The organism is Arthrobacter sp. SDTb3-6 (genome assembly GCF_013376095.1).
Classification (GTDB): domain Bacteria; phylum Actinomycetota; class Actinomycetes; order Actinomycetales; family Micrococcaceae; genus Specibacter.
In genome coordinates, this window is the sequence record NZ_JAAMFN010000024.1 from 1 (window position 1) to 56,552 (window position 56,552).

Annotated in this window: 52 protein-coding genes, 1 tRNA gene and 1 pseudogene (1 of these 54 running past the window's edge); 23 read left to right on the forward strand and 31 right to left on the reverse strand. The window is 68.6% G+C overall.

What is annotated here, in order from left to right; all coding sequences use genetic code 11:
• Positions 1 to 554: 554 nt before the first annotated feature.
• Positions 555 to 1,366 (forward strand): annotated as a pseudogene (locus G6035_RS12430) (IS110 family transposase); the annotation flags it as partial.
• Positions 1,367 to 1,469: 103 nt separating this feature from the next.
• Here the strand turns inward: G6035_RS12430 and G6035_RS12435 are convergent.
• The 3 genes from G6035_RS12435 to gcvP all read right to left on the reverse strand — a co-directional run bounded on the left by G6035_RS12435 (position 1,470) and on the right by gcvP (position 9,586).
• On the reverse strand, positions 1,470 to 2,750 hold the full coding sequence (locus G6035_RS12435; protein ID WP_176617419.1) for a MinD/ParA family protein: 1,281 nt from the start codon (positions 2,748 to 2,750) through the stop codon (positions 1,470 to 1,472).
• Positions 2,751 to 2,881: 131 nt separating this feature from the next.
• A complete protein-coding gene (locus G6035_RS12440) occupies positions 2,882 to 6,277 on the reverse strand; it encodes a pyruvate carboxylase (RefSeq protein WP_176617420.1) in 3,396 nt (1,131 codons plus the stop codon).
• A 291-nt stretch (positions 6,278 to 6,568) separates the two neighbouring features.
• Positions 6,569 to 9,586, reverse strand: coding sequence for an aminomethyl-transferring glycine dehydrogenase (gcvP, locus tag G6035_RS12445; protein WP_176617421.1), 3,018 nt, complete (start codon positions 9,584 to 9,586; stop codon positions 6,569 to 6,571).
• A gap of 51 nt (positions 9,587 to 9,637) precedes the next feature.
• Between gcvP and G6035_RS12450 the strand changes: the two genes are divergently transcribed.
• Positions 9,638 to 10,474, forward strand: coding sequence for a ParA family protein (locus G6035_RS12450; protein ID WP_176617422.1), 837 nt, complete (start codon positions 9,638 to 9,640; stop codon positions 10,472 to 10,474).
• Positions 10,475 to 10,580: 106 nt separating this feature from the next.
• Here the strand turns inward: G6035_RS12450 and G6035_RS12455 are convergent, their stop codons facing one another.
• The 5 genes from G6035_RS12455 to gcvH all read right to left on the reverse strand — a co-directional run bounded on the left by G6035_RS12455 (position 10,581) and on the right by gcvH (position 13,666).
• On the reverse strand, positions 10,581 to 11,174 hold the full coding sequence (locus G6035_RS12455) for a MerR family transcriptional regulator (protein WP_176617423.1): 594 nt from the start codon (positions 11,172 to 11,174) through the stop codon (positions 10,581 to 10,583).
• Between the two features lie 266 nt (positions 11,175 to 11,440).
• Entirely contained in the window at positions 11,441 to 11,950 is a 510-nt protein-coding gene (locus G6035_RS12460) for a bifunctional nuclease family protein (RefSeq protein ID WP_176617424.1), read from the reverse strand.
• Complete coding sequence (locus G6035_RS12465) at positions 11,947 to 12,636, reverse strand: MerR family transcriptional regulator (protein ID WP_371131001.1); 690 nt, start codon at positions 12,634 to 12,636, stop codon at positions 11,947 to 11,949. Before G6035_RS12465 ends, G6035_RS12460 begins: the two co-directional genes overlap by 4 nt.
• Positions 12,637 to 12,721: 85 nt before the next feature.
• On the reverse strand, positions 12,722 to 13,204 hold the full coding sequence (locus tag G6035_RS12470; protein ID WP_176617426.1) for an FHA domain-containing protein: 483 nt from the start codon (positions 13,202 to 13,204) through the stop codon (positions 12,722 to 12,724).
• 75 nt (positions 13,205 to 13,279) lie between these two features.
• On the reverse strand, positions 13,280 to 13,666 hold the full coding sequence (gene gcvH / locus G6035_RS12475) for a glycine cleavage system protein GcvH (RefSeq protein ID WP_176617427.1): 387 nt from the start codon (positions 13,664 to 13,666) through the stop codon (positions 13,280 to 13,282).
• 210 nt (positions 13,667 to 13,876) lie between these two features.
• Between gcvH and G6035_RS12480 the strand changes: the two genes are divergently transcribed.
• The 5 genes from G6035_RS12480 to G6035_RS12500 all read left to right on the forward strand — a co-directional run bounded on the left by G6035_RS12480 (position 13,877) and on the right by G6035_RS12500 (position 16,812).
• A complete protein-coding gene (locus G6035_RS12480) occupies positions 13,877 to 14,611 on the forward strand; it encodes a hypothetical protein (protein WP_176617428.1) in 735 nt (244 codons plus the stop codon).
• Positions 14,612 to 15,124 carry a universal stress protein gene (locus G6035_RS12485; protein WP_176617429.1) on the forward strand — a complete coding sequence of 171 codons (513 nt, stop codon included), beginning with the start codon at positions 14,612 to 14,614 and terminating at the stop codon, positions 15,122 to 15,124.
• Complete coding sequence (locus tag G6035_RS12490) at positions 15,124 to 15,609, forward strand: CrcB family protein (RefSeq protein ID WP_176617430.1); 486 nt, start codon at positions 15,124 to 15,126, stop codon at positions 15,607 to 15,609. The genes G6035_RS12485 and G6035_RS12490 overlap by 1 nt, the downstream gene beginning before the upstream one ends.
• Positions 15,606 to 15,989 (forward strand): fluoride efflux transporter CrcB, encoded by a 384-nt coding sequence (crcB, locus tag G6035_RS12495; RefSeq protein ID WP_176617431.1) that lies wholly within the window; start codon positions 15,606 to 15,608, stop codon positions 15,987 to 15,989. Before G6035_RS12490 ends, crcB begins: the two co-directional genes overlap by 4 nt.
• Before the next feature lie 214 nt (positions 15,990 to 16,203).
• Positions 16,204 to 16,812 carry a hypothetical protein gene (locus tag G6035_RS12500; protein WP_176617432.1) on the forward strand — a complete coding sequence of 203 codons (609 nt, stop codon included), beginning with the start codon at positions 16,204 to 16,206 and terminating at the stop codon, positions 16,810 to 16,812.
• 3 nt (positions 16,813 to 16,815) lie between these two features.
• Here the strand turns inward: G6035_RS12500 and G6035_RS12505 are convergent, their stop codons facing one another.
• Positions 16,816 to 17,871: an FAD-dependent oxidoreductase gene (locus G6035_RS12505; protein ID WP_176617433.1), complete on the reverse strand. Its 1,056-nt coding sequence runs from the start codon at positions 17,869 to 17,871 to the stop codon at positions 16,816 to 16,818.
• Between the two features lie 141 nt (positions 17,872 to 18,012).
• On the opposite strand from G6035_RS12505, the gene G6035_RS12510 reads away from it, so the two are divergent.
• On the forward strand, positions 18,013 to 18,444 hold the full coding sequence (locus G6035_RS12510; protein ID WP_176617434.1) for an ATPase: 432 nt from the start codon (positions 18,013 to 18,015) through the stop codon (positions 18,442 to 18,444).
• A complete protein-coding gene (locus tag G6035_RS12515; RefSeq protein ID WP_176617435.1) occupies positions 18,441 to 18,764 on the forward strand; it encodes a helix-turn-helix transcriptional regulator in 324 nt (107 codons plus the stop codon). Before G6035_RS12510 ends, G6035_RS12515 begins: the two co-directional genes overlap by 4 nt.
• Before the next feature lie 20 nt (positions 18,765 to 18,784).
• Here G6035_RS12515 and G6035_RS12520 read toward each other — a convergent pair whose 3' ends face one another.
• Positions 18,785 to 19,402 (reverse strand): TetR/AcrR family transcriptional regulator, encoded by a 618-nt coding sequence (locus tag G6035_RS12520; protein WP_176617436.1) that lies wholly within the window; start codon positions 19,400 to 19,402, stop codon positions 18,785 to 18,787.
• Between the two features lie 93 nt (positions 19,403 to 19,495).
• Here G6035_RS12520 and G6035_RS12525 point away from each other — a divergent pair, with 93 nt between their 5' ends.
• Entirely contained in the window at positions 19,496 to 20,296 is an 801-nt protein-coding gene (locus G6035_RS12525) for an SDR family oxidoreductase (protein WP_218063177.1), read from the forward strand.
• Between the two features lie 26 nt (positions 20,297 to 20,322).
• On the opposite strand, the gene G6035_RS12530 is transcribed toward G6035_RS12525, so the two are convergent.
• Positions 20,323 to 20,481 (reverse strand): hypothetical protein, encoded by a 159-nt coding sequence (locus tag G6035_RS12530; RefSeq protein WP_176617437.1) that lies wholly within the window; start codon positions 20,479 to 20,481, stop codon positions 20,323 to 20,325.
• A 133-nt stretch (positions 20,482 to 20,614) separates the two neighbouring features.
• Here G6035_RS12530 and G6035_RS12535 point away from each other — a divergent pair, with 133 nt between their 5' ends.
• A complete protein-coding gene (locus G6035_RS12535) occupies positions 20,615 to 22,411 on the forward strand; it encodes an acyl-CoA dehydrogenase (RefSeq protein ID WP_176617438.1) in 1,797 nt (598 codons plus the stop codon).
• Between the two features lie 58 nt (positions 22,412 to 22,469).
• Here the strand turns inward: G6035_RS12535 and G6035_RS12540 are convergent.
• From G6035_RS12540 to G6035_RS12580, 9 genes are all read right to left on the reverse strand, one after another.
• Positions 22,470 to 22,546: transfer RNA gene (locus tag G6035_RS12540), tRNA-Pro, on the reverse strand.
• 119 nt (positions 22,547 to 22,665) lie between these two features.
• On the reverse strand, positions 22,666 to 24,222 hold the full coding sequence (gene der / locus G6035_RS12545; RefSeq protein ID WP_176617439.1) for a ribosome biogenesis GTPase Der: 1,557 nt from the start codon (positions 24,220 to 24,222) through the stop codon (positions 22,666 to 22,668).
• Positions 24,219 to 24,866, reverse strand: a complete 648-nt coding sequence (locus G6035_RS12550; protein ID WP_256883414.1) for a lysophospholipid acyltransferase family protein — start codon at positions 24,864 to 24,866, stop codon at positions 24,219 to 24,221. Before G6035_RS12550 ends, der begins: the two co-directional genes overlap by 4 nt.
• An 83-nt stretch (positions 24,867 to 24,949) precedes the next feature.
• Entirely contained in the window at positions 24,950 to 25,678 is a 729-nt protein-coding gene (gene cmk, locus G6035_RS12555; RefSeq protein WP_176617475.1) for a (d)CMP kinase, read from the reverse strand.
• 5 nt (positions 25,679 to 25,683) lie between these two features.
• Entirely contained in the window at positions 25,684 to 26,790 is a 1,107-nt protein-coding gene (locus G6035_RS12560; protein ID WP_176617441.1) for a prephenate dehydrogenase, read from the reverse strand.
• Positions 26,791 to 26,797: 7 nt separating this feature from the next.
• Positions 26,798 to 27,853: a pseudouridine synthase gene (locus tag G6035_RS12565; protein ID WP_176617442.1), complete on the reverse strand. Its 1,056-nt coding sequence runs from the start codon at positions 27,851 to 27,853 to the stop codon at positions 26,798 to 26,800.
• A gap of 117 nt (positions 27,854 to 27,970) precedes the next feature.
• Positions 27,971 to 28,639, reverse strand: coding sequence for an SMC-Scp complex subunit ScpB (gene scpB, locus G6035_RS12570; RefSeq protein WP_176617443.1), 669 nt, complete (start codon positions 28,637 to 28,639; stop codon positions 27,971 to 27,973).
• 11 nt (positions 28,640 to 28,650) lie between these two features.
• Entirely contained in the window at positions 28,651 to 29,562 is a 912-nt protein-coding gene (locus G6035_RS12575; RefSeq protein ID WP_176617476.1) for a ScpA family protein, read from the reverse strand.
• 43 nt (positions 29,563 to 29,605) lie between these two features.
• Entirely contained in the window at positions 29,606 to 30,487 is an 882-nt protein-coding gene (locus G6035_RS12580; RefSeq protein WP_176617444.1) for an AAA family ATPase, read from the reverse strand.
• Between the two features lie 175 nt (positions 30,488 to 30,662).
• Between G6035_RS12580 and G6035_RS12585 the strand changes: the two genes are divergently transcribed.
• Both G6035_RS12585 and G6035_RS12590 read left to right on the forward strand, forming a co-directional pair.
• Positions 30,663 to 31,397, forward strand: a complete 735-nt coding sequence (locus G6035_RS12585; RefSeq protein ID WP_176617445.1) for an ABC transporter ATP-binding protein — start codon at positions 30,663 to 30,665, stop codon at positions 31,395 to 31,397.
• Between the two features lie 4 nt (positions 31,398 to 31,401).
• On the forward strand, positions 31,402 to 33,075 hold the full coding sequence (locus G6035_RS12590) for a DUF6297 family protein (RefSeq protein WP_176617446.1): 1,674 nt from the start codon (positions 31,402 to 31,404) through the stop codon (positions 33,073 to 33,075).
• Positions 33,076 to 33,569: 494 nt separating this feature from the next.
• Here G6035_RS12590 and G6035_RS12595 read toward each other — a convergent pair whose 3' ends face one another.
• Complete coding sequence (locus G6035_RS12595) at positions 33,570 to 34,919, reverse strand: cation:dicarboxylate symporter family transporter (RefSeq protein ID WP_176617447.1); 1,350 nt, start codon at positions 34,917 to 34,919, stop codon at positions 33,570 to 33,572.
• Positions 34,920 to 35,051: 132 nt separating this feature from the next.
• Between G6035_RS12595 and G6035_RS12600 the strand changes: the two genes are divergently transcribed.
• Both G6035_RS12600 and G6035_RS12605 read left to right on the forward strand, forming a co-directional pair.
• A complete protein-coding gene (locus tag G6035_RS12600) occupies positions 35,052 to 36,731 on the forward strand; it encodes an ATP-binding protein (protein ID WP_176617448.1) in 1,680 nt (559 codons plus the stop codon).
• Positions 36,728 to 37,438, forward strand: coding sequence for a response regulator (locus tag G6035_RS12605; protein ID WP_176617449.1), 711 nt, complete (start codon positions 36,728 to 36,730; stop codon positions 37,436 to 37,438). The genes G6035_RS12600 and G6035_RS12605 overlap by 4 nt, the downstream gene beginning before the upstream one ends.
• Here G6035_RS12605 and G6035_RS12610 read toward each other — a convergent pair.
• Positions 37,435 to 38,703 (reverse strand): MFS transporter, encoded by a 1,269-nt coding sequence (locus tag G6035_RS12610; protein WP_176617450.1) that lies wholly within the window; start codon positions 38,701 to 38,703, stop codon positions 37,435 to 37,437. The genes G6035_RS12605 and G6035_RS12610 overlap by 4 nt on opposite strands.
• A gap of 96 nt (positions 38,704 to 38,799) precedes the next feature.
• Here G6035_RS12610 and G6035_RS12615 point away from each other — a divergent pair, with 96 nt between their 5' ends.
• On the forward strand, positions 38,800 to 39,390 hold the full coding sequence (locus tag G6035_RS12615) for a TetR-like C-terminal domain-containing protein (protein ID WP_176617451.1): 591 nt from the start codon (positions 38,800 to 38,802) through the stop codon (positions 39,388 to 39,390).
• A 10-nt stretch (positions 39,391 to 39,400) separates the two neighbouring features.
• Here the strand turns inward: G6035_RS12615 and G6035_RS12620 are convergent, their stop codons facing one another.
• The 3 genes from G6035_RS12620 to G6035_RS12630 all read right to left on the reverse strand — a co-directional run bounded on the left by G6035_RS12620 (position 39,401) and on the right by G6035_RS12630 (position 44,380).
• On the reverse strand, positions 39,401 to 40,642 hold the full coding sequence (locus G6035_RS12620; RefSeq protein WP_176617452.1) for a beta-ketoacyl-ACP synthase II: 1,242 nt from the start codon (positions 40,640 to 40,642) through the stop codon (positions 39,401 to 39,403).
• On the reverse strand, positions 40,639 to 42,330 hold the full coding sequence (locus tag G6035_RS12625; protein WP_176617453.1) for a class I adenylate-forming enzyme family protein: 1,692 nt from the start codon (positions 42,328 to 42,330) through the stop codon (positions 40,639 to 40,641). The genes G6035_RS12620 and G6035_RS12625 overlap by 4 nt, the downstream gene beginning before the upstream one ends.
• 136 nt (positions 42,331 to 42,466) lie before the next feature.
• Positions 42,467 to 44,380, reverse strand: a complete 1,914-nt coding sequence (locus G6035_RS12630) for a propionyl-CoA synthetase (protein WP_176617454.1) — start codon at positions 44,378 to 44,380, stop codon at positions 42,467 to 42,469.
• 202 nt (positions 44,381 to 44,582) lie between these two features.
• On the opposite strand from G6035_RS12630, the gene G6035_RS12635 reads away from it, so the two are divergent.
• Genes G6035_RS12635 through G6035_RS12655 form a run of 5 tightly spaced genes read left to right on the forward strand, consistent with a single transcriptional unit; the run spans position 44,583 to position 49,266 of the window.
• Complete coding sequence (locus G6035_RS12635; protein ID WP_176617455.1) at positions 44,583 to 45,224, forward strand: GntR family transcriptional regulator; 642 nt, start codon at positions 44,583 to 44,585, stop codon at positions 45,222 to 45,224.
• A 46-nt stretch (positions 45,225 to 45,270) separates the two neighbouring features.
• Entirely contained in the window at positions 45,271 to 46,791 is a 1,521-nt protein-coding gene (locus G6035_RS12640) for an MmgE/PrpD family protein (RefSeq protein ID WP_176617456.1), read from the forward strand.
• Positions 46,792 to 47,721 (forward strand): methylisocitrate lyase, encoded by a 930-nt coding sequence (prpB, locus tag G6035_RS12645; protein ID WP_176617457.1) that lies wholly within the window; start codon positions 46,792 to 46,794, stop codon positions 47,719 to 47,721. It abuts the gene before it with no gap.
• 16 nt (positions 47,722 to 47,737) lie between these two features.
• Positions 47,738 to 48,877 carry a bifunctional 2-methylcitrate synthase/citrate synthase gene (locus G6035_RS12650; RefSeq protein ID WP_176617458.1) on the forward strand — a complete coding sequence of 380 codons (1,140 nt, stop codon included), beginning with the start codon at positions 47,738 to 47,740 and terminating at the stop codon, positions 48,875 to 48,877.
• Between the two features lie 59 nt (positions 48,878 to 48,936).
• Complete coding sequence (locus G6035_RS12655) at positions 48,937 to 49,266, forward strand: cupin domain-containing protein (RefSeq protein WP_176617459.1); 330 nt, start codon at positions 48,937 to 48,939, stop codon at positions 49,264 to 49,266.
• A gap of 17 nt (positions 49,267 to 49,283) precedes the next feature.
• On the opposite strand, the gene G6035_RS12660 is transcribed toward G6035_RS12655, so the two are convergent.
• Both G6035_RS12660 and G6035_RS12665 read right to left on the reverse strand, forming a co-directional pair.
• Entirely contained in the window at positions 49,284 to 49,769 is a 486-nt protein-coding gene (locus tag G6035_RS12660; RefSeq protein ID WP_176617460.1) for an 8-oxo-dGTP diphosphatase, read from the reverse strand.
• A gap of 49 nt (positions 49,770 to 49,818) precedes the next feature.
• Positions 49,819 to 50,454: a bifunctional 4-hydroxy-2-oxoglutarate aldolase/2-dehydro-3-deoxy-phosphogluconate aldolase gene (locus G6035_RS12665; RefSeq protein ID WP_176617477.1), complete on the reverse strand. Its 636-nt coding sequence runs from the start codon at positions 50,452 to 50,454 to the stop codon at positions 49,819 to 49,821.
• A 156-nt stretch (positions 50,455 to 50,610) separates the two neighbouring features.
• On the opposite strand from G6035_RS12665, the gene G6035_RS12670 reads away from it, so the two are divergent.
• Complete coding sequence (locus G6035_RS12670) at positions 50,611 to 51,633, forward strand: sugar kinase (RefSeq protein WP_176617461.1); 1,023 nt, start codon at positions 50,611 to 50,613, stop codon at positions 51,631 to 51,633.
• A complete protein-coding gene (locus tag G6035_RS12675; protein WP_176617462.1) occupies positions 51,630 to 52,436 on the forward strand; it encodes an IclR family transcriptional regulator in 807 nt (268 codons plus the stop codon). The genes G6035_RS12670 and G6035_RS12675 overlap by 4 nt, the downstream gene beginning before the upstream one ends.
• Here the strand turns inward: G6035_RS12675 and xerD are convergent.
• From xerD to recN, 4 genes are all read right to left on the reverse strand, one after another.
• Positions 52,378 to 53,331: a site-specific tyrosine recombinase XerD gene (xerD, locus tag G6035_RS12680; RefSeq protein WP_176617463.1), complete on the reverse strand. Its 954-nt coding sequence runs from the start codon at positions 53,329 to 53,331 to the stop codon at positions 52,378 to 52,380. The genes G6035_RS12675 and xerD overlap by 59 nt on opposite strands.
• Positions 53,328 to 54,020 (reverse strand): NUDIX hydrolase, encoded by a 693-nt coding sequence (locus G6035_RS12685; protein WP_176617464.1) that lies wholly within the window; start codon positions 54,018 to 54,020, stop codon positions 53,328 to 53,330. The genes xerD and G6035_RS12685 overlap by 4 nt, the downstream gene beginning before the upstream one ends.
• Before the next feature lie 7 nt (positions 54,021 to 54,027).
• Complete coding sequence (locus G6035_RS12690) at positions 54,028 to 55,734, reverse strand: CTP synthase (RefSeq protein ID WP_176617465.1); 1,707 nt, start codon at positions 55,732 to 55,734, stop codon at positions 54,028 to 54,030.
• Positions 55,735 to 55,800: 66 nt separating this feature from the next.
• A protein-coding gene (gene recN / locus G6035_RS12695; RefSeq protein WP_176617466.1) for a DNA repair protein RecN crosses the window boundary here: on the reverse strand, positions 55,801 to 56,552 show its 3' end. 979 nt of this gene lie beyond the right edge of the window; 752 of the gene's 1,731 nt are visible here — the last part of the coding sequence; its start codon lies off the right edge, out of view; the stop codon is at positions 55,801 to 55,803.

The window sequence follows — 56,552 nt, forward strand, 5'->3', positions numbered from 1 at the left end:
GTTTTCCAACGCCCGGTTGCAACCGGGGCTGTTTTGGTAGACGCTGCCGCACGTTCGAGGGCGTGCTCATCGAGGCTGGGTTGCAACCGTCGGGAGGACTCGGCTGGGTGGCGGGGCCTGCATCACTGTGGTCACGCCGTGGGCCGCAGCCCCGGCAGCTGGGCGGAACGGGCGTGTCGATCCCCTGCCTGGTGGGGCCCTATAGGGATGCAGAAACCGGCGTGTTCCCCCGGAGGCGGAGCCTTCAATCGAGTCCCGGACCCGGGCACGGGACAATTCGGATCCAAGGCCCACCAGGGGCCGAGGGGGTGTTGAGTCACCGTCATTGAAGAACAACCAGTACTTACCCTGCCAGCTAGTCACAGACCAGCCACTACAAATACTTACAGGGGGGTGTTGTCACCGGGACGCAATAGGCGCCAGGGATATCGCTAATGGGGACGGGACCAGCACAGGGAATCAGCGTGTAGGTCAGCCGTAACCAAAGATGCCGAGCCTTGCCGCCTTAGGACAAGCCAACGCGGTTTCCTACGACAAATTCTGGGAGTTGTGCGTTGATCAAGAACCACGACGAAATCGATGTTTTCATAGGTGTTGATGTTGGCAAGAGCAATCACCACGCGGTCGCCATCGACCGTGCCGGCAAGAAGCTCCTGGACCGGCGCTGCCCCAGGATGAAGCCAAACTCCGTGCCATCAGCACGGCCGTGGCCGGCAAAGGCACCGTATTGTTGGTCGTGGATCAGCCCTCGACCATTGGTGCCCTGCCAGTCGCTGTGGCCCAAGCTGAAGGCATCATGGTCGGCTACATTCCGGGACTGGCCATGCGCCGCATCGCCGACCTGCACCCCGGCGAAGCCAAGACAGACGCCAGGGACGCTGCGATCATTGCTGAAGCTGCCCGGTCCCTGCCGCACACGCTGCGTTCCATCGTCCTCGCCGACGAACAAGCCGCCGAACTCTCCATGCCCTGCGGGTTTGACGATGATCTGGCCAAGCAGGCCACGGCGACTTCCAACCGGATTCGGGGCCTGCCCACGCAGATACATCCGGCGCTGGAACGCGTCGTTGGTGAGCACCTGGATCACCCGGCCATGGCCGAGTTGCTGATCAAATACCCGACCCCGGAAAAGCTGCGCAAAGCCGGGCAGGCCCGCGTGGCGACACTGCTCTTGAAATATGCGCCACGGGCCGGGAAACGCTGGGCCGCCGATGTATTCACAGCCTTGAATGAGCAGAGTTTGGCGGTCTCAGGCACCGGCGCTGCAGGCGTTGTCCTCCCTCAGCTCGCCGCCATGCTCAGGCAACTCCGCACGGCCCGGGATGAGCTCCTCACCCAAGTCGAAGCACTCGTGGAGGCCCACCCCCCCCAGAACGAACCACCGACCGGACGAACCACCCGGCCACCGGCGGCTTCAGGTCCCGACCGCAGCGGCGCCGCTGGCACGACTACAGGCGCCCCCGCCACGACTACCGCCGCTGCAGCTCCGTGACAACGAGTGACGCAAGTTCCTTGACAGCCAGGCGCGTGGCCGGGCGCAACTTGGCCAACTCGACGCGGGACCCTTCTGCCAGGTGCTTGTCATACGGAATGCGCAAGACATTGCGCACCCGGGACCTGAAGTGTTCCTCGATCTGGGCAATGTCGACTTGGGTTTCCCCGCCCGACATGTTGACCACCACGATGGCGTTGGCGACCAGGTCGTGGCGTCCGTGGGCTTCCAACCAGGAGAGCGTCTCCGAGGCGAGTCTTGCCTCGTCCACGCTTCCGCCGGAAACCAACACCACGGCGTCGGCCTTTTCCAGGGTGCCCTTCATGACCGAGTGGACCATGCCGGTGCCGGAGTCCGTGAGGACAATGGAATAGTACTTGCTGAGGATGTCCGTGACGGCCCGGTAGTCGGAATCGTCAAAGGCCTGTGCCACCGTGGGATCGGTATCGCTTGCGAGCACGTCCAGGCGTGAACCGTCGCGGGCCACATAGTTGGACAACTGTGAGAATGTGGTGACGTTGAAACGGTCCTTGACCAGGTTCCGGGCGGTAAAGTCCGCACTGCCGGGCGATCGGTCTGACAACGTGCCGCGGTCCGGGTTGGCGTCCATTGCAATGACGCGGTCCTCACGGGTGTCCGCCAGGACCATCCCGAGCAGCGTGGTGACGGTGGTCTTGCCGACGCCACCCTTCCGGGACAACACCGGCACAAAGCGGGTGCGCTCCCCCAGGCGCGAGGCAATCAGGTTGTCCTGCGCCCGTTCCAGGCGGACCTTGTCCGAGTCCCCCACATTGACCGAGCCGAAGCTGGCCTTGTACAGCCACAGCCGCCAGCCGCCTACGGGAGGCGCAGCGACCTTGTTCAGCAGGCGGTCGCTGGTGAGCGCCGCTGCGGGTTCGGGCCCGTCCTCACGCTGCCGGCGGGGGCTGGTGCCCTGCTGCACCGGTACTTCCAGGGGTTCCACCGTGGTCTGCGGCATGGAGGTGGCTGTAGCGCGAACGGCGCCTGAACCCGGTTCAGTCTGCGGCCGTTCCGGGAGGGTTCCCAGGGTCACCTGCGTAATGGTTTCCACCGCGCCCGTTGACGCCGGATCGGCCGCCGCGGGCGCGAGGGCAACCCCGCCCGCCAGGTTCTCGCACGCCGGTGTCACGTCGGTGTCCAGTTCGTCCAGTTCGTCCAGCTCAGCCAACCCGCCCGCCGGGGCCTCCCCTGCCACGGGCCTGCCGGCTTCTTTCGGCTTGGTGTTTTTATTCGCCATGTCTCCGTTACCCACTAAAAATGCCACCGCGGCCGGAAGGAATTTTCCGGCCGCGGTTGCGGTGCCTGTTTGGTTTTTAGTGTAGCGCAGGGCGTTGGGGCGCCTTTCGGCACCCGACGCCGGCATCGGTCCTAGCCCACCACCACCAGCAGGTCCCCGCCCTGCACCTGTGACACGCCGTCCACGGCGAGCCGGGAAACGGTGCCGCCCACCGGCGTCGTGATGGAGGCCTCCATCTTCATGGCCTCGATGGTGGCCACGGTGGCCCCGGCCTCCACGACGTCGCCCACGGCAACCTTGAGGCTGACGGCGCCGGCGAACGGCGCGGCGATCTGCCCGGCCACTGCATCGTCCGCCTTTTCCGCGGCCTTGACCGTGCTCTCGACACTGTTGTCCCGCACAATCACCGGCCGGCTTTGGCCGTTGAGCTTGCACGTTACGGTGCGCATGCCCTTCTCGTCGGCCTCCGAAATGGTTTCCAGGGAGACAATCAGGCGTACGCCCTTGTCCAGTGCCACGACGTGCTCCTGGCCCCGCTGCAGCCCGTAAAGGTAGTCGCGGGTGTCCAGCACCGATACGTCGCCGTACGTTTCGCGGACCTTGGCGAAGTCCGTGGTGGGACCGGCAAAAAGCAGCCGGTTCAAGGCCGCGCGCCGCGTTTCGCTGTCCGCCGCCAGCTCTTCGCTGTCCTGCGGGCTGAGCGTGCCCACGCGTTCGACGACGGTGCGCCCCTGCAGCGCCTTGGTGCGGAACGGCTCGGGCCAGCCGCCGGGAGGTGTGCCCAGTTCGCCGCCCAGGAAGCCCACCACGGAATCCGGGATGTCGTAGTTCTGCGGGTTTTGCTCGAAGTCGGCCGGGTCGGCCTTGATGCCCACCAGGTGCAGGGCGAGGTCGCCCACCACCTTGGACGACGGCGTCACCTTGACCAGGTGCCCCAGGATCCGGTCGGCGGCCGTGTACATGTCCTCGATTTCCTCGAAGCGCTCCCCCAGGCCCAGGGCAATGGCCTGTTGGCGCAGGTTGGAGAGCTGGCCGCCGGGGATCTCGTGACGGTAGACGCGGCCCGTGGGCGCGGCCAGGCCGGACTCAAACGGCGCGTACACGCGCCGCACGGCCTCCCAGTAGGGTTCCAGCGAGCTGATCGCGGCCAGGTCGATCCCGGTGTCGCGGTCGGTGTGCGCCAGTGCGGCAACCAGGGCCGAGGCGGACGGCTGGCTGGTGGTGCCGGCCAGGGAGGCGGAGGCGACGTCGACGGCGTCGACCCCGGCGTTGACGGCGGCCGTCAGCGTCGCGAGCTGGCCGCCTGCGGTGTCGTGCGTGTGCAGGTGGACGGGCAGGTCAAAGCGCTCACGCAGTGCCGTGACCAGTTTGGCCGCGGCCGCCGGGCGCAGCACGCCGGCCATGTCCTTGATGGCCAGGATGTGCGCGCCGGCGTCGACGATGCGCTGGGCCAGGTCCAGGTAGTAGTCCAGCGTGTAGATGGTTTCCGCCGGGTCCAGGAGGTCGCCGGTGTAGCACAGGGCCACCTCGGCCACGGCCGTGCCGGTGGCGCGGACCGCCCGGATGGCCGGTTCCATCTGGTCCACGTCATTCAGGGCGTCGAAGATGCGGAAGATGTCGATGCCGCTGGCGGCGGCCTCCTGCACAAATGCGTCGGTGACTTCTGCCGGGTACGGGGTGTAGCCAACGGTGTTCCTCCCGCGCAGCAGCATCTGGAGGCAGATGTTCGGCAGGGCCGCGCGCAGCTTGACTAGGCGCTGCCACGGGTCTTCGCCAAGGAAGCGCAGCGAGACGTCGTAGGTGGCCCCGCCCCAGGCCTCCACGGAGAGCAGCTGCGGCGTCAGCACGGATACCGCAGCGCCGGCAGTGGCCAGGTCGCGGGTGCGCACCCGGGTGGCCAGCAGGGACTGGTGGGCGTCGCGGAAGGTGGTGTCGGTGACCGCGACGGCGGTTTGCGCGCGCAGTGCGGCGGCAAAGCCCTCCGGGCCCAGCTCGGCCAGCCGCTGGCGTGATCCGGCCGGCGCCGTGTCCACGTCCACAAACGGCAGCTTCAGGGCCGGGTCGGCATGGACCTTCAGCTCGCCGTTGGGCTTGTTGACGGTGACGTCCGCCAGCCAGGTCAGCAGCTTCGTGCCGCGGTCGGAGGATACGCGGGCGTGCAGGAGCTCCGGGCGTTCGTCGATGAAGGAGGTGGCGATGTCGCCGGCGTTGAAGGCCGGGTCGTCCAGCACGGCCTGCAGGAACGGGATGTTGGTGGACACGCCGCGGATCCGGAATTCGGCCAGGGCGCGGCGTGCGCGGCCCACCGCCGTCTTGTAGTCGCGGCCGCGGCAGGTGAGCTTGACCAGCATGGAGTCGAAGTGCGGGCTGATTTCGGCACCCGCGTAGATGGTGCCGCCGTCGAGCCTGATGCCGGCGCCGCCGGCGGAACGGTAGGTGGTGATCTTTCCGACGTCGGGGCGGAATCCGTTGGCCGGGTCCTCGGTGGTGATGCGGCACTGCAGGGCTGCACCCTTGACCTGCACGGTCTCCTGGCTCAGGCCCAGGTCGGCCAGGGTCTCGCCGGCGGCGATGCGCAGCTGTGCCTGCACCAGGTCCACATCGGTGATTTCCTCGGTGACCGTGTGCTCCACCTGGATGCGGGGGTTCATTTCAATGAAGACGTGCTGGCCGGCCCGCTCCCCCACGGTGTCCACGAGGAACTCGACGGTGCCGGCGTTGACGTAGCCCATGGCCTTGGCAAACTTCACGGCGTCGGCGTGCAGGGCCTTGCGGATGTTTTCGTCCAGGTTGGGCGCCGGGGCGATCTCCACCACCTTCTGGTGGCGGCGCTGCAGCGAGCAGTCACGCTCAAAGAGGTGGATGACATTGCCCTCGGCATCGGCCAGGATCTGCACCTCGATGTGGCGGGGACGCAGCACGGCCTGCTCCAGGAACATGGTGGCGTCGCCGAAGGCGGCATCGGCTTCACGCATGGCCGCGCTGAGGGCCTCCCGCAGCTCCTCGCGCGTGTCCACGCGCCGCAGGCCGCGCCCGCCGCCGCCGGCCACGGCCTTGGCGAAGACGGGGAAGCCGATTTCCTCGGCTGCGGCAATGAGCGTGTCCAGGTCGTCGCTGGGTTCGCTGGACTTGAGTACCGGAATGCCGGCCTCGCGGGCGGCCTTGAGCGCCTGGAACTTGTTCCCCGTCATCTCCAGCACCTCGGCCGGCGGGCCCACAAAGGTGATGCCTTCGGCAGCGGCGGCGGCGGCCAGTCCGGGGTTTTCAGACAGGAACCCGTAACCGGGGTAAATGGCGTCCGCGCCGGCTTCCTTGGCAACGCGGACCACCTCCTCCACGTCCAGGTAAGCACGGACCGGGTGGCCCTCCTCTCCGATGAGGTACGCTTCGTCCGCTTTTTGGCGGTGGATGGAATTGCGGTCCTCGTGGGGGAAGACGGCAACCGTCTTGGCGCCGAGCTCGTAGCTCGCGCGGAAGGCACGGATGGCGATCTCACCGCGGTTGGCAACCAGAATCTTTGAAAACATGTCACTCCTGTGTTTACGCTGGCGTGGCGGTCCGCCTCCCGCTGTGGCAGCCGGCGGACTGGTGCAAATGATGGTTCAGGAACTGTGGTTGTTGATGTCCAGGCCCGCGTTCCACGGTAGTGGGCCTGAATCGTCACTTTAGAAAAAACTAAAGTGATGCAAGTTTGGCCCCACGGCCGCCGGCGCGCCAAATGATGTGTCGCATCTCACGGCCGGAAACCGTAATAAAGGTGTCCGGAGACACAAGGTGCCTGCCCATGTTCCCACAAGGAACAGGGACAGGCACACCCGTCAGGACACTTCGGCCAGTTCCTCAATGGACGGGCACGAGCACACCAGGTGCCGGTCGCCGTAGGCCTGGTCCACCCTGCCCACCGGCGGCCAGTACTTGGCACGGGGGTCGACGCCGGCCGGGAACACTGCCTCTTCGCGGCCGTACGGGTGCCCCCATTCCTGCGTCAGGCTGTGGGCCGTGTGCGGGGCGTTGGCCAGCGGGTTGTCCCCGGCCGGCCACAGCCCGTCCTGGACGGCCGCGATTTCCTTGCGGATGGCAATCATCGCGTCGATGAACCTGTCGAGTTCGGCCAGGTCCTCGGACTCCGTGGGCTCCACCATCAAGGTTCCGGCGACCGGGAAGGACATGGTCGGAGCATGGAAGCCGTAGTCGATCAGGCGCTTGGCCACGTCATCCACGCTCACACCGGAGCCGGCCGTGATGGCGCGCAGGTCCAGGATGCATTCATGCGCCACGAGGTCGTGGGCACCCGTGTACAGCACCGGGTAGTGTTCGCTGAGGCGGCGGGCAATGTAGTTGGCTGACAGGATGGCGGTCTGGGTGGCCAGGCGCAGCCCGTCCGGACCCATCATGCGGATGTAGGCCCAGGAGATCGGCAGGATCGACGCCGAGCCGTACGGCGCGCTGGAGACCAGGCCCACGGAGGAATCAAGCCCGAGTTCCCGCGCAGGCAGGTGCTTGGCCAGGTGCGACCGGACGCCCACGGGCCCCACCCCGGGGCCGCCGCCGCCGTGCGGGATGCAGAACGTCTTGTGCAGGTTGAGGTGGGAGACGTCGGAACCAAACTTGCCGGGCCGGGCCAGGCCCACGAGGGCGTTGAGGTTGGCGCCGTCGACGTAGACCTGGCCGCCGGCGTCGTGCACCATGGCGCAAATGGCGCTGATGGACGTTTCAAACACGCCGTGCGTGGAGGGGTAGGTGACCATGATGGCCGCCAGCCGGTTTTCGTGGACGGTGATCTGGCGCTTGAGGTCGTCAATGTCGATGTTGCCGAAGCCGTCCGTGGCCACCGGAACCACCTTCAGCCCTGCCATGACGGCGGACGCGGCGTTGGTGCCGTGGGCGGAGGTGGGGATCAGGACAATGTCACGGTCCGTGTTGCCGTTTTCCACGTGGTAGGCGCGGATGGCCATGAGCCCGGCAAACTCGCCCTGCGAGCCGGCGTTGGGCTGGACGGAGACGGCGTCGTAGCCGGTGATCTCGGCCAGCCATTCCTCCAGCTGGGTGGCCATCTCCACGATGCCCACGGTGTCCGACGCCGGAGCGAAGGGATGGAGGCTGGCGAACTCCGGCCAGGTGATGGCGGCCATCTCGGCGGTGGCGTTGAGCTTCATGGTGCACGAGCCCAGCGGGATCATGCCGCGGTCCAGCGCATAGTCGGCGTCGGCCAGCCTGCGCAGGTAGCGCAGCATCTGCGTTTCCGAGTTGTGCACGTGGAACACCTGGTTCTCCAGGTAGCCGGTGCTGCGCGCCGGGGCGGGAAGTGCGACGCCGGAGGCATCCGCTGGCAGGACCGTTCCCGTTGCGCTGTTCGCACCGGTGTTCCGGGCGGCGGCCGTGCCCGAGGGAGCCCGGCCTGCGAGCAGCCCGGCCAGTGCGGCGACATCGGCTTCCGTGGTGGTCTCGTCCACCGCGATCTGGAGGTGGTCGTGGTCCACCTGGCGCAACAGGTAGCCGGCGGTGTGGGCCGCCGCCACAAACTCGGCGGCCGAGTGACCGCTGGCCGAGGCAATGCGCACTTTCACGGTGTCGAAGTAGTTGGCATGGACCACGGTGTGGCCGGCGGCCGTTGCCGCGGCGGCCACGGCCAGGGCGAGGGCGTGGACCCGCGTGGCGATCTTCCGCAGGCCCTCGGGGCCGTGGTAGACGGCGTACATGCCGGCCATGACGGCCAGCAGCACCTGGGCGGTGCAGATGTTGGAGGTGGCCTTTTCACGGCGGATGTGCTGCTCGCGGGTCTGCAGCGCCAGGCGGTAGGCCATGTTGCCGGCAGCGTCCTTGGAGACGCCCACGAGCCGGCCGGGAAGCGCACGCTCCAGGCCCTGGCGCACGGCCATGTAGCCGGCGTGCGGGCCGCCAAAGCCCATGGGCACGCCAAAGCGCTGTGAGGTGCCCACGGCCAGGTCGGCGCCCAGCCCGCCGGGCGACTCCAGCAGCGTCAGGGCCAGCAGGTCGGCCGCGACGGCCACCACTGCCTTGCGTTCCTTGGCCGCGGCGATGATCGGGGCAAGGTCGCGGATGAGCCCGGAGTCGCCCGGGTACTGGAGCAGGAGGCCGAAGAACTCGACGTCCGGCAGTGCGCCGTCGTCCTCGAAGTCGTGGACCAGCACCGGGATGCCCATGGCCTTGGCCCGGGTGCGGATGACGGCCAGGGTCTGCGGGAAGACGTCGGCGTCCACCACCATGACGGCGTCGGCCTTGGCGGAACGGTTGCTGCGGCGCATCAGGGCCACGGCCTCGGCGGCGGCCGTGCCTTCGTCCAGCATGGACGCATTGGCGGTGACCATGCCCGTCAGGTCCGCAACCACCGTCTGGAAGTTCAGCAGCGCCTCGAGGCGGCCCTGGGAGATCTCGGGCTGGTAGGGGGTGTAGGCGGTGTACCAGGCGGGGCTTTCAAGAACGTTGCGCTGGATGACACCGGGCGTGTGCGTGCCGTAGTAGCCCTGGCCAATGAACGACTTGTTGACCGTGTTCTTGGCGGCGAGGGCCCTTAATTCGGCCAGCATCGCTTCCTCGGAAGCCGCCGTCTGGAGGTCCAGCGGCTCGGTGGTGTAAATGGATTCGGGCAACGCTGCGGCCGAAAGCTCCTCCAAAGAGCCAAATCCGAGGGTGCTCAACATATGATGAACGTGGGGCTGTGCACCAACCCCGATGTGCCGGTCACTGAAAATGGCCGACACGAGGCTGTTTTGGTGCTGGCTGCCGGGCTGGTTGTCTGGGGTGTTTGTCAATGGGTTCTCCAAGTCGCGAACGTTCCAGAGCCATTGTATGTGTCTTGGAACATGCCCCGGCATCCACAGGCGGCCCCTGGTTTTTGAACGCGACGCAAAGGTAATGGTTCATCCGTGCAAGTAGTGAGCATCAGCAGCCTCAAGGGCGGCGTCGGCAAGACGTCGGTCACGCTCGGCTTGGCGTCGGCAGCCCTGGCCGCCGGCATCCCCACCCTGGTGATAGACCTTGACCCCCATGCGGACGCCACCACCGGGCTGGGCGTCCACCCCGCCGGGCAGCTGGACATCGGGCGCATGATCAAGGGCTCGCGCAAGGCCGACCTCGCCGCCAATGTGGTCCCGTCCGGCTGGCTGGCCGCCCACAAGCACGACGGCGTGCCGTTGCCGGTGCTTGACGTCGCCATGGGCTCGGCCTTCAGCGGCATTTACGACCGCCCCGACCTGGGCCGCCGCGACCTGCGCCGGCTCTCCACGGTCCTGGCCAACGCCGACCGGGACGGCAAGGCACCGTACCAGCTGGTCCTGATCGACTGCCCGCCGTCGCTGAACGGCCTGACCCGCATGGCCTGGACGGCCAGCAGCCGGGTGCTGCTGGTGGCCGAGCCCGGGCTGTTTTCCGTCGCCGGCACCCAGCGCACGATGCGGGCCATCGAGCTGTTCCGCAGCGAATTCGCCCCCGCCCTGGTTCCGGCCGGCATTGTGGCCAACCGCGTGCGCAGCGGCTCCAACGAGCACAGCTACCGGCTGGGGGAAATGAAGACCATGTTTGGCGAGCTGCTGCTCTCCCCCACGATTCCCGAGCAGGCAAACTGGCAGCAGATCCAGGGGGCCGCGCACCCCATCCACCAGTGGCCCGGCGATTCGGCCAAGAACTCCTCGGCCCTGTTCGACAAGCTGCTGGATGCCGTGCTGAACCAGGGCGCCACCCGCAGCCGCCTGTATCGCGGCTGACGGCGGGGTCAACCGCACTTAAACGACAAGGGTCCGCTGGGGCCCGGCCACCTTGGGCCGGGCCCCAGCGGACCCTTTTACATGCTGCCGGCTGGCGTGCGGCCGGCTAGGAAATCTTGCGCTCGGCGCGCCGGCGGCTGAGTTCGTCGTCGGGGAAGGACTGCACGGGGGCGTGTTCGCTCGGCAGGGCGGCCAGGCTGCCCTCAACTTCCCGCCAGACCCGGCCCACGGCAATGCCAAACACGCCCTGGCCGCCCTGGACCAGGTCGATGACCTCGTCGGCGGAGGTGCATTCGTAGACGGAGGCGCCGTCGCTCATGAGCGTGATCTGGGCCAGGTCCTCCACGCCGCGCTCGCGCAGGTGGTCCACGGCGGAGCGGATTTGCTGGAGGGACACGCCGGTGTCAAGAAGACGCTTGACCACCTTGAGAACCAGGATGTCGCGGAAGCCGTAAAGACGCTGGGATCCGGAGCCCGCGGCGCCGCGCACGGCCGGCTCCACCAGGCCGGTACGGGCCCAGTAGTCCAGCTGGCGGTAGGTGATCCCGGCCGCCTTGCAGGCGATCGGGCCGCGGTAGCCCGCATCTTCGTCCAGGACTGGGAGATCCTCGGTGAAAAGCAGTCCCTGGGCACCTGCCGTCAGGGCGGGACCGGGGACGGCAACGGCGTTGAGCTCGCCGGCGTCACTTTTCGGACTCACGTGGATCCTCCTGTTCGCGGTCCCCCGAACGGATATTGCGGGGCGGCGGCCGTGCGGACCACCTGGGGCGTGGGCACGGGTCCCAACCTCCAGTGTGACTGCACCCGCCACAGCTTGCAATGGGGGACTGATTACTTCGACGTTAGAACGGGGCGGCACCAAGGTCAAAGACGTCAAGATAACAATTTGGCCGTGTCGAAAGTTTCAGCCTCAGGTTTAACGTTAGGCATGGTCGGCGGGTGGCCGCCGGGACCCTTCGGCGGGGGTCATTTGTCGAAGTCCTCGGGCTCAACATCGTTGAGGAACTCACGGAACTGGCGCACCTCACGTTCCTTGGCCTCGGCGTCGTCGTCCCCCGTCCCGGAGGAGTCGTGCTCGTCGTGGTCGGCAATGAGCACCCCGGCTTCCTCCACCAGGGCCTCCGAAGCCCAAATCGGGCAGGCGGACCGCTGGGCCACGGCAATCGCGTCCGAGGCGCGGGAGCCCACGGCGGTGCCGTCGTCGAACAGCAGCTCGGCGAAAAACACGCCGTCCTCCACCTTGGTGAGGTTGACGCGGACCACCCGGTGTCCCAAGGCGGCCACGACGGCGCACAGCAGGTCGTGGGTGAGCGGGCGCGGCGGCACCACCCCTTGTTCAGCCAGCGCGATGGCCGTGGCTTCGGAGGCGCCAATCCAAATCGGGATGTGGCGCTCCCCCAGCCGCTCCTTGAGGAGCACCAGCGGCTGGTTGGAGGGCATCTCAATGCGCACGCCCACAATCTCCACCTCGATCACGGCGCCTCCATGGAGGAGATCCTTGACTGCACCAGGGCGCTGTGCAGGCCCAGGCACAGCTCGGCGATCTCGCGTGCCGCCTCCGCGGCCCGGGCGGCGGAGGCGCCGTCGCGGCGCGACGCCAGGGGTGCCACGGCGCGTTCCACCAGGCCGAATTCACGGTCGGCCGCCGCCTGGAAGGGACGCAGGTGGCGGGGTTCCAGGCCGTGGGCGGCCAGCTCCGTGCAGGCCTTGGCGACACGCAGGGCCTGGTCGTCAAAGCTGCCGTCGCGCATTTCCACCAGGCCGTAGCTGACCATGGCCTCCAGCAGCCCGGCGCTGGCCCCGCATTCGGCGCGCAGCTGCTCGGAGCTCAGGCGGCGTGAGCGGCGCTTCAGTTCCACGCCGAGCTCGTCGGAAACCATCCGGGGGGCGATGGACACGCCGGGCGGCAGGTTCGTCGGCGCCTCGCCCTGGTCGATCGCATCCAGGTATTCCCGGATCACCTTCAAGGGCAGGTAGTGGTCGCGCTGGAGCGCCAGCACGAACCGCAGCCGTTCGACATCAGACTCGCGGAACTGGCGGTAGCCCGCCGGCGTCCGTTGCGGGGTGATGAGGCCTTTTTCCTCGTAAAACCTGATCTTCGACGCCGTCACGGACGGAAAGTCGTCAGCAAGCTGGGCCAGAACCTCGCCGATGTTGAAAATGACGGCAGCGCCGGGCCGGCGGCCGGTGGATTGGACCTCCACCAGCCGCCTGCCGGCGCCTTGGTTCACACTTGCCACCGGGCCCTCAGGAGTTCGTGGTGGCGTGTGCGGTGCTGAAGTAATACGTCAAGCGGAACTTGCCGATCTGCACCTCGTCCCCGGTGCGCAGCAGGATGGTGTCCACGCGGTCGCCGTTGACGTAGGTGCCGTTGAGGCTTCCGGAATCGGTGATTTCAAACCCGCCGGCCGCCTTGAAGAACTGCACGTGCCGGCGCGAGACCGTCACGTCGTCAAGGAAAATATCGGCGTCCGGGTGCCGCCCCACCGTTGTCACGGCGCTGTCCAGCAGGAATCGCGCGCCGGCGTTGGGGCCCGCGTGGGCGATCAGCAGGGCCGAGCCGGCCGGCAGCGAGTTCACGGCCGCCTGCTCGTCCGGGGCCAGCGGCGGGGCCTGGATGCGGCGGCCGCCGACGGGAGGGAGCTGGATGGACGTGGTGTCTGAAGCACCCGGCTGATCCTGGGAATCCGCCTGACCATTCACTCCGGCGTCGTTACCCGTGTCAACCATTGGTACTCCTCCTAAGCTTGATAGCTAAATGTGTGGACGTATGGCCCATCTGCGGCCCGCAGATGGTCCGTTCTTCTAGCCTACCTTTTCCTGGTACTCGGCGGCGCTGAGCAGGGAGGCGTGGGTGGACGCATCGGCCAGCGTGATTTCCACGAGCCAGCCGGCACCGTAGGGGTCCGAGTTGATCAGGGCGGGGTCGGCGTCGAGCGCTTCATTGCGCGCCGTCACGGTGCCGGTCAGCGGGGCGTAAATGTCGCTGACGCTCTTGGTGGACTCCACTTCGCCAACCACGGTGTCGGCAGTGACCTCCGTACCGGACTCGGGCACCTGGACGTAAACCACGTCGCCCAGGGCGTCCTGGGCGAAGTCTGTGATGCCAACCCGCACAACACCTTCGGCATTGGGCGCACCGACCCATTCGTGCTCGGCGGTGTAGGAGAGGTCTGCGGGGATGTTGCTCATGTGGCGCACCTTTCGGGGTTCATCGCTGCGGCGAGGAATGTGCAATGGATAACTTGGGCCAGTCCGGCCAGGGGTGTTGTTCCCTTTGGCCACGTCCAGTCTTTAGTGTGAAAGCCTTCTTGACAAGTCGAAGGTTGCTTCGAGACTTTTCTTGCCCCAAACGGGTGTCTGCGCTGACGCAGTGTGCGCCAGGGTGGCATGATGCCTTGTATGGGCGAATCGACTGCACCGCATCCGGACAACGCTCCCCTCCCCGCAGGGGGGGCCGGCCGCTCCGCCGGCAGGAAAAAGGTGCCGGCGTGGCTGACGCGCACCATCGTTGGCGTGGTGGCAGCCGTGGTGCTGCTGGTCGCGTATTACATTGCCTCGGTCACGGTGCCGCTGGCGTGGGCCACCTCCATTCGCGACCAGACGGGCGGCAAGCTGGGCAACGCCATCCCGCTGGGGATGTTCTATGGCTTCGTGTTTGCCTTTGTGCCGGTGCTGGTGGCGTGGCAGGCGCACCACAGGAAGCTGAACAAGTGGGTCCGCGTAGGGCTCCTCGTGGCGGGGCTGGTGCTGACCCTGCCCAACCTGCTCACCTTGTCCGTGGTGTACGGCAACACCGCCTCGGCTGCCGACGCCCGTGCCATCTGGACCACCGGCGGCGCCAACTGGTTTGGCACCTGGAGCCAGATCTTCATGGTGGCCGGCGTGGTGTGCGCCGTGGCCGTGATCGTGCTGGGCCGCGCCTGGATCCGCCGCGGCCGCCGGATCCGCCAGATCAAGGCTGCGGAAAAGCTGGTCCGCAAAAACGAACAAGCCAAGGCACGCGCGGACCTCGCCGCCCAACGCGCCGCGGACAAGGCGGCCAGGACCGCAGCGCGTGCCCACGCCCGCAACCCGCGGCAGGGCCCCCCATCCACGCCCTCCGAGCCCGACGCTCCGGGCGCCCCGGAGGCCTGAATGGTGGCACAGCAGCCCCGGGCGGCCCTGGTGCTGGCAGGCGTGTTCCCGGGCCAGTCCCCCGACGTGGTGGGCGAAGCAGCCAGGCTGGCAGCGGCTTTGGGCGCCGAATTGGTCTGCGCCTATGTCAACCCGGGCCGCTATGTGGTCTCCGAGGCGGCGGACGGCTCCGTGGCCACCGCGTCCGTGGACCCCGACTATGACGACGAGTCCGACGCCGAGTTCCCGGCCGGCCTCGCCGCCGGCCTGGACCGGCAGCTGGCGCCGCTGGGACTGCCCTGGCGGCCGCTGCTGCTGGCCGGGGACGTTGCGGATGCGCTGGCGCACTGTGCCGACACCCTGGCGGCGGCGTTGCTCGTGGTGGGCACGCACGGCGACGCGCACACCACGATGCACGACCTCTTCAAGCATTCGGTGGCCACCCGCCTGGCCCGCCGGCAGCACCGCCCCGTCCTGGTGGTCCCCACCCACCACGGCGCGCCCGACGGCGGCGCACCGGGAACTGCCCGCTGATGCCGGCCGCTGCAACCCGGCCGTTTCTGCGTGCGCAGTCCCTGGCCCTGGTGGCGCTGGGCGGGGCCCTTGGCACGGCGGCGCGTGAGGGACTGGTCCTCGCCCTGCCCGGTGGCGGCCCCCTGCCGTGGCCGATCATCGCCGCGAACCTCGCCGGGGCCTTCCTGCTGGGCTTCCTTTATGAGGAATTGACGCGGCCGCGCTGGGCGGGCCGCCGCGCAGCCAGGCTGCGGCTGCTGCTCGGGACCGGCTTTTGCGGCGGCTTCACCACGTACAGCACGCTGGCTGTGGGCACCGTGGCGCTGGCTGGAGCGGCGGCTCCCGGGGCCGGGTGGGCCGCGGGCTACGCGCTCGGCACAGTCGTTTTCGGCGCGTTCGCCACCTGGACCGGAATCCTGGCCGGCTCACGTCGTCCGCGGCCGGCTGCACCAGAAGTGGCGCCTGCCGGTTCCGCCAGCGGCCATGACAACGGAGGCAGCCGGTGAGCCCGCTGGTATTTGTGGCGCTGGCCGTGGCCGGCGGCGTGGGGGCGGTGGTCCGATTTGTGGTCGACGGCCTGATCCGCAGCCGCTTCAAGACGATTTTTCCCTGGGCAACGTTCGCCATCAATGTCACCGGCTCGCTGGCACTGGGCGTCCTGACGGCTCTTGCAGCCGGCTCCGTGCTCCCCGCCGGCGCCAGCCTCATCGCCGGCACGGGCTTTTTGGGTGGCTACACCACCTTCAGCACGGCCAGCTATGAAACCGTGCGGCTGATGGCCGAACGCCGCCATGTGGCATCACTGGCCAACGCCCTGGGCACGCTGCTGGTGTGTGTTGGCGCCGCCGCCGCCGGCTACTGGGCCGGTGCCGCCTGGGCCGGCTGAGCTGTTGGGGAAGTTGGAACAAGGCGGCCCGCACAGAGACGGCGAATCGCTGCACGGGCCTGGCCGCAGCTGACTTTGAGATAAGCGCATTGGCTACCAAGAACACTACCTGCCCGGCGGCCGAAAGCCAGCATCGCCGAAGCTGCCAAGCCGCCGCACGTGGCGGATAATCGAGGGAAAGGCCGGCAGCGGCCATGGAGGCGGGGAGGAAGCCATGCAGGCCGCACCGCGCATCACGGTGGAAGTGCCGGTCCTCGCCGTGGGCGCCGGCCCTGCCGACTACGAGGGCCTGGGCGTCCTGGTCGACGGTCTCCGGCGCCCACGCGGACTCCACATGACACTGCTGCACCTGGGGATCCTGGATGATTTCTCCCGGGAGGTTTCCCAGTGGACCCGGGGCATTTCCAGTCCCGGGGACGTCCAGGCGGCAACGGTCCGCTGGCTTGGGGCGCTGCCGGTCCTGGCCCCCTTTTCCGGACGCTCGGCAGCCCTGACAGTCCTCGGCGGAGGCAGCGTGTGCGGCCTTGAAGTCGGGGTGCCCCGGGAGGTCCGGGATTTCCAGGTGGAGCTGGTGCAGGCCCTGCACCGGCTGCTGGACGGGCTGCTCGTGGACAACGTCGACGATTTCATCCTCAGCTCACGGGCACTGGGCTACCGCCACCCCCATTGGACGCCCCACGTATCCGTGGGCAGGCCGAAAACCAGGGACCGCCGGCCGCTGGAGATCGAGCCGCTTGCGCTCGATTTTGGCGCCTCCCGGATCCGGAACCGCCAGTTTCTCCCGGAACCCGGGCCGGCCGGCACCTCCCCTGCCGCAAGCTGACCCTCACGGCTGGCGGCGGAACAGGCCCTGGCCCCGGCGAAGCACGCTGCCGGCAGCCCCGAGGACCGCATTCCGGGCCACAAATCCGCGGCGCATCATGGCCAGGCGGCCCATCCGGCGGGACATCGCGGCCATTCGCTGCGTCTTGCCCCGGCGCTGCCGGTCATAGGCCGCCAGCCCCTCCGCCACGGTGGCTGCGTTCCCCAAACACTTCGCCAGCACGGCACCGTCCACGATCGCCTCGCAGGCGCCCCTGCCCAGGAACGGTGCCATGGCGTGCGCGGCATCCCCCACCAGGGCCGTATTTCCGCCCACAAAGGACGGCAGGGGCGGGACTTCAAACAGTTCGTGGTGCAGGATGGCTCCTTCCTCCAACCGGTCCAGCACCTCGGTGACACCTGACCGCCACGAGCCAAAGACGTCCTGCAGGTGCTGGCGGTGCGGCGGCTTGAACGTGCCTCCGGCGTCAAGGCACGCATACCAGTTGCTGGCGTCCGGCCCGGCGGGCGTAATGCCGAACATGGCCCCTGGCGCCCAGGTTTCCCCGTAGCTGGAAACCGTTCCAGGCACGGTGCCGCGCCAGGCCACGGCCCCCAGGGTGCGTGCAGCATAGCGTTCCCCAAAGACGGTCCGCCGGGTGCCGCTGAAGGTGCCGTCGGCCCCCACCACCAGGTCGACGCCGGCCAGGCCCCGCTGGTCCGTGACCCCGTCGCTGAAGGTGATGCCGACGCCGTCGGCCAGGATCGCCAGCAGCGCCGACCGGGAGACCAGGTACAACCCGCCGCTCCCGCCCAACTCGACCAGCGCGCGGCCGGCCGGCGTGCGCAGGCCGGCGCTCCCGGCGTCGGACACCCGGACGGCAGCCTCGCGCACGCGCCGGCCCACCCCGATTTCGTCGAGCGCCTCGAGGGCTTCGGGCCACATGCCCAGCGACGTCCCCGTTGCCGGCAGGGCCGGGGAGCGCTCACGCACCGCAACGGCCCAGCCGTGCTGCGCCAGGGCCCTAGCCGCGGCCAGTCCGCCGATTCCCCCACCGATGACCACAGCGTTTCCCTTCATGGTCACGAGCCTACGCCCGGCGGGCCCCAGGTTCGACCCACGGGCGGCAGTGCCCGCGGCCATAACTTGCAATAAAACCATTGCACTTCAATCAAACACGTGCAACACTTTATTTGCAGGTCAACAAGCGAGGGGAATGTCATGGAAACCAGCACGGACCGGATAGAACGCGAGATCAGCATTGCCGCCAGCGCGGAGAAGGTTTGGGAGCTCATCCGGCGCCCCGGCTGGTGGATCAACGACGGCGAGGTGGTGGACCACGCCTTCGACCCGGACAGCGATGTCAATGTCATCATCCATCCGGTGCACGGCACCTTCCGCATCCGGACCGTCGCCCTCGAGGCACCGCGGTACGCGGCGTTCCGGTGGCTGGGCGACGATGACGCCGCACCCACCACGCTGGTGGAGTTCTGGATCGATGGGGACGACTCCGGCGTGACACTGCGGGTGGCGGAGAGCGGCTTCGACTCCTTGGGCGTCAGCGAAGAAGAGCGGCGCAGGAAGTTTGAAGGAAACGCCGAGGGCTGGCAGATCGAGCTGGACGCGGCCCTGAAGTGGGCGCAAAGGGCATGACCACAACGTCGACGGCGCCCGTGTTCGCGGCACTGGGCGATCCCCACCGCCAGCAACTGCTCACGCTGCTGGCGCGCGGGGGTGCCGCATCGGCGTCGTCGCTGGCACCGTCATTGCCGGTGTCGAGGCAGGCGGTGGACCGCCATCTGCGCATACTGTCCAGCGCGGGCCTGGTGGAGCCGCGGCGCTCGGGGCGCGAGGTGCTGTACTCCGTCCGCCGGGCGGAGCTGGACCGTTCAGCGGCGTGGCTCCGGGACCTTGCCGACGGCTGGGACCGGCGGCTTTCCGCCATCAAGGCTGCTGCCGAGGCGCCCGAATAGGGCTGCCGCCGCAGGCAGGGTCAGTCCGCCGGCGCAACGCTGAGCGACGGGACCACTCCGGCAACAACCTCCGCGGCAAACCCGTCCAGGCTCGCCGTGGAGGGTGCGGCCTCCCCGTCCCCGGCGTGAAAGCGCCACAGGAATGCCCGGTGCATGGCGGCCCCCGTCAACGCCATCGCGGCACCCTCAAGCGGCGCGCCGCGGCGGATGCGCCCTGCCGCCTGTTCGCCGGCCAGATACCCGCGTACCGCCGAGCTGATGATTTCCGGCCCCGTCCCGTGCGCCTGCACGGCGTCACGGTGCCGGGCCAGCAGCAGGCTGTCGGAAAAGATGGACATGCCGATCGGCAGGACCGTCAGGTAGAAGCCCGTCACCTCGGCCACCACCAGCCGCAGGTTGCCCTCCAGCGTCCCGCGGCCAATGAGGTCCGCGCCTCCCCGTCCCAGCACGCCGACCGGGGGCAGGCGTTCTGCCAGCACGGCCAAAAAGAGCCCGATCTTGTCCTCAAAGTGCCGGTACAGCAGGGGTTCGGAACAACCGCTGGCCCGGGCAATCTCCTTGGTGGTGGTGCGCGCCAGCCCCTTCGACCGCATGACCCGCAGGGCCCCGTCCAAAATTGCTTCCCGCGTTGGTTTCACGTCCAGCCCCTTCCCTGTTAGTAAATACTAACCTAAGATTGGTGGACACTAACCGCGGTGCCCGCAGCAGGGCGGACGCAAGGAGGAAGTGCCATGTCATTGCCAATTTTGTCATTGCCAATTTTGGTCACCGGCGGCACGGGGCGGCTCGGCACGCAGGTGGTCGCCCGGCTGCTGGGAGCCGGCCCCACCGTCCGCGTGCTGACGCACCGGCGGGCCGCAAACGACGGCGTCGGGCAGGTGCAGGGCGACCTCACCACCGGTGCCGGGATCGACGCCGCGGTGTCCGGGGTGGGGACGGTGGTCCACTGCGCCGGAAGCGCCAAGGGCGACGAGGCCATGACGCGCACGCTCGTTGCCGCGGCACACCGGGCCGGCGTCGGACACCTGGTCTACATTTCCGTCGTGGGCGCGGATCGCGTCCCCGTGATCGGCCGGCTCGACCGCATGGCTTTTGGCTACTTCGCGGCCAAGCGTGCCGCCGAGCGGGTCCTGGAAAGTTCCGGCATCCCGTATTCGATCCTGCGTGCCACCCAGTTCCAGGAGTCGATGCTGGCCGTGGCCCGGCAGCTGGCCAAGTCACCCCTGGTCCCGGCCCCCACGGGCTCACGGTTCCAGCCGATCGCCGTCGATGAGGTGGCGGCGCGGCTGGTGGAGCTCGCCCTCGGCGAACCGGCCGGGCTGGTGGAGGAAATGGGCGGGCCCACGGCCTACCTCAGCAGCGAGCTGGTCCGCAGCTACCTCGCCGCCACCCACCGGCGCCGGCTCTTCATCCCGCTGCGCATGCCCGGCGGGGCGGCCGCTGCCATCCGGGCAGGGGCAAACCTCACCCCGGCCCACGCCGTCGGCGTGCAGACCTGGGAAGGGCTGCTGGCCTCCGCCGCGGGAAGCTGAAGCCGGGCAGCGCCGGGGCCGGGGCGCTATTTATTCAGGGCATTGCGCCGGACCCAGCCGATGACGCCCGTGGCCACGAACAGGATGACGGCGATCACGGCCAGCCAGAGCAGGCCCTTGATGACAAACCCCAGGATCGAGAGGACAACCCAGATGACAAGGAGGGTGATGAGTATTCCAACCATTGCGCCAAACTACACCCATGGGCGGCTTTTTCCCATGACCTCGCGGGCGCGCCGCACGGTGTGATCCAGAAAACATTACCGACCAGTAACAAAAAGCTGTTGCAACGCCACCGCCCCGGGTACGCTGGCGAACATGAACGAATACCAGCCTCCCCTTGCCGACATCGCCTTCGCACTGGAGCACGTTGTCGGATACCCGGAGATCGCCAAAATGCCCGGGTTTGACCACGCGGACCTCACCACTGCCGTCGAACTTCTTGAGCAGTGCGGTGACTTCATGGCCGCGGCCGTGGCACCCACCAACCGTCGGGGCGACGTCCAGGGGTCCCGCCTCCAACCGGACGGCACGGTGGTGACACCCGACGGCTTCAAGGAGGTCTACCACCAGTATGTCGAGGCCGGGTGGGGCACCGTGCCGCTGCCGGAGGAGTATGGCGGCGGCGGATTCCCCCGCACGGTGGGCGTGGTGGTCCAGGAGCTCATGACCAGTGCCAACATGGCATTCTCGCTGTGCCCGCTGCTCACCCAGGGCGCCATCGAAGCGCTGCTGCACTACGGCGACGACGTGCTCAAGGACCGCTTTCTGCCCAAGATGGTGACCGGCGAGTGGACCGGCACGATGAACCTGACCGAACCCCAGGCCGGTTCCGACGTCGGGGCGCTGACCACGCGGGCCGTCAAGCAGGAGGACGGCAGCTACTCCATTACCGGACAAAAGATCTTCATCACCTACGGCGACCACGACATGGCCGAACAGATTGTCCACCTCGTGCTGGCCCGCACGCCCGGCGCCCCCGCCGGCACGCGCGGCATCTCCTGCTTCATGGTGCCCAAATACCTGGTCAATGACGACGGCTCGCTGGGCCGGCGCAACGCCGTCGAGACGGTCTCACTCGAACACAAGATGGGCATCCATGCCTCCCCCACCTGCGTACTCTCCTACGAAGGCGCCACCGGCCACCTCATTGGCGGGGAGAACCAGGGCATGCGCATCATGTTCGTCATGATGAACAGTGCCCGGCTGGGCGTCGGCGTGCAAGGGCTGGCCGTGGCCGAACGCGCCTACCAGCAGTCGCTGGCCTATGCGCAGGAACGCCGCCAGGGACTCGCCACCGGCGCCACGGGAACCAGCTCGGCGATCATTGAGTTCCCCGATGTGCGCCGGATGCTCATGACCCAGCGCGCCCAGATTGCCGCCCTGCGGTACCTGATCCTGCTTGACGCCACCTACGTTGACCGCAGCAGCAGCGATCCCGACCCCGCCGCGCGGGCGCGTGCCGAGGAGATCGTTGGCATCCTCACGCCCATCTGCAAGTCGTTCGGCACCGACCTGGGCAACGAGCTGACGTCCCTGGCGCTGCAGGTCCACGGCGGCATGGGCTTTATTGAAGAGACCGGCGCGGCCCAGCACGTGCGCGACGTGCGCATCGCGGCCATTTACGAGGGCACCAACGGGATCCAGGCCGCGGACCTCGTCGGCCGGAAGCTGGGTGTGCGCGGCGGTGCGTCGATGCTGGAGTTCCTGGCTTCCATGCGCGGCATCGAAACCGGGCTGGCTGACGCCGGCGCAGACTTTGAGTCCATCCGCAAGGAACTGAGCCGGCAGTTCGACGCCCTCGAGGAAGCCACCCGGTGGATGCTGGCCAACGGCCCGGCCGGCCCGGACGCCGCACTCGCCGGCTCGACGCCCTACCTGCGCATGTGGGGGCTGTGCACCTCGGCGTGGATGCTGGCACGTGCCGCACTGGCGGCACCGGCCACGGGCGACCCGGCACTGGCGCAGGCCCAGCTGGTGCTGGCCCGCTTCCACGCCGAGCAGCTGCTGCCGCAATGCGCCAGCCTGCTCGGTGCCGCCACCGCCGGCACCCGGGACCTGTTCGCCCTGGACGCCGACCAGCTGGCCGGGGCAACTCGGCGGGCGCGCAGCTAGCGGCCCGTAGTACTTAAACGACCGGGGCGGTGTCCATATGGACACCGCCCCGGTCGTTTGGTCGGGCTGACAGGATTTGAACCTGCGACCCCCTGACCCCCAGTCAGGTGCGCTACCAAGCTGCGCTACAGCCCGAAAGTCCAGCGTTCGGGAGGCATCTCCCGTGGCCGAACCACCTGAAAAAGCTTACCCCATAAAAACAGCCGGACCGACCATTCCTGCTGTGACAGGGGTCTCAAACTGCGCCTCGGGGGCTACTTTTTCCGGCTGCGCTTTTCCCGCACGCGCATGCTGACCTCAAGGGGCGTCCCTTCAAAGCCAAACGTCTCGCGCAGGCGGCGGGTGATGAAGCGGCGGTAGCCGGGATCCAGGAAGCCGGTGGTGAACAGCACGAACTTCGGCGGGCGGCTGGAGGCCTGCGTGCCGAAGAGGATGCGCGGCTGCTTGCCGCCGCGCACGGGGTGCGGGTGTTCGGAGACCAGCTCGCCCAGGAAGGCATTGAGGCGCCCGGTGGGGATGCGGCGGTCCCAGTTCTCCAGGGCCAGGTCCAGTGCCGGCACCAGCTTGTCCTTGTGCCAGCCGGTCTTGGCGGAGATGTTCACCCGCGGCGCCCAGTCAACGTGTGCCAGGTCCTGCTCGATTTCCCGTTCCAGGTACCTGCGGCGCTCGTCGTCCAGCAGGTCCCACTTGTTGAACGCCAGCACGAGGGCCCGGCCGGACTCGATGGCCAGCTGGAGGATGCGCACGTCCTGTTCGCTGAGGACCTCGTCGACTGCCAGCAGCACCACCGCGACCTCGGCCTTTTCCAGCGCGGTCTGGGTGCGCAGCGACGCGTAGAAGTCAGCGCCCTGGGCCATGTGCTGGCGGCGGCGGATGCCGGCCGTGTCCACAAAGCGCCAGGTGCGCCCGCCCAGCTCGATGAGTTCGTCCACAGGGTCGCGGGTCGTGCCGGCCACGTTGTCCACCACGACCCGGTCCGAGCCGGCCAGCTTGTTCAGCAGCGACGACTTGCCCACGTTGGGCCGGCCGATCAACGCAATGCGGCGCGGGCCGCCCGTGCGCTCCACCCCGGCCACTGCGGAGAACTCCGGCAGCACGTCCATGACCGCGTCCAGCATGTCGGCCACACCGCGGCCGTGGACTGCGGAGACCGGGTGCGGCTCGCCCAGGCCCAGGCCCCACAGCATGGCGGCGTCGGCCTCCTGGACGAGGTCGTCAATCTTGTTGCCCGCGAGGATCACGGGCTTCTTCGACTTGCGCAGCATGCGCACGATGGCCTCGTCGGAGGCGGTGATGCCCACAATCGCGTCCACCACGAGCAGCACGGCATCGGCCATTTCCACGGCGACCTCGGCCTGTTCGGCCACTCGCTGGTCAATGCCGCGGGCGGCGTGCTCCCAGCCGCCGGTGTCCACGATGGTGAAGTTGCGCCCGTTCCAGTTGGCCGAGTACTGGACCCGGTCGCGCGTCACCCCGGGGGTGTCCTCCACGACGGCCTCGCGCCGGCCCAGGATGCGGTTGACGAGCGTGGACTTGCCCACGTTCGGCCGTCCCACGATGGCCAGGACGGGGTCCTGGCGCAAGGCATCCTCGGAGGTGCCGTCGTCGAACCCGCCGGCCAGCAGGGCGGCGTCGTCGTCGTCGAGTTCGTAGCTGGCCAGGCCGGCCAGCAGCCCGGCGGCACGCGCCTCGGCGTCTTCGTCGGAGATTTCCGCCAGCCGCTCGGCAACATGGTCGGCACCCGTGGGAACGTAGTCCGGGTGGCCAAGCTCACCCTGGCCGGGGTGCGTGGCAGACGTGGGGTCGCTCATGGTTGCTGTCCTTTGTGCTTGGAAGTTGAATGGCCGGCCGCAGGCAAACCCTGCCCCGTGGCGGCCAATGCGGCCTGTATGTGCCCGGCCAGCCGCTGTTGGATTCTTTCGGTTGCCCTGTCCATTGAAACACGGCCGGAAAAACCCGGCTCCCGCTCAACCGTCAGCGGCTCCCCGAACACCACGTGCAGATGGCGCCGCGGCCGGGGAATGAAGTTGCGTGGTTCGTGCCCGGCCCGGGTGCCAAGGATGGCGACGGGCACCACGGCGGCGCCCGAGTTCAGCGCCAGCCAGGCCACCCCGCCGTTGACGTGGGCGGCGTCCCCGGTCCCCCGCGTGCCTTCAGGCAGGATGCCGACGCAGTCGCCCCGGTCCAGCACCTCCTTGGCAAGCTGCAGGGCCCGGCGGTCCCCCGCCCGGTCCACGGGAATCTGCCCGGAGGCGGCCAGGACCCAGCCCAGGAAGCCCTTGAACATCTCCTGGGCGACGATGACGTGCATGTACCGGCTGGCGGCGCCCACCATGACCGGCCCGTCCAAAAAGCTCAGGTGGTTGGCGGCAAAGATGACCGGGCCATCCGCGGGGATGTTTTCACGCCCGGCCACGGTGGTGCGGTACACCGCGTGGTCCAGCACCCTGCCCACGGGCCGGCTCCACCACGTTTTCCACCGCGGAGGGGCCGCGTCCAGAACAAGCGGCGGCCGCCCCCCGTCCGACTTCACTGCCTTCATGCAGCAGGGCCCTCGTTAACCGAGCGCCGCACCACGTTGATCACGGCGTCCACGGTCTCGGCAAAGTCCAGCTCGGACGAGTCCACGGTGTAGACGCCGTCGGCCGCCCGCTGGAAGTCGACCACGGTGGCATCCTTGGCATCACGGCCCACCACCTGTTCGCGCAGCTGGGCCTGCGACTGCGTCCCGCCCAGCTGGATCCCGCGGCGCCGCAGCCGCGCCTCCTCGCTGGCGGTGAGGATGAGCCGGGCCTCGGCGTTGGGGGCCACCACGGTGGTGATGTCACGGCCTTCCACCACGATCCGGTGGCCGCATTGGGCAATGATTTCCTGCTGGCGGCGCACCAGTTCGCGGCGCGCCCCGAGGTTGGTGGCGACGGCGCTGACGGCCTTCGAGATGGCGGGTTCACGGATGGGTGCAGTGACGTCAATGCCGTTGACCCTGACAAACCCGCCATCCGGGGTGAGGCTTTGCTCGATCTTCAGCGTCCGCGCCGCCGCTTCCACGGCGGCCGCGTTTTCCAGGTTGATGCGGCCGTTGAGGCAGTGCCAGGTCACGGCCCGGTACATGGCGCCCGTGTCCAGGAACGCCAGTCCCAGGCGCCGCGCCACGGCCTTGCTGACGCTTGACTTCCCCGAGCCGGACGGCCCGTCGACGGCCACCACCAGCGGCTTGCCCAGGCGCAGCCGCTCCGGGGCCGCCGGCTGCGGAAATGTCACATACATGTCGGTCACAAAATTACCTTCCATCCACGTTCCGTCAGGTCCTCCACCAGGCTTGCACGCTTGGATGGCAGCACCGAAATCTCCACCATGCCCACCTGCAGGCCGGCCGAGTGGTCCATGCGCAGGTCCTCGACGTTGACGCCGATGTGGCCGATCTCCGTCAGCAGCCGGGCAATCTGTCCCGGCTTGTCATCGACCAGCACCGTCAGCCAGGTGTACTGCTGGGCAGGCCCGCCGTGCTTGCCCGGAATGCGCCTCTGCCCCGCGTTGCCCTCGGCCATCAGCTGGGCCAGGTCCAGGCGTGCACCCGGTGCGGTGGGCGCGCTGAGCGTGTTGATCAGCCGGTCCAGGTCCGCGCGCACGCCCTGCATGATGTCCAGCAGCTTCGGCGCGTTGGCCCCGAGGATCTGCACCCACAGGGCCGGGTCGCTGGCGGCGATCCGGGTCACGTCGCGCAGGCCGTTGCCTGCCAGCGACAGCGCATGCTGCGGAATCTCCTGCAGCCGGCTGGCCACGAGTGAGCTCATGAGCTGCGGCAGGTGGCTGACCAGGGCCACGGCGGCGTCATGCTCGTCAGGAGTGAAGCGGAACACCACGGCGTTGAGGTCGATCGCCAGGGAATGGGCCACCTTCACCGCATGCTTTGAACTGGCCTCGGACGCGCACAGCACCCACGGCATGGAGTTGAAAAGTTCCCCGAGCGCAGCCACCGGCCCGGACTTCTCCCGTCCGGCCATGGGGTGCGTGCCCACATAGCGGGCCAGCATGCCCTGGCCACCGGGGCCCAGGATCTCGGCCAGTTCCGTCGCCACGGCCACCTTGACGCTGGCAATGTCCACCACGACGGCGGAGGCGTACCTTTGCAGGGCACCGGCCACCACGGCTGCGGTGACGTCCGGCGGCGCCGCCACGACCACCAATTGGGGGTCCAGGTCCTCAGCCGCGTCAAAGGCGCGGCCGGCACCGATGTCCACGGCGACGGCCTGGGCCGACGGCGAAGGATCGGAGAGGACCACGTCGATGCCGTGGGCGCGCAGGCCCAGCCCAATGCTGGCGCCGAGCAGGCCGGTGCCCAGGACCAGGACGGGACCCGTCAAGTGCGTAGGATTCATCCGTCGCCTACATCCCCACTTCTGCCAGCAGGTGGCCCACCTCGTGCCGGCCCAGGATGCGGATGCTGCCCTGGCGCTGGTCGCCCAGGGCGATGGGGCCGAACTTGACCCGGACCAGGCGTTCCACCGGGTAGCCCACGGCCTCAAACATGCGCCGCACGATCCGGTTCTTGCCGGAGTGCAGCACCACCTCGGCCAGCACGTGGCCCGGGGTGGAATCCACCAGGCGGAAGGAATCAACCTTGGCCCAGCCGTCCTCCAGCTCCACGCCATCCTTGAGCTGGGCGCCGACGCCGTGCGCCATGGGCCCGCGGACCTGGACGAGGTAGGTTTTCTGCACCCCGTACTTGGGGTGGCTGAGACGGTTGGCGAGCTCGCCGTCGTTGGTCAACAGCAGCAGGCCCTCGGTGTTGGTGTCCAGCCGCCCAACGTGGAAGAGCCGCTCGCGGGTCTGGCGCTTCTTCAGGAAGTCGCTGATGCAGGGGCGGCCCTCGGGGTCGTCCATGGTGGAGACAACGCCCTTGGGCTTGTTGAACACCATGTAAATGAGGGACTCATCCGTCTGGATGGTCATGCCGTCCACGGCAATTTCCACCGCCTCCGGGTCCACGCGCAGGCCCAGCTGGGTGACCGTCACGCCGTCGACCTGGACGCGGCCTTCGAGGATCATGTCCTCGCAGAGGCGGCGCGAGGCCACCCCGGCCATGGCCATGACCTTTTGCAGGCGCACGCCGTCGGCGTTGTGGATGTCCACGTCGTCCGTGGTGCGCTCCGGGCGGCGGTTCTGCTCGGTGGGACGGTTCTTGACCGGTCCCAGGTTGCGCCCGTACTGGTCATTCTTGAAGGGGCGGGCGCCCGGCTGAGACGGCTTGCGGGTGCCGGATCCGGAACGGGCCGCGGCCCGCGCGCCGAACTTGTTGGCGCCGGCGGTGGTTCCGCCCTTCGGGCCGCCGAACTTGCCCCCCGGCTTCGGGGCGCCGGAGCGCGGTCCGCCGGAACGGGGGTTGCCGCCTCGCGGCTGGTTCTGCCCGGACGAGCTCCCGGAACGGGGCGACGGTGTCATTGGTGTGTCCTTAATGCTGCTGTGGTTGCGTAGCTGTACGGGGGTGTCCCTGGACGGACCAGGGTCGGTGCATGACGGGGCAGGTCCCTTGCGGGTCCTTGGGCGGAAGGGGCGGGGCTAAAGGCTGGCGTCATCAAAGTCATGAAGGTTTTCCAGGCCAGGCAGGTGTTGTGCAATGTGCGGCAAATCATCCACGCTCCCAATCCCCAACCGTTCCAAAAAGTACGCTGTGGTGCGGTACAGGAATGCCCCTGACACCGGGTCGGTGCCCACTTCCTTAATCAGGCCGCGTTGCGCGAGCGTCCTCACCACGGAATCCACGTTCACGCCACGGATGGCCGAAACACGGGCCCGCGAGACCGGCTGGCGGTAGGCAATCACCGCCAAGGTCTCCAAGGCCGCCTGCGTGAGCCGGGCCGTTTGGCCGTCCACAACAAACTGTGACACGATCCCGGAATATGCGGCCCGTGAATAAACACGCCATCCCCCGGCAAGCTGCCGCAGTTCAAAGCCGCGCACCGGCAAGGTGCCACCGTCCCTAGTATAGCCGTCGTACTCGCGGGCCAGTTCGTGCAACAGCTCACGCACCCTGGCCGTCGGCAGGCCCACGACGGCGGCCAGCTGCTCCTCCGGGACGGGCTCGTCCACCACCATCAGCACTGCCTCGAGCGCCGCCCGGACCCCGCCGGGGCTGTCCTCGACGCCCGCGTGGCCGGGGGCGCTCCCGGGGCCGCCGTCGGGGCCGCCGTCGGGGGCAGGATCCGGCGGCAGGTCTTCCAAGCTCATGGTGCGGCCTTTCATGCTGTCGGCTGGGCGTGGTCAAGGGGAAGGAAGGCGTCGGACCGGCCGGGTTCGCCGTCGTCGTCAAAGTCGCTGGCCGTGGGCCCGGCGTGGCGGGCGCCCGCGCTCCAGTGCACCAGCAGCTCCCCCAGCGGGCTGGCCTGGTCAAAGGAAATGACGGCGTCGCGGAAGAGTTCCAGCAGGGCCAGGAAGCGGGCAATCACCACCATGTTGTTCTCCGCGCCGGCGCTCAGGGCACGGAAGGACAGCGGCCGCCCCGTCCACCCTTCGGCGGCGGGATCGGCAGGGTCCGGCATGCCGGCGGTCAGCAGGGAGGTGACGATCATGGCCTGTTCCCGGACGCTGACGGGGGCAATGTGCAGGTGGGCCAGGCCCACTTCCGTGGGCGCTGCCTGCTTCGGCTCCATGGCCCGGGCCGCCAATTCGGCGAATTGTTTCGGGGTGTGGCGCCACACCAGTTCCGGCAGGAGCGCGGCAAAGTGCGGTTCCAGGCCCGCCATCCGCGGATACCGCCGCGCCTCGCGCTCCAGTTCGTCACCGAGCAGGAACGCCACTTCCTTGAACGCCTTGTATTGCAGGAGCCTGGCAAACAACAGGTCGCGTGCCTCCAAGAGGGCCAGGTCGTCGTCGTTTTCCACCTCGCCGGCGGGCAGCAGCCGGGCGGCCTTGAGGTCAAGCAAGGTGGCGGCAAGGACCAGGAACTCGCTGGCCTCATCCAGGGCCCATTCCCCGCCGGGTTCCTGCAGGGCCTTCAGGTAGGCGATGAACTCGTCCGTGACCGTGGCGATGGCCACGTCCGTGATGTCCAGTTCATGTTTGGAAATGAGGCCCAGGAGCAGGTCGAAGGGGCCGGTGAAGTTCTCCAACCGGACCTCAAAGCGCGCCTTGCCCGGAGCGGCTTCAGGAATCGGATCCTGCGCGGAAGGGCCGTGCGGCGGTGCGGCGTCCAGTTTAGGGTGCGCCGCCACGGGCGATCAGCTCTTTGGCCAGGCGGCGGTAGGAGTCGGCGCCCTGGTGGTTGCTCGCAAACGACGTGATGGGCTCGGCCGCCACGGACGCGTCGGCAAACTTGATGGTGCGCTTGATGACGGTCTCAAACACCTTGTCGCCAAATGCCTCCACCAGCCGTGCCAGCACCTCGCGGCCGTGGAGGGTCCGCGCGTCGTACATGGTGGCCAGCACGCCGTCCACCTGCAGGCGGGGGTTCAGGCGGTCGGTGACCTTGTCGATGGTTTCCACCAGCAGGGCCACGGCACGCAGGGCAAAAAATTCGCAGATGAGCGGGATGATGACGCCGTGCGCCGCGGTGAGGGCGTTGACGGTCAGCAGGCCCAGGGACGGCTGGCAATCGATCAGGACCACGTCGTAGTCGTCCTCGACCTTGCGCAGCGCACTGGCCAGGACCTGCTCGCGGGCCACCTCGTTGACGAGCTGGACTTCCGCCGCGGAAAGGTCGATGTTGGCCGGCAGGATGTCGATGTTCTCGATGTCGGTGTGCAGGATGGCCTCGCGGATGTCCACCTTGCGGTCCATCAGCACGTTGTAGACGGTGATGTCCAGCTCGTGCGGGTTGGTGCCCAGCCCGGCGGACAGCGCGCCCTGCGGGTCGAAGTCCACCAGCAGCACCCTGCGCCCGGACTCGGCCAGCGCGGCGCCGAGGTTGATGGTCGACGTCGTCTTGCCCACCCCGCCCTTTTGGTTCACCATCGCGATGACGCGGGCAGGGCCGTGGGACGTGAGGACGGGGGGCTCCGGAAATTCGGTCAGGGGCCGTCCGGTCGGTCCCAAAACGTCTTCGCCCGCGAGTGCCGTTGCACCCTGCTCGTTGCTCACCTGTCAGTCCACACTTTCGCCGCTGTGTTGATTTTTTACCGCTGCCATCCCCTACGTTACCGGGTGGGTGTGGCATGTTTTGGACATTTGCCCGCTTTCAACTTTGAGCCTTGACTCTCAACTTGAGCCTGAATGTTGAGGGTGTGGTCGGGTGGCCAGCCTATACTTCGGATTGATGAGCAACCCTAAGAAACCTTCCCCGAAAAGTTCCGAACGCCGCAAGGACGTGGTCCGCGCCGAAAAGCTGCAGGCCGGCTACGGCACCAAGGCGGTGTGCGGCGTGGTCAGCTTCAGCCTCCACGCCGGGCAGGCCCTGGCCCTGGTGGGGCCCAACGGCGCCGGCAAGTCCACCGTGGTGAAAACCGTGGTGGGCCAGCTCGAGGCCGTCTCCGGCACCGCCTTGATCAACGGGGACGAGGTGGACGACAGGACCCTGGACTTCCGGCGCGAGGTGGCCGTGGTGTTCGACGACGACGCCTTCTTCCCCGCCCTCACGGTTGAGGAACACCTGGCCATTGTCTCGGCCGGGCACGGCGTGCACGACGTCGAGGAAGTCATTGCCTCCGAACTGGACTTCTTCGGGCTGGGCCAGCTGGCCAAGTCCCGTCCCTACAACCTCTCTTCCGGCCAGCGCCGCCGCATGCTTCTGGCATCCGCTTTCGTGCGGCCGCGTTCGCTGCTGGTGCTCGACGAGCCCGAACAGCGCCTGGACACCGGCATGCGGCACCGGCTCGCCGAACGCCTCCGCGCCGAGGTCGACGCCGGGCTGGCCCTCCTGGTGGTGACCCACGACCCCGACTTCCTCTCCACCGTGGCCACCAAGGCGCTCTTCATCGCCGATTCCATCCACTCAATGACCCCGGCCCAGGCGGCCGTGGCCATCTCCTCCGAAAACCCGCACGTTGACTAGCCACATGACCATGGAAACCAGCGACCGCTTCAATGCCAGGGAAATTCGGCAGTACACCTTCCGGGCGGGACTGAGCCGCACCGAGGGCGGCGTCATGGAGCTGGTCTCCGAGGCGTACACCTTCGTGCTGGGCGGGCTGACCCTGCTCACCATGGCCGGTGCCATCATCGTGGGCCTGCGCAACAGCCTGGGCGTGGGCCACGAGTCCGCCCTCGCCGCCACCGTGGTGGCCCCCGGCTTCCACTCGGTCACTCTCCTCCAGGCCAGCGCCACCGTGATGATCACCCTCGCCGCGGCGCTGCTTGCCGTGGAGATGACGGTCGGCCCCATCACCATGACCCTGCCTCAGACGGCGTGGTGGCTGGGGCTGCCGGTCAGGCGCCGGGGCTTCATCCAGCCCGGCTTCCTCAAGTCGCTGATCTGGCCCGCTGCGGCAGCCGTGGTGGTTGTCATCCCGGTGGCCCTCGGCATGGCGTCGGCTCCCACACCGGGCCGGATAGCCCTCGCCGTGCTGTGCGGCATCGGGCTGGGCTGGCTGCTTTACGGGCTGGCCGCGTGGTGCCAGATCACCAACACCGGCGGCTGGCTGAAGGTGCTGACCGGGGTGGTGACCCTGGTGGCACCGCTGACCCTCGTGGGCACGGCGCTGTACAACAACACGGCCGGAACGGGCGCCATTACCGGGGCGCAGACCGCGTGGTTGGAATACCTGCCCACCAGCTGGCCGCTGCTGGTTGCCAACGGCGCCCTTTGGCCGCTGGTCATGGTGTTGTTTGCCCTGCTGCTGCTGGCCGGCGTGTACTGGAACCTGGAGCGGATCACCACGGCGAAGCTAAAGGAGGGTGCGGCTGCGGGTGCCTATGTGGCCGGTTCCCTCATGTCCATGGACGCCTCCGAGCTCTCCCGCTCGCTGGGCGGCGGGCGGTCGTCAGGCAATGCCAAGATACGGCTGCCCCTGGTCTTCCACGGCGGCACGGTGTTTTCACGCAGCGTCAAGACCCTGCTCAGCACGCATGCCACCATGGCCCTGCGCTCCCCCTTGTCGCTATTGCGGGTATTGGTGCTCGCTGCCATTCCGGCCAGCCTGGCAGCGGTGCAGTACCTGGGCAATGCCGTGTTGATTGCCGTGGTGCTGTATTTCTGCGCCCACTTTGCCGCCACGTCACTGGGCGCCACGGCACGTTTCGCCAACGGCAACCCGGCCGTGGACATGCTCATGCCGCTGCCGGCCAAGATTGTCCGCAGGGTGCACTATGTCTGGCCGGCCGTCGGCATGACGGTGTGGGCCGCGATGTGCTTCGGCCTTCTGCTCGCCCTGGGTGTCGGTTCCCCGGCCCTGCTGGTGCTGGCCATCCTGGCCGGCCCCGGGCTGGGCGGGGCGACCTTGCGCGCAGCGTTCCGCCCCGCACCCGACTGGAACATGCCGGCCGTGGCCACAGCATCCGGCCCCATCCCGACCGGCGCCGTGCGGGCCTTCCTGGTGGGCCCGGACCTGACACTGATTTCACTGCTGCCGGTGCTGATCTGCCTGATTTCCGGCGGCGTGCCCCCCATCGCCTTCCCCGCCCAGCTGGGGTTGACCCTGATCGCGTATGCGTGGGGCACGCACGTGCGCAAGCCAAAGTCGGCAAAGTCCGGCGGCCTGTTCGGCATGCCGCCGGTGCCCGTCCAAAAGTAGCGCGGCCCGGACTGCGCGCATAAGCGTCCATGCCCGCTTCCCTTATGCGCCGGACCCGGGCCGGGTTTGGCGCAGCTCGTCCACCGGCGCCAAACCCGTGGCGGGTCCGGCGCACAAGAAAAGCGGCCCCAGCTTATGCGCCAAACCCGCCCGCCAGTCCGGCGCAGAATGTCCGGCGACGGTGGGAGCAGCCGGGATTTCACGCACCCGACTTTATGCGCCGAATTCGGCAGGGAGTTTTGCGCAGAAGGTTCCTCGGCTTCCCTTATGCGCCGGACCCGGGCCGGGTTTGGCGCAGCTCGTCCACCGGCGCCAAACCCGTGGCGGGTCCGGCGCACAAGAAAAGCGGCCCCAGCTTATGCGCCAAGCCCGCCCGCCAGTCCGGCGCAGGGTGGGAGGGGCGCGGGCCGGGGTCCCGGCGTCGTGCTTCCCCTGAAAACAAAGAGCGGGCGGCCGCCCTTCGAAAAGGGAGGCCGCCCGCTCTTGTGCAGAAGCTACACTCCGGCAGGTACCCGCTCGTCCTCGAGGGGGGCGTCGGCTTCCACTGCGTGGCCGTCGGCTTCGAGGGACAGCTCGTCGAAGGGGCGGCGGCCTGACAGCACTGCCCGGGCCTGGTCGATGTCCAGCTCGCGGGTCCACTTGCCCACCAGCAGCGCGGCCACGGCATTGCCGGTGAAGTTGGTCAGCGCGCGGCACTCGGACATGAACTTGTCGATGCCCACGATCACGCCCATGCCGTCGAGCAGGATCGGCTTGTGGGCCTGAAGCCCGGCGGCGAGGGTGGCCAGGCCGGCGCCGGTGACACCGGCGGCGCCCTTGGAGGCGATCACCATGAAGACCAGCAGGCCGATCTGCTCGCCAAGGTTCATCGGCATGCCCATGGCGGTGGAGATGAAGATGGAGCTCATGGTCAGGTAGATGGCGGTGCCGTCAAGGTTGAAGGAGTAGCCGGTGGGGACGGTGATGCCCACCACGGGCTTGGAGACGCCCACGTGTTCCATCTTGGCAATGAGGCGCGGCAGCGCGGATTCTGAGGAGGAGGTGGCGAAGATCAGCAGGTATTCGCGGGCCAGGTAGCGCATCAGGGCGAAGATGTTCAGGCCCGTGACCACACGCAGGATGGAGCCGAGGATGACCACGATGAACAGGGCGCAGGTCAGGTAAAATGCGCCCATGAGGATGGCCATGGAACCGATGGCGGCCCAGCCGGTGGCACCGACGACGGCGGCGATGGCACCGAAGGCGCCTACCGGGGCGACCCACATGATCATCATCATCAGCTTGAAGACCACTTTTTGGATGTTCTTCACGGCGTTGAGCACAGGCTCGCCGGCCTTGCCCATGGACTGGAGCGCGAAACCGACCAGCAGGGCCAGCACCAGGGTGGGGAGCACGGGGATGTCGCCGGGGATCATGTCCAGCAGGAATTTCACGGTTTCGCTGTCACCGGAAGCGGCAGCCGACTTGTAGGGCTGCAGGTGCAGGCCGGCGCCGGGGTGGACGATGTTGCCCACCACCAGGCCGATCGCGAGCGCCACGGTGGACATCACCATGAAGTAGACCAGCGCCAGGCCGCCCACCTTGCCGACCGTTGCGGCCTTGGCGATGGATCCCACGCCCAGCACGATGGTGCAGAAGATGATGGGGGCGATGATCATCTTGATCAGGGCGATGAACATGGTGCCGAGCGGCTTGAGCGACTTGCCGACCTCGGGGGCCATCAGCCCTATCGCGGCACCCAGCACCACCGCTGCGATCACGGCAACGTAAAGCCAGTGGGTCTTGTCCATTTTGCGACGTGCGGGCTTGGCCATGGCGGCTGTCCCCCCTCGTTGAGAGCTCATTGTCATTCCTTGTGGTCTTCGGTGGTTAATATTGAAAAGGTGCGGCGTGCGATCCGTCTCACATAAGAGTGCCCGCAGGCGTGACTTATCTCACGGTTGCGTTCATATTGGTCGCATGAAAGGGTCATCCGGATGTTTTTGCGGTTTTGGCGTGGCTGGAGCCTGGCCCGGCGGCTGTTCACCGCCAACCTGCTCTTTGTGCTGGTGGTGACCGCGGGCGTGGCCACCGTCATGGTGGTCGACGCCGGCTCCCGCACCTACGACCAGACCCGCCAGCGCATGCTGTCCGTGGCGACGGCGCTGGCCGATTCGCCCCTGGTCCTGCAGGCCGCGAAAACGCCCCATCCGACGGCCGTCCTGCAGCCCTACGCCTTGTCCGTGATGCACGACGCAAACGTTGACTTTATTACCATCATGGACCCGGACGGCATCCGCTGGACCCACCCCAACCCGGCCGAGATCGGCAAGCCCTATGTGGGCTCCATCGCCCAGGCACAGGCAGGCCATACGTATTTTGAGACGACGGCGGGAACCCTTGGCCCCTCCGTGCGCGTGATTGTTCCCATCAAGGATTCCGCCGGCACGGTGCGGGGCATGGTGGCTGCAGGGGTGACCGTCAGCAACGTCCAGGTCCTCGTCGCGGCCAAGCTTCCTTCGGTGCTGGGGCTGGCTGCGGCGATGCTGCTGGCCGGCTCGCTGGCGGCGTGGCTGCTGGGCAGGTATCTCAAGCGCGTGACGCTGGGCTGGGGCCCGGAGGAGCTGGCACAGTTGTTTGCCTACTATGAATCAGTGCTCCACTCCGTGCGCGAGGGACTGGTCCTGGTGGACACGCGCGGGGAAATTGTCCTCTACAACGACCACGCGGCACTGCTCCTGGGCATGGACGCCCCGTCCGGCCGGCCCGCGCGGAGCCTTTCGGCCAATGCGGCGGCGGGCGCCCCTGCGCTGGACTCGCTGGCCCTCCCGGAGTCCCTCCGGGAGCTGTTGCGCAGCGGCCGCACCGCCACCGACGAGGTCCACCTCGCCGGTAACCGCCTGCTGGTGGTGAGCCAGCGCCCCGCCCTGGCCCCGGGCAGCAGCGCAGCCGGGGCCAGCGCCGGCACGGTGGCCACCCTCCGGGACCACACCGAACTGACCACCCTGGCCGGAAGCCTGAGCAGCACCCAGACACTGGTGGAGGCCCTGCGCTCCCAAACCCACGAACACGCCAACCGGCTCCATGCCATCACGTCCCTGATCGAGCTGGACCGCGCCCGCGAAGCCCTGGACTTTGCCACCGCCGACCTTGCCGACACGGTCCGGCTGGGCGGGGAGTTTGTGGGCACCCTCGACGAGCCGTTCCTGGCGGCACTGCTCGTGGGAAAAGGCGCGCAGGCGGATGAGCGCGGGGTGGAACTGGAACTGAGCGGCTCCGGCACCCTGCCGCCGGGCCTGCTGGACGCCAGGGAACTGGTGACCCTGCTGGGCAACCTGGTGGACAATGCCATCGACGCGGCGGCCGGGCATTCGCCCAACCCCATGGTGTGGGCCGACTTGCTGGTGGCCGACGGCACGCTCACCATCACCGTCGCGGACAACGGCCCGGGGCTGCCCACCACCGACCTGGATGTCCTGGGCCGGATCGGCACCACCGGCAAGGCATCGGTGGCACCGGGAGGGCGCGGCTACGGGATTGCCCTGATCCGCCGCGCCACCGCCGCCCTGGGAGGCACCATCACGGCCGAAAACGACGCCGGCGCGGTCATGACCGTCGTCGTGCCCCTCGCAGCCGCCCGTGCGGCACCCACCACAGGAACAGAGGACAACACATGAGCGGACCCCTGCCCATCCGGGTGCTGGTGGTGGACGACGAGCCCATTGCCCTGGCAGCGCACGCCGACTATGTGCGGCGCCTGGACGGTTTCGAGGTGGCCGCGACGGCCGGCGGGATGGGCGCGGCGCTGGCCGTGCTCAACGACCCGGCCACGCCCGCCATCCAGCTGGTGCTGCTGGACATGAACCTGACCGACGGGCACGGCCTGGACCTGCTGCGGCGCATCCACGGGCTGGGCCTGGTGCCCGACGTGGTGGCCATTACGGCCGTGCAGGAAATCCAGGTGGTACGCTCCGCCATCGCGCTGGGCATCACGGCGTACCTGATCAAGCCGTTCACCTTCGCCGCGTTCCGGGAAAAGCTGGAAAGCTACCGGGGCTACCATTACGCGCTGGCGGACCGCTCGCACACCAGCCAGGATGCCATCGACAGTGCGCTGTCCGCCTTGCGGCCCAGCGGGAAGCTGCTGCTGCCCAAGGGGATGCTGCCGGAGACGCTCCGGGCCGTGGCCGACTGGCTGCGGGAGCAGGATGTGGCGGCGTCCGCCACGGAGGCGGCCGCGGGACTGGCGATGTCCCGCGTCACGGCCCGGCGCTACCTTGACCACCTCGTGGAGACCGGCTCCGCCGCAAAGGCGCCGCGCCACGGCTCCCCCGGCAGGCCGGAACTTGAATACCGCTGGCTCCACCCCCGCGCTTTGGGCTAACGGCTCCGGGCCGCAGCCGTGCCGGCGCCCACCACGCCGCGATCCTGGATGCGGCGTGCAGACGTTCGGGACCGCACAAGCAGGCAGAGGAGCACGAACAGGGCCAGGGCCATGACGGCGCCGGTGTAGCCGACCGCGGTCGGCGTCAGGCCGGCCCTGCCGGCCACGGCTCCGGCTGCGACGGCGGGCACGCTGTTGGCCAGGTAGCTGGCCACATAGATGGCCGACAGCAGCCCGGCCCGCTCATGCGCGGCAACCAAGGGCATGAGGATGCGCAGCACGCCGAGGAAGCCGGCGCCAAAGCCGGCACCGGCGACCACGATGGCGGCGAAGTACGCCCCGGCCGAATGCAGGATGAGCGCCGGTATGCTGGCGGCCAGGCCAACGAACAGGGCAGCCATGCCGAGGGCGAGCACTTGATGGGAGCGGGCATTACCCAGCAGCAGGCTGGCGAGGCAGCCGGTTCCGGTCAGCGCCGCGATGATGAGGCCGGTGAGCACCACGGCATCCGGTCCGGCCATCGACCGGACCAGGCTCGGACCGAGGGCAAGGATGAGCCCGCCCAGGGCCCAGGTGGCCACCGCGCCGGGCAGCACCCAGAGTGCCGTGCGCCGCGTGGCCCGGGGGAAGTGGACGCGGGGCCGGAGTGAGGCGAGGGCCCCGGGGATGCGGGTGACGGTTTCCGGGCCGAGCGCCGTCCCGGCCAGCTGCAGCACGAGCAGTGCCAGCAGGACCACGAAGATCAGGTGCACCGACCCGGGGGCCGAGGCGACAACCAGGCTGGCGGCCACGGCGCCGACGGCCAGGCCGAGCGTGGGGCCCGCACCGTTCAGCACCGTTCCCAGACCCGGGCGGACGGCCGTTTCGAGTTCAATGAGGTAGGCGCCGAGGGCACCCATCGCCGTGCCGGTGGCCAGGCCCTGCAACAGCCGGGCCGCAATCAGGTCCACCTGGCTGCCGGCAAGCATGAACACCAGCATCGAAATGATCTCCAGGCACAGGGCCGCGAGCAGGACCGGTCGACGTCCCAGATGGTCCGACAGTGCACCCACGGTGAGCAGCGCGCCGAGCAAGGCCAGCACATACGCGGCAAAAATGACTGTCAGCACCACCGGCGGAAACCCCCACTGCGCCTGGTAAACCGGGTACAGGGGGCTCGGTGCGCTGGATGCGGCCATCAACACCACCAGCACTGAAGCCTGCACCCAGAATGCGGCGCGGTGCGAAAGGACGGAGCGGCGCAATGCCGCGGGGACGGGAGTCATGTGAACCTTACGGGGAGGAAAAACGCGAAATCTTTGCGAAACACAGGCTAGACCCGGTGCCGGAAAATCGCAAATAAATTGCGTTATGATAAAGCCGTGCCCACTTCCGATCCCCGCCCGAATGGCCGTGCGGCCCGTGTCCAGCAGGCCGTGCACGATGCCGTCAGGTCCCTCCAGTCCCGAACGGACCGTCAAGACATCAGCGTGCCCAGGGTGGCGGCATTGGCAGGCGTGGCACCCTCGACCGTCTACCGGCGGTGGGGGGACCTGAACCAGTTGCTCGCCGATGTCGCCGTGGCGCGGCTGCGGCCGGAGGGCCCCCCGGACACCGGTTCCGTCCACGGCGACCTCACTGCCTGGGCGGAGCAGTACATTGAGGAGTCGGCCACGCCCACGGGACGGGCCTTCCTGCGCGACATGGTTTCCGGCGGCCCCGAATGCACCAGTGCATGGCGCGGCGGAGAGTATGCACGCGAACGGATCGAGATGATGCTCCAGCGCGGCCGGCGCCGTGGCGAGACCGTGCCCGACATCGAGGACATCGTGGACCTGCTGCTCGCCCCGATCATTTACCGGATCCTGTTCGAGCCCGCGGTGCCCCCTGCCGGAGTGGCCCGGCGCCTGGCGGACCGGCTCTTTGCCCGGAACGCAGCCGGTTGGTCCGGGCAGGCAGCACGGGGCAACTGAACGCTGCCGGTCACACGGCGGAGAAGGCCACCACGCAGTTTTGCCCGCCGAAGCCGAATGCGTTGGTCACGGCGTGCCGCACGGCCATGCCGCGTGCCTCGTTGGGCACATAGTCCAGGTCGCATTCCGGGTCCGGGTCGGTGTAGTTGATGGTGGGCGGCACGACCGACCCGGCGATGGCCCGCACGCACACCAGCGCGCCCAGGGCACCGGCGGCCCCGATGAGGTGGCCGGTCATGGACTTGGGCGCCGTGACGGCGAGTGCCGCGGCATGGCTGCCAAAGGCCTGGTGGATGGCGGCGGTTTCGGTTTTGTCGTTGGCCTTCGTCGAGGTGCCGTGGGCGCAGACGAGTTCGACGTCGGACGGGTCCAGCCGCGCCTTCGCCAGCGCCTTCGCAATGGCCTTGGCCGCATAGGTGCCTGCCGGTTCGGGGGCAACGATGTGGAAGGCGTCGGCCGTCATGGCCCCGCCGGAGACCTCGGCGTAGGCGCGGGCACCGCGTGCCCGGGCGTCGGAGAGCCGTTCCAGCGTGAACACGACGGCGCCTTCGCCAAACACAAAGCCGTTGCGGCCGGCGTCGAACGGGCGGGAGGCCTCCTGCGGGTTGTCGTTGCTGGTGGAGAGCCCGCGCATGGCGGTGAGCCCGCCAAACATGACGGGCGTGATTGCGGCATCGGCGCCGCCGGCCACCACCACGTCCGCGTCGCCGTCCAGCAGCAGCCGCCGGGCCTCCAGCAGCGCGTGGGTGCCGCTGGCGCAGGCCAGGGCACTGGCGTTGACCCAGCCGTGCACGCCCAGGTCGATCGCCACCTCGCAGGCGGCCATGTTGGTCAGCGAAGAGGCCACAAAGCTGGGGCTGACGTACCGGGCCCCGCGACCGTCCAGCACGTGCACGGCCTCCTCGATCTCCGGGAAGCCGGACACGGCGCTGTTGATGACGACGGCGGCCTCGACGCCTTCCAGCGTGGTCCCCAGCCCGGCATCGGACATCGCCTCGCGGGCTGCGGCGATGGCCAGCTGCGTGCAGCGCGAGGACCGGTTGAGCCGCTTGACCGGCAGCAGGCCGGCCGGGTCGAAGCCCTTGACCTCCGCGGCGATGGTGGTGCTGAACCCATTGGCGTCGAACGCGGTGATGGTGTCCACGCCGCTCTTGCCGGCCAGCAGTGCTTCCCAGGTCAGCGGCGCCGTGTTGCCGAGCGGGGTGATGGCGCCGATGCCGGTGATGACGACGCGCCCGCTTGCCTCCGTCACTGGCCTTCACCGCTTCCCGCACCCTGCCCGGCGGCTTTGGCGGGCTTCTGGAACAGCCCCGCCGCGGCGTCGGCCTCGGCCTGCCGTGCCAATTGGTAGTGGATCTTTTTGCCCGTCGCGGTCTGTGGCACTTCCGTGACGAACGCGTAGGCGCGGGGGCGCTTGAAGTTGGAGAGCTCCGGGCTGGCCAGGCAGTGGCGTTCGAGTTCGTCGGCGGTGAGGCCGGCGTCCTGGGGGATCACATAGGCCACCACCCGCTGGCCCCAGCGCCCGTCCGGCAGGCCCACCACGACGCTGTCGTGCACGCCCGGGTGGGAGTTGAGGACTTCCTCGACCTGGACGGGATGGATGTTTTCGCCGCCGGAGATGATCATGTCGTCCTTGCGCCCCACAATCGTGATGAACCCGTCCTCGTCCCAGGTGCCCAGGTCGCCGGAATACAGCCAGTTGTGCACGAACTTTTCCTCGTTGACCTGGGGCAGGTTGGCGTAGCTGAACCCGGACTTGGGCGTGCGCATGATGATCTCGCCCTGCTCGGTGTTGTCCCGGGCGGCCAGTTCCTCCGGTTCCGCGCGCCGGTCGGGGAAGACCTTGACGATGGCGACGTCGTCGTCGGTGCATGCCCGCCCGGCCGTGCCGGCATGCTCCGGCAGGTCCTCGGGGCGCAGGAAGGTGTTCCAAAAGGCCTCGGTGGTGCCGTAGCCGTTGAAGATGCGGGGAGTGAGCAGTTTCTGGTACCGCAGCACGGCCGCCCGTTCCAGCGGGGCGCCCATCGTCACGATGCCACGCAGCCCGGACAGGTCACGCGGCCTGCGCTCCTGCTCATCGGCCAGCATGCCCGCCGTGACGGGGGCGCCGACCAGGAAGGTGATCCCGTACTTCTCCACCCAGTCGAGGGCGGCCGCGGGGTCAAAGGTGCGCATCGGGACCACGGAGCCGCCCACGTAGAACAGCGGGTTCGGCCCCCCGGAGTACAGGCCGCCGCGGTGGAACCAGGGCGTCATGTTCAGCGTCCTGTCGTGCGGGGTGAGCGGGAAGTGCATGATGACGTCATGGGCGCTCATCACCTCAACAATGGAGGGCAGCGACACGCCCTTGGGCCGTCCGGTGGTCCCTGAGGTGTACAGCCGGGTGGTCTCCCCATAGCTCGAGGGCTGCCCCGTGCGCCGCTGCGGCCCGTCCGGCGCCGCAGCCATTGCCTCGGCCAGGGTGCGCACCCCGGAGGCGGCCCCGGCCCCGTTCCCCCCGCCCGCGACGGTGAGCAGGGCGGCGGCGGAGCCGGACGTCTTGACGGCCGCGAGCGCATCCACTGCCACGGCGTCGTCGAAGATGAACACGGCCGGCGTGCTGTCGGCCAGGATGATGGCGGTTTCCCCTGCTGCCAGGCGGAAATTCATGGGGACGCCGACGGCCCCGATGCGTTGGGTGGCCAGGTAAAGGAAGGCGAACTCGACACCGTTGTAGAGCTGGTAGGCCACGCGGTCCCCCGCCTTGACGCCGAGTTCCAACAGCACGGCGGACACCTTGTCAACGGCGGCGTCCAGCTCGGCGTACGTCCACTCACGGCCGGCGGCGGGGTCCACGATGGCCACCTGCCGGCCGAAGCGGCCCACGTTGCGGCGGAAGCCGGCGTCGTAGGTGAACTCGTGCTCAAAGTAGTCCTTGAAACGGCTTGCGTCGTACGCCATGGAAGGTCCCCTTCGCCGGGCCCGTCGCGCGCGGCGGGCATTGCTATGGCGCCCGCCGATCCCACCGGCCGGGGCGCCCTTGATTGCACCCTACTCCCGCACCGGGCTACGTCAAACTTGCCACACGGGGCCCGTCTCAATGGACCGGATGGTCCGCGCCACGCAGGATCGGCACGAGGTTTTCGATCACCGACCTGTCCTCAATGGTGGACGGCACCGTGTAGTCGTCGCCGTCGGCGATCTGGCGCATGGTCTTGCGCAGGATCTTCCCGGAGCGGGTCTTGGGCAGTGCATCGACGATGGTGGCGTTCTTGAAGTCGGCCACCGGCCCGATCTCCTTGCGGACCAGGGCCACGAGTTCCTTCTGCAGCACGTCCGCTTCGATCGCCACCCCGCTCTTGAGCACCACATACCCCACGGCCTTCTGGCCCTTGAGTGTGTCCGCCACGCCGATCACGGCACATTCGGCCACGGCCGGGTGCTTGCCCACCACCTGTTCGATGGCGCCGGTGGAGAGCCGGTGGCCGGCGACGTTGATGACGTCGTCGGTGCGGCCCATGACAAACACGTAGCCGTCTTCGTCGACGTAGCCGGAGTCGCCTGTGGCGTAGCAGCCGGCAAAGGCGCTGAGGTAGGAGTCAACGTAGCGCTGGTCGTCGCCCCACAGGGTGGTGAGGGTGCCCGGCGGCAGGGGCAGCGACAGCACAATGTTCCCTTCCTCCCCCGCGGCCACGGGCTCCCCCATGCCGTCCACGATGCGCAGGTCGTAGCCGGGCATCGGCAGCGTGGGCGATCCCGCCTTGATGGGCAGCGGCTCGAGTCCGCGCGGGTTGCCCACAATGCCCCAGCCGGTTTCGGTCTGCCACCAGTGGTCCACCACGGGCACCGCGAGCACCTTCGACGCCCAGTGGAAGGTGTCGGTGTCCAGGCGTTCCCCGGCGGTGAACAGCGTTTGGAGGCTGCCGAGGTCGTAGTTCTTCAGCAGTTCCGCCTCCGGGTCCATCTTGCGGATGGCGCGCAGCGCGGTGGGCGCGGTGAACAGCGCCTTCACCTTGTGCTGGTCGATGACGCGCCAAAACGCCCCGGCGTCGGGGGTGCCCACGGGCTTGCCCTCGTACATGAGGGTCGTGGCGCCGGCGAGCAGCGGCCCGTACACGATATAGGAGTGGCCGACCACCCAGCCGACGTCCGAGGCCGTCCACCACACGTCGCCGGCTTGGATGTCGTAGAGGTTCGCCATGGTCCACAACAGTGCGACGGCGTGCCCCCCGTTGTCCCGGACCACCCCCTTGGGCGTCCCCGTGGTCCCGGAGGTGTACAACACGTACAGCGGGTCCGTGGACTTGACCGCCACCGGTTCCGCCGGTTGGGCCCCGGCGAGCGCCGCGTCCCAGTCCACGTGGTTCCAGGCCAGGGCGGCCGGGTCCGTGGCAAAGCCGTCGCGGTGCTTGACGATGACCGGCAGCTCCGGTGCGCCGGCCGTGGCCAGGGCCTCGTGGACGGTGGGCAGGTATTCAACATGGCGGTTCGGTTCCAGCCCGCCCGAGGTGGTCACCACCACCTTCGGTGCGGCGTCCTTGATGCGCACGGCCAGCTCATTGGCTGCAAAGCCGCCAAACACCACCGAGTGCACGGCGCCGAGGCGGGCGGTGGCCAGCATGGCGATCGCGGCCTCGGGGATCATGGGCAGGTAGATGACCACCCGGTCCCCCTTGCCCACGCCCTGGCTGCGGAGCACGCCGGCGAACGCCGCCACGGCGGCCGTCAGTTCGCTGTACGTGTAGCTGGTGGTTTTCCCCTGCATGGCGGAATCGTGGATGAGCGCCGGCTGGTCCCCGCGTCCTGCGTCCACGTGGCGGTCCAGTGCGTTGTAGCAGGTGTTCAGCTCGCCGTCCGGGAACCAGCGGCTGATCGGGGCATCGGAGCCGCTGTAGGCCTGCGCCGGCGGCACCGACCAGTCCACGGCCTGCGCGGCGTCCAGCCAAAACCCTTCCGGGTCCACGAGGCTGCGGCGGTATTCCTCGGTGTATTTACGGCCATTCCGGGACATGGGGGTCCTCCATCCAGACTGATGTGATGCTTGTCATGCTAACGGGTGCGGACGGACGGACGCAAGGGTTTTTGTATACACAGTTGAGGAATTTTTTAGAATATTCCGGCAATCACTACCCAATCCATGCCGCTATGTATACACTGATGAAAGCGACGGCAGGCAGCCGGCGGATCTGGACAACGGTGGGACGGAGCAGCTCATGCGGGCAGGCGAGAAGGCATATGCCACCTTGCGCAGCGACATTGTGAGCTGGAAGCTGCCGCCCGGCACAGTGCTGGCCGAGGTGGAGCTGTCCGAACGCCTGGGCGTCTCCCGCACCCCGGTCCGGGAGGCCCTGGCACGGCTGACCGCCGAGGGCCTGGCCGAGCCGCAAAGCGGCCGCGGCACGGTGGTCAGCGGCATCTCGCTGGACCGTGTGGAGGAACTGTTTGAACTGCGCTCCGCCCTGGAGTGCCGGGCCGCTGAACTGGCAGCGCGAAACCGGGACCCCGAGGTGTTCCTGGAGCTGCACCGCTTGCTCGGCGACGCCGGCCGGCTCATCACCGAGGCGGACCCGACGCGCCATGACTACTACCGGCTGGCCGGCGACCTCGACGCCGCCATCGACACGGCTGCCGGAAACCACTACCTGGCGCAGGCCCTGAAAAGCCTGCGCGTGCACCTGGTGCGTGTGCGCAGGCTGTCCAAGGACAACCCCGCACGCCTGCGCGACGCCGCCAGGGAACATGCCGACATCGCCCGGGCGATCGCCAACGGCAACGCCACCGTGGCCAGTGCGGCCACGACGGTCCACCTCGACAACAGCCTCCGCCACCTGTTGGAGGGCGGCGCAACCCCCTGACCCCGTTACCTGCCCGTTCAGCCACCCCTCTTTGAAAAGGAATCCCATGGTTACCCAGCACACCGTCCGCGTTTACAAGAGCGAAGAAAACCTGCCCCGCGAGGACCAGCTCGCGTACAAGATCGCCAAGGTCGCCGCCGATCCCGTGGCCGTCACGCCCGAAGTGGCGGACATGATCATCAACCGCATCATTGACAACGCCTCCGTCGCCATCGCTTCCCTGAACCGCGGGCCCATCGTCGCCGCCCGCGCCCAGGCACTCACCCACGCGCCGTCGACCGGCGGCTCGGGCGCCAACGTCTTCGGCATCACGGAGAAGGTCTCCCCGGAATGGGCGGCGTGGGCCAACGGCGTGGCCGTGCGCGAACTGGACTACCACGACACCTTCCTGGCTGCCGAGTACTCCCACCCGGGCGACAACATCCCGCCGATCCTCGCCGTGGCCCAGCACACCGGCGCCTCCGGTGCCGACCTCATCCGCGCCATCGCAACCGGCTACGAGATCCAGGTGGACCTGGTCAAGGCGATCTGCCTGCACAAGCACAAGATCGACCATGTGGCCCACCTGGGCCCGTCCGCCGCCGCCGGCATCGGCACCCTGCTGGGCCTTGAGGTGGAGACCATCTTCCAGGCCGTGGGCCAGGGGCTGCACACCACCACCGCCACCCGCCAGTCACGCAAGGGCGAAATCTCCACCTGGAAGGCGCACGCGCCGGCCTTCGCCGGCAAGATGGCCGTTGAGGCTGCCGACCGCGCCATGCGCGGGCAGACCTCCCCCGTGCCGATCTACGAGGGCGAGGACGGCGTCATCGCCTGGCTGCTGGACGGCCCGGACGCGCAATACACCGTGCCGCTGCCCGCCGACGGCGAGGCGAAGCGTGCCATCCTGGACACCTACACGAAGGAACACTCCGCCGAGTACCAGGCGCAGGCGTGGATCGACCTGGCCCGCAAGCTGCACGGCGGGCACCCCGAGGCCACCGACCCGGCCAACGTCAAGTCCGTGCTGATCAAGACCAGCCACCACACCCACTATGTGATCGGCTCCGGCGCCAACGACCCCCAGAAGTACGACCCCACCGCCTCGCGCGAAACCCTGGACCACTCCATCCCGTACATCTTCACGGTGGCCCTGCAGGACGGCACGTGGCACCATGTGGACTCCTACTCCCCCGAGCGGGCCGGCCGGCCCGACACCGTGGCGCTGTGGCACAAGGTCACCACGGAGGAGGACGCCGAGTGGACGCGCCGCTACCACTCCCTGGACATCGCGGAGAAGGCCTTTGGCGGCTCCGTGGAGATCACGCTCAACGACGGCACCGTCATCACCGACTCCATCGCCGTGGCCGACGCCCACCCGCTGGGCGCCCGCCCGTTTGCCCGCGAACAGTACATCAACAAGTTCCGCACCCTGGCCGCCGGCCTGGTCGAGGAGGCCGAGATCGACCGCTTCATCGCCGCCGCCGAAAACCTTCCCAACCTGGCCGCCGGGGAACTGGGCCAGCTGAACATCACGGCGGCGCCAGGCGTCGTCGATCCCGCCGCCGCACCGAAGGGGCTGTTTTAAATGCTGTATTCAAAGAAGACCGCTGAAGAGAAGCGCCGGGACCTGCGGGACATGCTGGTCCCGGGGGCGGCACGCCAGTTCCCCGGCGCGTTCAACCCGCTCTCGGCCCGCCTGATCGAGGAAAAGAAGTTCGACGGCGTCTACATCTCCGGAGCGGTCCTCGCCAACGACCTGGGCCTGCCCGACATCGGCATGACCACCCTGACGGAGGTGGCGGCCCGCGGCGGGCAGATCGCCCGCATGACGGAGCTGCCCTGCCTGATCGACGCGGACACCGGCTTTGGCGAGCCGATGAACGTGGCCCGCACCATCCAGGAGCTGGAAAACGCCGGCCTGGCCGGCTGCCACATCGAGGACCAGTTCAACCCGAAGCGTTGCGGCCACCTGGACGGGAAGAACATGGTGGACCTGGACACGGCCGTCAAGCGCATTGCGGCCGCGGCAGATGCCCGCCGGGACCCGAACTTCCTCATCATGGCCCGCACGGACCTGCGCGCCGTCGAAGGCCTGGACGCGGCCATCGACCGGGCCAAGGCCCTCGTGGACGCCGGTGCCGACGCCATCTTCCCGGAAGCCATGAAGGACGTGTCCGAGTTTGAGGCCGTGTGCAAGGCCGTCAACGTGCCCGTGCTGGCGAACATGACGGAATTTGGCAAGAGCGAGCTGTTCACCCGCGACGCGCTGGCCGGGGCGGGGGTGGCCATGGTCATCTACCCGGTGACGCTGCTGCGCAGCGCCATGGGCGCCGCAGAACGGGTGCTGGACACCCTGGCCGCCGACGGCACGCAGGAGGCTGCGGTCCCGGACATGCTGACTCGCGCCCGGCTCTATGAACTGGTTGACTACGAGGCGTATAACCAATTTGATACGGGCATTTTCAACTTCCAGGTCCCGGGCCTGGACATCACCACCAACAACGCCAATCTCTGAAGAAGGAGCATCCACTGTGAGCGACGAAGACGTACGCAAGGGCCTGGCCGGCGTCGTGGCCGACTACACGGCCATCTCCAAGGTGAACCCGGAGTCGAACTCCCTGCTCTACCGCGGCTACCCGGTGCAGGAGCTGGCTGCCGGCAAGTCCTTTGAGGAAGTGGCCCTGCTGCTGTGGACCGGCGAGCTGCCCACCGAGGAGGAGCTGACGGTCTTCGAGGCCTTTGAACGGGCCAACCGTTCGCTGGACGCCAACGTGCGGGCCTCCATCGACCTGCTGCCGTTGGACTGCCACCCGATGGACGTGGGCCGCACGGCCGTGTCCGTCCTCGGGGCCAACCACGCGCTGGCCGAGGATTCCTCGCCGGCGGCTGAGCTGGAGAAGGCCAAGTCGCTGTTTGCGCAGTTCCCGGCCGTCGTCGCCTACGACCAGCGCCGCCGTCGCGGCCTGGGTGTCGTGGAGCCGCGCGAGGACCTGGACTACGCCCACAACTTCCTGTGGATGGCCTTCGGCGCGGAAGCCGCCCCCGAGGTGGTCGACGCCTTCCGCGTCTCCATGATCCTGTACGCCGAGCATTCCTTCAACGCCTCCACGTTCACCGCCCGGGTCATCACCTCCACCCTGTCCGACCTGCACTCTGCCGTGACGGGCGCCATCGGCGCGTTGAAGGGCCCGCTGCACGGCGGCGCCAACGAGGCCGTCATGCACACCTTTGACGAGATCGGCATACGCAAGGACGAGTCCCGCGAAGAGGCCGCCGCCCGCGCCAAGGCCTGGATGGAGGACGCCCTGGCACAGAAAAAGAAGGTCATGGGCTTCGGGCACCGCGTGTACAAGCACGGCGATTCGCGCGTTCCCACCATGAAGGCGGCACTGGATGCGATGATCGCCCACTTTGACCGGCCGGAAATGCTGGGCCTCTACGACGGGCTGCAGCAGGCCATGGAGGAGGCCAAGGCAATCAAGCCGAACCTTGACTACCCGGCCGGGCCCACCTACCACCTGATGGGCTTTGACACCGACATGTTCACGCCCATCTTCATCGCCTCCCGGATCACCGGCTGGACGGCGCACATCATGGAACAGCGCGCCGCCAACGCCCTGATCCGCCCGCTGAGCGCCTACAACGGCGTGGACGAGCGGCACCTGGCCTGAGCCGCGCGCAGCGGCCTGGGCGGTAGAGTGGGGAGCGTCACTACACCAGGAGGACCATCGTGGAAAAATCGTCGCTGACCGCACTGGCCAGGGAACTGCTGGGACAGGCCAGGTCCAGCACCAGCGGGCGCAGCGCCCGGACCGTCTATGGCGGGCATGAACGGGTCCTGCGCCAGACCGTGGTGGCCCTGACGGCCGGCTCCATGCTGGACGAACACGACAACCCGGGCGAAGCCACCGTCCAGGTGCTCGGCGGCAGGCTGGTGCTGGCCACCGGGGATGTCTCCTGGGAAGGCTCCGCGGGGGACCACCTGGTGGTCCCCCGCGCCCGCCACTCCGTAAAGGCCCTGGAAGACTCCACGTTCCTGCTGACGGTCGCCAAGCCCTGACCCGGCGCCGGCCCGCCTCAGGGCAGGAGGGTGCGGGTGCTGGCGGCCACGGTTTCGTTGTCCGGGTCCATCGTGATCTGCCAGTGGGCGCGCTCCCCTGAGAGGAACGCCGGGAGCCAGTGGATGGCATCCTCCCACATCCGCTCCCCCGGCAGCTGGTCCACCGGATACCAGCGCGGGGCAATCTCCTCGCTTTCCTGCGCCTCGCCGGCAAATCTCCGGCACAGGTAGATGGTGGCGGCCATGTCCCATTCGGGCCTGGCCGGAAACACGAAGTCCACCGTGCCGGCGGGGATGAGGTCCGACTCCAGCACCGTGATCCCGGATTCCTCCTCCACCTCCCGGCAGACGGCCCGGGCCGTGGTCTCCCCCGGTTCCACATGCCCGCCGATCCCCACCACCTTGCCGGAGCCAAAGCCGGTCTTTTTGAGTCCGAGCAGGACCTCCCCGCCGGCGGCGCCGTCACGGAGCAGGAAGCACAGGGTCACGGCAGCGGCAGTCATGGCTCCAGCCTAGGCCGGGGCCCGGCGTCGTGCACCTCGGCGCGGCGCGCTAGCGCAGGGCGCCCGTGAAGGCGGAGGCACGCGCCGTGATGTCCGTCCAGTCCCCGGCAGCCACGACGTCGGGCGGAACCACGGCGGTGCCGCAGCACACGGCCAGCGCGCCGGCGGCCAGGAACTCCCCGGCATTGCCGGCGCTGATGCCGCCGGACGGCAGCAGCTTCACGCCCGGATAGGGGCCTTGCAGGTCCTTGAGGTACGCGGCACCGAGCGTGCGGGCCGGAAAGATCTTCACGACGGCGGAGCCCAGGTCCAGGGCCATGGCCACCTCCGTGGGGGTCATGGCGCCGAGGGCAAACGGCACCCCGGCCGCGGCGGCCACCGACGCCACCTCCGGGCGGATCCCGGGCGTCACCAGGAACGCTGCCCCGGCGTCGATGGCGGCCCGGGCCTGGTCGGCGGTCATGACCGTCCCCACACCCACCACGGCACCGTGGTCCGCTGCCGTGCCGGCGGCCCTGGCCACATGTTCCAGCAGCCCCGGCGTGGTGTAGGTCAGCTCGACGCCGGTGATCCCGCCGGCCACGAGGGCGCGGCACAGTTCGGCGGCGTCGGCGATTTCCGGGGCACGGACCACGGCCAGGGTGCGGTCGGCCTCAAGCCGGGAAACCAGTTCTGCATTGTTCATGGCGGGCGCCAGGTTCCTTTCCGGGACGGCCACGGTGACCGGCTGTTGCGTATTTTGCAACGCTGGTTGCAAGGATTGTCCGCTCATGTCTAACATGGTCAGGATTCACCCGTCAAGGCAGCCGCCGGGTCCCGCAAGCGAAAGAGCACCAGCACTATGCAGCCAGTTGTATGCATCGGAGAGACCATGGCCGTGCTCTCGCCCCCGGGCAACGTGCCGCTGTCCGAGGCCGCCGACCTGCTTTACGGTGTGGGCGGCGCCGAGTCGAACGTCGCCATGGGCCTGGCCGCCATGGGCGTTGACGCCCACTGGGTGGGCCGGGTGGGCCGCGACGGCTTCGGCACCCGCATCCTGGACGAGCTGCGCGCCCACCATGTGGGCGTTTCCGGCGTGGAGGTCGACGCCGGACGCCCCACGGGACTTTACGTCAAGGTTCCGGCCGAAGGATCCGTCCTGTACTATCGCCGCGGCTCGGCCGCTTCCGCCATGGGCCCGGGGCTGCTCGCCGGCCCGGTGGTGGCACAACTGCTGGAGCAGGCGGGACTCATCCACCTCAGCGGCATCACCGCGGCGCTGTCCCCGGAGTGCCGGGGCCTGCTTGAGGCGGTTCTTTCCTCCCCCCGCAACGGACGCCGCATTTCCTTTGACGTCAACTGGCGGGAATCGCTGTGGGCGGGCCAGGACAAAACCGTGCTGGCGCACCTTGCCAACCTGGCCGACGTCGTGCTGGTGGGCGCCGATGAAGCCCTTGTGGCCCTGGGCACCAACGACGAAGGCGCATTGCGGGCCCTGCTTCCGGCCCCGGAAGCCATCGTCGTGAAGAACGCGGACATTTCCGCGATCGCCCTGCTGCGGGACGGGTCGCGGATCGAGGTGCCGGCCCTGTGCGTTGACGTGGTGGAACCGGTGGGCGCCGGTGACGCCTTTGCCGCCGGCTACCTCAGCGGCCTGCTCGCCGGCCTGGACGAGCGTTCCTCCCTGCGCCGCGGCCACCTGGCTGCCGCCTGCACGCTGACGGTGCCCGGTGACCGCGGGCCGCTGCCGGCCGCCGGGATGCTGGCGGCCATGCTGGGCTGCACCGACGCCGACTGGGCAGCGACCAGGGTCTCCCCCGGCCGCCTTGAATCTCCCGCACTGGCTGGGGGCGCCGGCGTGACGGCGGACGGCACCCTGCCATGAGCCAGAGCCTGGTGCGGGCCCTGGAGCTGTTGGGAAAGGTGGCCGGGCAGCCCGCCACGCTGGACGAACTGGCCGCCACGTCCGACGTCCACAAGACCACCGTCATGCGCCTGCTGCATTCCCTGGAGGCCGAGCACTTCCTGGTCCGCAACGGCGCCGGGCAGTTCCAGCTGGGCCGCAGGCTTTTTGAGCTTTCCTCGCGCGCACTGGAGCAGCGGGACATCCGGCAGGTGGCGCACCCGCACCTGGCCCGCCTCAACGGGGCCACCGGGCATACGGTCCACCTGGCCGAGATGGAAGGCGCCGAGGTGGTCTACATTGACAAGTTCGAATCCCGCCACCCCGTGCGCATGTATTCCCGCATCGGCTTGACGGCGGCCCTGCATTCCGCCGCGGTGGCCAAGGTGATCCTGGCGGACCTGCCCGTGGACCGGCGGGAGCAGATTGCAGCCGGCCTGGACTATGTCAGGACCACCGGCAATACGATCACCGGCGCTGCGGGGCTGCTGGCCGAACTGGGGGAGGTCGCCGAACAGGGCTGGGCGCATGACAGGGAGGAGCACGAATCCTATGTGCACTGCATTGCCGCCCCTATCCGCGACGCCTCCGGACGTGTGGTGGCGGCCGCGTCGCTCTCGGTCCCGGTCATGCTGTTGGACTACGAAGGACTGCTCAAGCTGCTGCCCGGGCTCAAGGACGCCACACGTGCCATCTCCACGGACCTGGGGTGGGCGCCGGCCCCGACTATCCCAGGGCCCGGGGGTGGGCCGCCGCGTACACTTCCCGCAGGGTCTCGGCCGTGACGAGGGTGTAGACCTGTGTGGTGGTCACGGAGGCGTGGCCCAGCAGTTCCTGGACGACGCGCACGTCCGCGCCGCCCTCGAGCAGGTGCGTGGCAAAGGAATGGCGCAGGGTGTGGGGTGAAACGTCCGCGGTGACGCCGGCCCGCTCCGCGGCGGCCTTCAGGATGCTCCAGGCGCTTTGCCGGCTGATCCGCCCGCCGCGGGTGTTCAGGAACAGTGCCGGGGTGCCCTTTCCCTTGCCGGCCAGGGTGCCGCGCCCGCGGACCAGGTATGCCTCGAGGGCCCGCAGCGCATAGGAGCCGATCGGCACCAGGCGCTCCTTGGAGCCCTTCCCGAACAGCCGCACCAGCGACGGGCCGTCGGACTCCGGGCCGGAGAGGACCAGGTCGTCCACGTCCAGGCCCACGGCCTCGCTGATGCGCGCGCCCGTGGAGTACAGGAATTCCAGCATGGCGGTGTTGCGCAGTCCGGCGGCAGTGTCCGAGCCGGCGGCCTCGAGGATGGCGGTGACGTCGTCAACGCTGATGGCCTTGGGGAGGCGCCGGCCGGGCATGGGCGGGTGGACGTCCGCTGCGGGGTCCGCGTCGGTGAGGCCTTCCAGCGCCCAGAACCGGTGCAGGCCGCGCACGGCCACAATGGTGCGCGCGGCGGAGCGCAGGCCCAGCGCGGCGCCGCCGTCGCCGCCGTCGGCCAGGGCCTGGGCAAACGCGGTCACGTGGTGCCGGGTGACGCCGCCGGGTTCCGTGACGGGGATGCCGGCCAGGAAGTGTTCGTAGCGCAGCAGGTCGCGCCGGTAGGCCTGCAGCGTGTTGGCTGCCAGGCCTCGCTCCACGCCCACGTGCTGGAGGTAGTCGCCGATGGCGCGGCCCAGCCCGTTGGCGGCGGCCACCGTCATTGGCCGTGTTGGCTGGGGTGCGCCGGCCAGGGGGCGCGGGGGTCCCGCAGGGCGGCGAAGCCGTTCCGGGCCGCGGACTGTGCGGCCAGGATGCCCACCGCGGCGGAGGGGTTGTGGATGCGCCCGTCCAGGACCGCCGCGGCGGCCTCGTCCAGGTCCATCCAGCGGAACTGGATCTCGGCCTCTTCCTCGGTGCGGACGTGGCGTTCGGCCTCGGGGATCCAGGAGATGGACCGGGCCAGGTAGATCCGGATGGCCTCGCTGGAGGATCCGGGTGAGGTGAAGAAGTCGGCCAGCACGTGCCAGTCGGCTGCTGCCAGGTCCGCTTCCTCGGCCAGTTCGCGCGCGGCACCGGCCACAAAGTCCTCGCCCTCCACGTCCAGCAGGCCCGCGGGAATTTCCCACAGGTCCATCCGGACGGGGTGGCGGTACTGGCGCAGCAGCAGCACCTGGCCCTGGTCGTTGAGCACCACGACGGCCACCGCGCCCGGGTGGGCAATGTAGTCCCGGGTGAGCGGTGCCGTCCCGGGCGCCAGGGTGAACGTGTCCGAGACAACGTCCCAGATCCGCCCCCGGTAGACCGTCTCGGATGACTGCAGGTCACGGGGGCTGGCTGCGTCGGCCACCGGCAGCTCCCCCGCGGCAGCGGGCTGGGTGTCCGCCGCCGGCGGGGTTCCGGGTGAGGTCATGGCGGGCTCAGACCTCCAGCAGGCGGGTGGCGTTCTGGCGCTCCAGTGCGGCGGCGATCAACCCGGCAAAGAGCGGGTGCGGCCGGGTGGGGCGCGAGCTCAGTTCCGGGTGGGCCTGGGTGGAGACGTAGTACGGGTGCACCTCGCGGGGCAGCTCAACAAATTCCACGAGCTTGCCGTCGGGCGAGGTTCCGGAGAACACCAGGCCGGCGTCCGCAAGCTGCCCGCGGTACTTGTTGTTGACCTCGTAGCGGTGGCGGTGGCGTTCGGCAACGTCGGTGCGCCCGTAGGTCTCGGCAATGACGGAGCCTTCGGTGAGCACGGCCGGGTACAGGCCCAGGCGCATGGTGCCGCCCAGGTCGCCCTTGCCGTCGACGATGTCCAGCTGCTCTTCCATGGTGGCGATGACCGGGTACGTGGGGTTGTCGTCAAACTCGGAGGAGGAGGCGCCCTTCAGCCCCACCACGTCGCGGGCATATTCGATGACCATGCACTGCAGGCCCAGGCACAGGCCCAGGGTGGGGATCTGGTTTTCGCGGGCGTACTTCAGGGCCCCAAGCTTGCCTTCCAGGCCGCGGATGCCGAAGCCGCCGGGAACGCAGATGCCGTCCACGTCGGCGAGGGCCTTGATGGCGCCGGCCTCCGTGGCACACTCGTCGGAGGGCACCCAGCGGATCTTGACCCGGGTGCTGTTGGCGAAGCCGCCGGCCCGCAGGGCCTCGGTCACTGACAGGTAGGCGTCCGGCAGGTCGATGTACTTGCCGACCAGGGCAATCTCAATGTGGTGCAGGGGGTTGTGGACCGCCTCGAGCAGGGTGTCCCACTTGGTCCAGTCCACGTCCTTGAACGGCAGATCCAGCGCCCGCACGATGTAGGAGTCCAGGCCCTGCGCGTGCAGGGTCTTGGGAATGTCGTAGATGCTGGGGGCGTCGGGGCAGCCGATGACGGCCTCGACGTCCACGTCGCAGGCCCGGCCGATCTTCGCGTGCATGGCCTCGGGCAGGACGCGGTCCGAGCGCAGGATGATGGCGTCCGGCTGGATGCCCAGGGAGCGCAGCGCCGCAACGGAGTGCTGCGTGGGCTTGGTCTTCAGCTCCTGCGACGGGCCGATGTAGGGCACCAGGGAAACGTGGGCAAAGAACACATTGGTGCGGCCGATGTCCTGGCGCACCTGGCGTGCAGACTCCAGGAACGGCTGGGACTCGATGTCGCCGACGGTGCCGCCGATTTCGGTGATGATGACATCGGGGGCGTTGGTGCCCTCGGCGGCCAGGCGCATGCGGCGCTTGATCTCGTCGGTGATGTGCGGGATGACCTGGACGGTGTCGCCGAGGTATTCCCCGCGCCGTTCCTTGGCGATGACGGTCGAGTACACCTGGCCGGTGGTGACGTTGGCGGAGCCTTCAAGGTTTTCGTCCAGGAAGCGCTCGTAGTGGCCGATGTCGAGGTCGGTCTCGGCGCCGTCATCCGTGACGAAGACCTCACCGTGCTGGAAGGGATTCATTGTGCCCGGATCCACGTTCAGGTAGGGATCGAGCTTTTGCATTGTGACCGAAAGGCCGCGTGCGCGGAGCAGGTGGCCGAGGCTGGAAGCCGTCAACCCCTTGCCGAGCGAGGACGCGACTCCGCCGGTGACGAAGATGTGTTTGGTCGTCTTGGACTGACCACTGAACCGGGAATTTGATCGTTGCACCACGGAATTCGAGCCTATCATCTAATGAGCCAATATGTATCCGCCGCCCCTGCCGCCATGGCGGCCCGCGGTGGCGACACCTTCGTCCTACGGCACTGCCGCCCGGGCGTCCGCCAGCAGTTCCTTGGCGTGGGCCTGCGCCGTGGCCGAATCCTCCTGTCCTGCCAGCATGCGGGCCAATTCACGCACCCGCTCCGAATCGTCCAAAAGCCGCACATTGCTGGTGGTGATGCCGCCCCCGGGGGTGCTGCCGGCGGAGCTCTTGGTGACCAGGATGTGCTGGTCGGCGAACGCCGCCACCTGGGGCAGGTGGGTGACCACCAGGACCTGCACGTGCCGGGCCAGCATGGCCAGCCGGCGCCCGATTTCCACGGCCGCCTTGCCACCCACGCCGGAGTCCACCTCGTCAAAGACAAACGTGGGGACGGGGTCGACGGCGGCCAGCACCACCTCCAGCGCCAGCATCACCCGGGACAGTTCACCGCCGGAGGCGCCCTTCCCCAGCGGCCGTGGCGACGCGCCGGCGTGGGGCTGGAGCAGGAAGGTGATGTCGTCGGCGCCGTGGATGCCGCGTTCCGCCGGTGCCATGTCGATGACCAGCCTGGCGTCGGGCATGGCCAGTGCCTTGAGTTCGGCGCTGACCCTCTTGGAGAGGGCATCGGCGGCGGCGCGGCGCAGCTTGGTGACCTTGGCGGCCAGCGTTTCCAGTTCGGTGAGGGATGCGGCCACCCCGGCCTCCAGCGCCTCTATCCTGCCGGAGTCGTCCGTGAGCTCATCAAGGCGTGCCCGGGCGCGGTCCGCCCACTCGATGACCTCGTTGATGGTGGGCGCGTATTTGC

Bases quoted from the DNA above. Each gene is read 5' to 3' on its own strand.
- G6035_RS12435 (WP_176617419.1), bottom strand. From the start codon at position 2,750: ATGGCGAATAAAAACACCAAGCCGAAAGAAGCCGGCAGGCCCGTGGCA.
- G6035_RS12440 (WP_176617420.1), bottom strand. From the start codon at position 6,277: ATGTTTTCAAAGATTCTGGTTGCCAACCGCGGTGAGATCGCCATCCGT.
- gcvP (WP_176617421.1), bottom strand. From the start codon at position 9,586: ATGCCGGGGCATGTTCCAAGACACATACAATGGCTCTGGAACGTTCGC.
- G6035_RS12470 (WP_176617426.1), bottom strand. From the start codon at position 13,204: ATGGTTGACACGGGTAACGACGCCGGAGTGAATGGTCAGGCGGATTCC.
- gcvH (WP_176617427.1), bottom strand. From the start codon at position 13,666: ATGAGCAACATCCCCGCAGACCTCTCCTACACCGCCGAGCACGAATGG.
- G6035_RS12480 (WP_176617428.1), top strand. From the start codon at position 13,877: ATGGGCGAATCGACTGCACCGCATCCGGACAACGCTCCCCTCCCCGCA.
- G6035_RS12485 (WP_176617429.1), top strand. From the start codon at position 14,612: ATGGTGGCACAGCAGCCCCGGGCGGCCCTGGTGCTGGCAGGCGTGTTC.
- G6035_RS12490 (WP_176617430.1), top strand. From the start codon at position 15,124: ATGCCGGCCGCTGCAACCCGGCCGTTTCTGCGTGCGCAGTCCCTGGCC.
- G6035_RS12500 (WP_176617432.1), top strand. From the start codon at position 16,204: ATGCAGGCCGCACCGCGCATCACGGTGGAAGTGCCGGTCCTCGCCGTG.
- G6035_RS12505 (WP_176617433.1), bottom strand. From the start codon at position 17,871: ATGAAGGGAAACGCTGTGGTCATCGGTGGGGGAATCGGCGGACTGGCC.
- G6035_RS12510 (WP_176617434.1), top strand. From the start codon at position 18,013: ATGGAAACCAGCACGGACCGGATAGAACGCGAGATCAGCATTGCCGCC.
- G6035_RS12515 (WP_176617435.1), top strand. From the start codon at position 18,441: ATGACCACAACGTCGACGGCGCCCGTGTTCGCGGCACTGGGCGATCCC.
- G6035_RS12525 (WP_218063177.1), top strand. From the start codon at position 19,496: ATGTCATTGCCAATTTTGTCATTGCCAATTTTGGTCACCGGCGGCACG.
- G6035_RS12530 (WP_176617437.1), bottom strand. From the start codon at position 20,481: ATGGTTGGAATACTCATCACCCTCCTTGTCATCTGGGTTGTCCTCTCG.
- G6035_RS12535 (WP_176617438.1), top strand. From the start codon at position 20,615: ATGAACGAATACCAGCCTCCCCTTGCCGACATCGCCTTCGCACTGGAG.
- der (WP_176617439.1), bottom strand. From the start codon at position 24,222: ATGAGCGACCCCACGTCTGCCACGCACCCCGGCCAGGGTGAGCTTGGC.
- cmk (WP_176617475.1), bottom strand. From the start codon at position 25,678: ATGTATGTGACATTTCCGCAGCCGGCGGCCCCGGAGCGGCTGCGCCTG.
- G6035_RS12560 (WP_176617441.1), bottom strand. From the start codon at position 26,790: ATGAATCCTACGCACTTGACGGGTCCCGTCCTGGTCCTGGGCACCGGC.
- G6035_RS12565 (WP_176617442.1), bottom strand. From the start codon at position 27,853: ATGACACCGTCGCCCCGTTCCGGGAGCTCGTCCGGGCAGAACCAGCCG.
- scpB (WP_176617443.1), bottom strand. From the start codon at position 28,639: ATGAGCTTGGAAGACCTGCCGCCGGATCCTGCCCCCGACGGCGGCCCC.
- G6035_RS12585 (WP_176617445.1), top strand. From the start codon at position 30,663: ATGAGCAACCCTAAGAAACCTTCCCCGAAAAGTTCCGAACGCCGCAAG.
- G6035_RS12590 (WP_176617446.1), top strand. From the start codon at position 31,402: ATGACCATGGAAACCAGCGACCGCTTCAATGCCAGGGAAATTCGGCAG.
- G6035_RS12595 (WP_176617447.1), bottom strand. From the start codon at position 34,919: ATGAGCTCTCAACGAGGGGGGACAGCCGCCATGGCCAAGCCCGCACGT.
- G6035_RS12600 (WP_176617448.1), top strand. From the start codon at position 35,052: ATGTTTTTGCGGTTTTGGCGTGGCTGGAGCCTGGCCCGGCGGCTGTTC.
- G6035_RS12605 (WP_176617449.1), top strand. From the start codon at position 36,728: ATGAGCGGACCCCTGCCCATCCGGGTGCTGGTGGTGGACGACGAGCCC.
- G6035_RS12610 (WP_176617450.1), bottom strand. From the start codon at position 38,703: ATGACTCCCGTCCCCGCGGCATTGCGCCGCTCCGTCCTTTCGCACCGC.
- G6035_RS12625 (WP_176617453.1), bottom strand. From the start codon at position 42,330: ATGGCGTACGACGCAAGCCGTTTCAAGGACTACTTTGAGCACGAGTTC.
- G6035_RS12630 (WP_176617454.1), bottom strand. From the start codon at position 44,380: ATGTCCCGGAATGGCCGTAAATACACCGAGGAATACCGCCGCAGCCTC.
- G6035_RS12635 (WP_176617455.1), top strand. From the start codon at position 44,583: ATGCGGGCAGGCGAGAAGGCATATGCCACCTTGCGCAGCGACATTGTG.
- G6035_RS12640 (WP_176617456.1), top strand. From the start codon at position 45,271: ATGGTTACCCAGCACACCGTCCGCGTTTACAAGAGCGAAGAAAACCTG.
- prpB (WP_176617457.1), top strand. From the start codon at position 46,792: ATGCTGTATTCAAAGAAGACCGCTGAAGAGAAGCGCCGGGACCTGCGG.
- G6035_RS12660 (WP_176617460.1), bottom strand. From the start codon at position 49,769: ATGACTGCCGCTGCCGTGACCCTGTGCTTCCTGCTCCGTGACGGCGCC.
- G6035_RS12665 (WP_176617477.1), bottom strand. From the start codon at position 50,454: ATGAACAATGCAGAACTGGTTTCCCGGCTTGAGGCCGACCGCACCCTG.
- G6035_RS12670 (WP_176617461.1), top strand. From the start codon at position 50,611: ATGCAGCCAGTTGTATGCATCGGAGAGACCATGGCCGTGCTCTCGCCC.
- G6035_RS12675 (WP_176617462.1), top strand. From the start codon at position 51,630: ATGAGCCAGAGCCTGGTGCGGGCCCTGGAGCTGTTGGGAAAGGTGGCC.
- xerD (WP_176617463.1), bottom strand. From the start codon at position 53,331: ATGACGGTGGCCGCCGCCAACGGGCTGGGCCGCGCCATCGGCGACTAC.
- G6035_RS12685 (WP_176617464.1), bottom strand. From the start codon at position 54,020: ATGACCTCACCCGGAACCCCGCCGGCGGCGGACACCCAGCCCGCTGCC.
- G6035_RS12690 (WP_176617465.1), bottom strand. From the start codon at position 55,734: ATGATAGGCTCGAATTCCGTGGTGCAACGATCAAATTCCCGGTTCAGT.